At 62.7% G+C, this 57671-nt stretch carries 49 protein-coding genes and 3 pseudogenes (2 of these 52 running past the window's edge); 30 read left to right on the top strand and 22 right to left on the bottom strand.

What is annotated here, in order from left to right:
• Nucleotides 1-375, bottom strand: partial view of a winged helix DNA-binding protein gene (locus tag MF410_RS25250; protein ID WP_222148567.1) — the 5' portion only. 156 nt of this gene lie to the left of the window's left edge; 375 of the gene's 531 nt are visible here — the first part of the coding sequence; the start codon lies at nucleotides 373-375; its stop codon lies beyond the left edge, outside the window.
• A gap of 85 nt (nucleotides 376-460) precedes the next feature.
• Between MF410_RS25250 and MF410_RS25245 the strand changes: the two genes are divergently transcribed.
• Nucleotides 461-4072 (top strand): hydantoinase B/oxoprolinase family protein, encoded by a 3612-nt coding sequence (locus MF410_RS25245; RefSeq protein WP_239620602.1) that lies wholly within the window; start codon nucleotides 461-463, stop codon nucleotides 4070-4072.
• A gap of 91 nt (nucleotides 4073-4163) precedes the next feature.
• On the opposite strand, the gene MF410_RS25240 is transcribed toward MF410_RS25245, so the two are convergent.
• Nucleotides 4164-5021, bottom strand: a complete 858-nt coding sequence (locus MF410_RS25240) for an SDR family oxidoreductase (RefSeq protein WP_097629066.1) — start codon at nucleotides 5019-5021, stop codon at nucleotides 4164-4166.
• A 205-nt stretch (nucleotides 5022-5226) separates the two neighbouring features.
• Here MF410_RS25240 and MF410_RS25235 point away from each other — a divergent pair, with 205 nt between their 5' ends.
• Nucleotides 5227-6066 carry an IclR family transcriptional regulator gene (locus tag MF410_RS25235; RefSeq protein ID WP_131710852.1) on the top strand — a complete coding sequence of 280 codons (840 nt, stop codon included), beginning with the start codon at nucleotides 5227-5229 and terminating at the stop codon, nucleotides 6064-6066.
• 38 nt (nucleotides 6067-6104) lie between these two features.
• On the opposite strand, the gene MF410_RS25230 is transcribed toward MF410_RS25235, so the two are convergent.
• Nucleotides 6105-7319 (bottom strand): amidohydrolase/deacetylase family metallohydrolase, encoded by a 1215-nt coding sequence (locus MF410_RS25230; protein WP_183778082.1) that lies wholly within the window; start codon nucleotides 7317-7319, stop codon nucleotides 6105-6107.
• A gap of 165 nt (nucleotides 7320-7484) precedes the next feature.
• Nucleotides 7485-8354 (bottom strand): sigma-70 family RNA polymerase sigma factor, encoded by an 870-nt coding sequence (locus MF410_RS25225; RefSeq protein ID WP_183778080.1) that lies wholly within the window; start codon nucleotides 8352-8354, stop codon nucleotides 7485-7487.
• A 127-nt stretch (nucleotides 8355-8481) separates the two neighbouring features.
• On the opposite strand from MF410_RS25225, the gene MF410_RS25220 reads away from it, so the two are divergent.
• Nucleotides 8482-8940: a carboxymuconolactone decarboxylase family protein gene (locus MF410_RS25220; RefSeq protein WP_037074429.1), complete on the top strand. Its 459-nt coding sequence runs from the start codon at nucleotides 8482-8484 to the stop codon at nucleotides 8938-8940.
• 48 nt (nucleotides 8941-8988) lie between these two features.
• Here MF410_RS25220 and rhaI read toward each other — a convergent pair whose 3' ends face one another.
• Both rhaI and MF410_RS25210 read right to left on the bottom strand, forming a co-directional pair.
• Entirely contained in the window at nucleotides 8989-10281 is a 1293-nt protein-coding gene (gene rhaI, locus MF410_RS25215; protein ID WP_222148569.1) for an L-rhamnose catabolism isomerase, read from the bottom strand.
• A 212-nt stretch (nucleotides 10282-10493) separates the two neighbouring features.
• Nucleotides 10494-12590, bottom strand: coding sequence for a bifunctional rhamnulose-1-phosphate aldolase/short-chain dehydrogenase (locus MF410_RS25210; protein ID WP_183854567.1), 2097 nt, complete (start codon nucleotides 12588-12590; stop codon nucleotides 10494-10496).
• Nucleotides 12591-12787: 197 nt separating this feature from the next.
• On the opposite strand from MF410_RS25210, the gene MF410_RS25205 reads away from it, so the two are divergent.
• The 9 genes from MF410_RS25205 (at nucleotide 12788) to MF410_RS25165 (ending at nucleotide 21685) form a co-directional block, all read left to right on the top strand.
• Nucleotides 12788-13600 carry a DeoR/GlpR family DNA-binding transcription regulator gene (locus tag MF410_RS25205; protein WP_097628961.1) on the top strand — a complete coding sequence of 271 codons (813 nt, stop codon included), beginning with the start codon at nucleotides 12788-12790 and terminating at the stop codon, nucleotides 13598-13600.
• A gap of 48 nt (nucleotides 13601-13648) precedes the next feature.
• A complete protein-coding gene (gene rhaS, locus MF410_RS25200) occupies nucleotides 13649-14644 on the top strand; it encodes a rhamnose ABC transporter substrate-binding protein (RefSeq protein WP_183778074.1) in 996 nt (331 codons plus the stop codon).
• A 72-nt stretch (nucleotides 14645-14716) separates the two neighbouring features.
• Nucleotides 14717-16252 (top strand): sugar ABC transporter ATP-binding protein, encoded by a 1536-nt coding sequence (locus MF410_RS25195; protein ID WP_183778072.1) that lies wholly within the window; start codon nucleotides 14717-14719, stop codon nucleotides 16250-16252.
• A 9-nt stretch (nucleotides 16253-16261) separates the two neighbouring features.
• Entirely contained in the window at nucleotides 16262-17263 is a 1002-nt protein-coding gene (locus MF410_RS25190; RefSeq protein ID WP_097628958.1) for an ABC transporter permease, read from the top strand.
• On the top strand, nucleotides 17260-18267 hold the full coding sequence (locus MF410_RS25185) for an ABC transporter permease (RefSeq protein WP_097628957.1): 1008 nt from the start codon (nucleotides 17260-17262) through the stop codon (nucleotides 18265-18267). Before MF410_RS25190 ends, MF410_RS25185 begins: the two co-directional genes overlap by 4 nt.
• Nucleotides 18264-18584, top strand: coding sequence for an L-rhamnose mutarotase (gene rhaM / locus MF410_RS25180; protein ID WP_097628956.1), 321 nt, complete (start codon nucleotides 18264-18266; stop codon nucleotides 18582-18584). The genes MF410_RS25185 and rhaM overlap by 4 nt, the downstream gene beginning before the upstream one ends.
• Nucleotides 18581-19960: an FGGY-family carbohydrate kinase gene (locus MF410_RS25175; protein WP_183778070.1), complete on the top strand. Its 1380-nt coding sequence runs from the start codon at nucleotides 18581-18583 to the stop codon at nucleotides 19958-19960. The genes rhaM and MF410_RS25175 overlap by 4 nt, the downstream gene beginning before the upstream one ends.
• A gap of 89 nt (nucleotides 19961-20049) precedes the next feature.
• On the top strand, nucleotides 20050-20808 hold the full coding sequence (locus MF410_RS25170; protein ID WP_183778069.1) for a fumarylacetoacetate hydrolase family protein: 759 nt from the start codon (nucleotides 20050-20052) through the stop codon (nucleotides 20806-20808).
• A 97-nt stretch (nucleotides 20809-20905) separates the two neighbouring features.
• Nucleotides 20906-21685, top strand: coding sequence for an ATP-binding cassette domain-containing protein (locus MF410_RS25165; protein WP_183778061.1), 780 nt, complete (start codon nucleotides 20906-20908; stop codon nucleotides 21683-21685).
• A gap of 7 nt (nucleotides 21686-21692) precedes the next feature.
• On the opposite strand, the gene mmsB is transcribed toward MF410_RS25165, so the two are convergent.
• The 7 genes from mmsB to MF410_RS25130 form a co-directional block, all read right to left on the bottom strand.
• Nucleotides 21693-22574, bottom strand: coding sequence for a 3-hydroxyisobutyrate dehydrogenase (gene mmsB, locus MF410_RS25160; RefSeq protein ID WP_183778059.1), 882 nt, complete (start codon nucleotides 22572-22574; stop codon nucleotides 21693-21695).
• Nucleotides 22575-22583: 9 nt separating this feature from the next.
• Nucleotides 22584-24179, bottom strand: coding sequence for a GMC family oxidoreductase N-terminal domain-containing protein (locus MF410_RS25155; protein WP_183778057.1), 1596 nt, complete (start codon nucleotides 24177-24179; stop codon nucleotides 22584-22586).
• A 68-nt stretch (nucleotides 24180-24247) separates the two neighbouring features.
• Complete coding sequence (locus MF410_RS25150) at nucleotides 24248-25237, bottom strand: branched-chain amino acid ABC transporter permease (RefSeq protein ID WP_131710857.1); 990 nt, start codon at nucleotides 25235-25237, stop codon at nucleotides 24248-24250.
• Between the two features lies 1 nt (nucleotide 25238).
• Complete coding sequence (locus MF410_RS25145; RefSeq protein WP_003553893.1) at nucleotides 25239-26126, bottom strand: branched-chain amino acid ABC transporter permease; 888 nt, start codon at nucleotides 26124-26126, stop codon at nucleotides 25239-25241.
• A gap of 4 nt (nucleotides 26127-26130) precedes the next feature.
• Entirely contained in the window at nucleotides 26131-26832 is a 702-nt protein-coding gene (locus tag MF410_RS25140; RefSeq protein ID WP_222148570.1) for an ABC transporter ATP-binding protein, read from the bottom strand.
• The gene (locus tag MF410_RS25135; RefSeq protein ID WP_097628949.1) at nucleotides 26832-27614 is read right to left on the bottom strand and encodes an ABC transporter ATP-binding protein; all 783 of its coding nucleotides are present in this window, start codon (nucleotides 27612-27614) and stop codon (nucleotides 26832-26834) included. The genes MF410_RS25140 and MF410_RS25135 overlap by 1 nt, the downstream gene beginning before the upstream one ends.
• Before the next feature lie 5 nt (nucleotides 27615-27619).
• Nucleotides 27620-28825 carry an ABC transporter substrate-binding protein gene (locus MF410_RS25130; protein ID WP_097628948.1) on the bottom strand — a complete coding sequence of 402 codons (1206 nt, stop codon included), beginning with the start codon at nucleotides 28823-28825 and terminating at the stop codon, nucleotides 27620-27622.
• Between the two features lie 175 nt (nucleotides 28826-29000).
• On the opposite strand from MF410_RS25130, the gene MF410_RS25125 reads away from it, so the two are divergent.
• Nucleotides 29001-29954: a LysR family transcriptional regulator gene (locus MF410_RS25125; RefSeq protein WP_183778053.1), complete on the top strand. Its 954-nt coding sequence runs from the start codon at nucleotides 29001-29003 to the stop codon at nucleotides 29952-29954.
• Here the strand turns inward: MF410_RS25125 and MF410_RS25120 are convergent, their stop codons facing one another.
• Nucleotides 29955-30293 (bottom strand): cupin domain-containing protein, encoded by a 339-nt coding sequence (locus MF410_RS25120; RefSeq protein ID WP_097629064.1) that lies wholly within the window; start codon nucleotides 30291-30293, stop codon nucleotides 29955-29957.
• 174 nt (nucleotides 30294-30467) lie between these two features.
• On the opposite strand from MF410_RS25120, the gene MF410_RS25115 reads away from it, so the two are divergent.
• The 4 genes and pseudogenes from MF410_RS25115 to MF410_RS25100 all read left to right on the top strand — a co-directional run bounded on the left by MF410_RS25115 (nucleotide 30468) and on the right by MF410_RS25100 (nucleotide 34171).
• Nucleotides 30468-31655, top strand: coding sequence for an acyl-CoA dehydrogenase (locus MF410_RS25115; RefSeq protein WP_183778051.1), 1188 nt, complete (start codon nucleotides 30468-30470; stop codon nucleotides 31653-31655).
• An 88-nt stretch (nucleotides 31656-31743) separates the two neighbouring features.
• Nucleotides 31744-32205 (top strand): DUF4126 family protein, encoded by a 462-nt coding sequence (locus MF410_RS25110; RefSeq protein ID WP_183778048.1) that lies wholly within the window; start codon nucleotides 31744-31746, stop codon nucleotides 32203-32205.
• A pseudogene (locus MF410_RS25105) lies at nucleotides 32202-33568 on the top strand (FAD-containing oxidoreductase). Before MF410_RS25110 ends, MF410_RS25105 begins: the two are co-directional and overlap by 4 nt.
• 33 nt (nucleotides 33569-33601) lie before the next feature.
• Nucleotides 33602-34171 carry a DedA family protein gene (locus tag MF410_RS25100; RefSeq protein ID WP_183778044.1) on the top strand — a complete coding sequence of 190 codons (570 nt, stop codon included), beginning with the start codon at nucleotides 33602-33604 and terminating at the stop codon, nucleotides 34169-34171.
• A gap of 15 nt (nucleotides 34172-34186) precedes the next feature.
• On the opposite strand, the gene MF410_RS25095 is transcribed toward MF410_RS25100, so the two are convergent.
• Nucleotides 34187-35230: an NAD(P)-dependent alcohol dehydrogenase gene (locus MF410_RS25095; RefSeq protein ID WP_183778042.1), complete on the bottom strand. Its 1044-nt coding sequence runs from the start codon at nucleotides 35228-35230 to the stop codon at nucleotides 34187-34189.
• A 495-nt stretch (nucleotides 35231-35725) separates the two neighbouring features.
• Here MF410_RS25095 and MF410_RS25090 point away from each other — a divergent pair, with 495 nt between their 5' ends.
• The 8 genes and pseudogenes from MF410_RS25090 to MF410_RS25055 all read left to right on the top strand — a co-directional run bounded on the left by MF410_RS25090 (nucleotide 35726) and on the right by MF410_RS25055 (nucleotide 45057).
• Complete coding sequence (locus MF410_RS25090) at nucleotides 35726-36085, top strand: copper resistance CopC family protein (RefSeq protein ID WP_183778039.1); 360 nt, start codon at nucleotides 35726-35728, stop codon at nucleotides 36083-36085.
• Nucleotides 36086-36385: 300 nt separating this feature from the next.
• The gene (locus MF410_RS25085; RefSeq protein ID WP_003594574.1) at nucleotides 36386-36475 is read left to right on the top strand and encodes a K(+)-transporting ATPase subunit F; all 90 of its coding nucleotides are present in this window, start codon (nucleotides 36386-36388) and stop codon (nucleotides 36473-36475) included.
• Between the two features lie 69 nt (nucleotides 36476-36544).
• A complete protein-coding gene (gene kdpA / locus MF410_RS25080; RefSeq protein ID WP_183778037.1) occupies nucleotides 36545-38248 on the top strand; it encodes a potassium-transporting ATPase subunit KdpA in 1704 nt (567 codons plus the stop codon).
• Nucleotides 38249-38313: 65 nt separating this feature from the next.
• Nucleotides 38314-40375, top strand: a pseudogene (gene kdpB / locus MF410_RS25075) (potassium-transporting ATPase subunit KdpB).
• Between the two features lie 13 nt (nucleotides 40376-40388).
• Nucleotides 40389-40958 (top strand): potassium-transporting ATPase subunit KdpC, encoded by a 570-nt coding sequence (kdpC, locus tag MF410_RS25070; protein WP_183778033.1) that lies wholly within the window; start codon nucleotides 40389-40391, stop codon nucleotides 40956-40958.
• A 204-nt stretch (nucleotides 40959-41162) separates the two neighbouring features.
• Nucleotides 41163-43871, top strand: coding sequence for a sensor histidine kinase KdpD (locus tag MF410_RS25065; RefSeq protein ID WP_239620601.1), 2709 nt, complete (start codon nucleotides 41163-41165; stop codon nucleotides 43869-43871).
• Entirely contained in the window at nucleotides 43868-44560 is a 693-nt protein-coding gene (locus MF410_RS25060; protein WP_183778029.1) for a response regulator transcription factor, read from the top strand. The genes MF410_RS25065 and MF410_RS25060 overlap by 4 nt, the downstream gene beginning before the upstream one ends.
• 41 nt (nucleotides 44561-44601) lie before the next feature.
• Complete coding sequence (locus tag MF410_RS25055; protein WP_239620600.1) at nucleotides 44602-45057, top strand: PTS sugar transporter subunit IIA; 456 nt, start codon at nucleotides 44602-44604, stop codon at nucleotides 45055-45057.
• Nucleotides 45058-45106: 49 nt separating this feature from the next.
• On the opposite strand, the gene MF410_RS25050 is transcribed toward MF410_RS25055, so the two are convergent.
• Complete coding sequence (locus tag MF410_RS25050; RefSeq protein ID WP_183778025.1) at nucleotides 45107-46123, bottom strand: porin; 1017 nt, start codon at nucleotides 46121-46123, stop codon at nucleotides 45107-45109.
• 359 nt (nucleotides 46124-46482) lie between these two features.
• Between MF410_RS25050 and MF410_RS25045 the strand changes: the two genes are divergently transcribed.
• From MF410_RS25045 to MF410_RS25025, 5 genes are all read left to right on the top strand, one after another.
• Nucleotides 46483-47508, top strand: a complete 1026-nt coding sequence (locus tag MF410_RS25045; RefSeq protein WP_183778023.1) for a sulfate ABC transporter substrate-binding protein — start codon at nucleotides 46483-46485, stop codon at nucleotides 47506-47508.
• Nucleotides 47509-47516: 8 nt separating this feature from the next.
• Nucleotides 47517-48374: a sulfate ABC transporter permease subunit CysT gene (gene cysT, locus MF410_RS25040; RefSeq protein ID WP_097625482.1), complete on the top strand. Its 858-nt coding sequence runs from the start codon at nucleotides 47517-47519 to the stop codon at nucleotides 48372-48374.
• Nucleotides 48364-49236, top strand: coding sequence for a sulfate ABC transporter permease subunit CysW (gene cysW / locus MF410_RS25035; protein ID WP_097625483.1), 873 nt, complete (start codon nucleotides 48364-48366; stop codon nucleotides 49234-49236). The genes cysT and cysW overlap by 11 nt, the downstream gene beginning before the upstream one ends.
• Nucleotides 49237-49246: 10 nt before the next feature.
• A complete protein-coding gene (locus tag MF410_RS25030) occupies nucleotides 49247-50287 on the top strand; it encodes a sulfate/molybdate ABC transporter ATP-binding protein (RefSeq protein WP_222148575.1) in 1041 nt (346 codons plus the stop codon).
• Between the two features lie 155 nt (nucleotides 50288-50442).
• On the top strand, nucleotides 50443-51309 hold the full coding sequence (locus MF410_RS25025) for a cell wall hydrolase (RefSeq protein WP_239620597.1): 867 nt from the start codon (nucleotides 50443-50445) through the stop codon (nucleotides 51307-51309).
• 40 nt (nucleotides 51310-51349) lie between these two features.
• Here MF410_RS25025 and pepT read toward each other — a convergent pair.
• From pepT to MF410_RS24995, 6 genes and pseudogenes are all read right to left on the bottom strand, one after another.
• Nucleotides 51350-52583 (bottom strand): annotated as a pseudogene (gene pepT, locus MF410_RS25020) (peptidase T).
• A 94-nt stretch (nucleotides 52584-52677) separates the two neighbouring features.
• On the bottom strand, nucleotides 52678-53736 hold the full coding sequence (gene ugpC, locus MF410_RS25015; protein ID WP_097625485.1) for a sn-glycerol-3-phosphate ABC transporter ATP-binding protein UgpC: 1059 nt from the start codon (nucleotides 53734-53736) through the stop codon (nucleotides 52678-52680).
• Between the two features lie 4 nt (nucleotides 53737-53740).
• Nucleotides 53741-54571, bottom strand: a complete 831-nt coding sequence (locus MF410_RS25010; RefSeq protein WP_097625486.1) for a carbohydrate ABC transporter permease — start codon at nucleotides 54569-54571, stop codon at nucleotides 53741-53743.
• 4 nt (nucleotides 54572-54575) lie between these two features.
• Nucleotides 54576-55511, bottom strand: a complete 936-nt coding sequence (locus MF410_RS25005) for a sugar ABC transporter permease (RefSeq protein WP_003594549.1) — start codon at nucleotides 55509-55511, stop codon at nucleotides 54576-54578.
• A gap of 177 nt (nucleotides 55512-55688) precedes the next feature.
• Nucleotides 55689-56948, bottom strand: coding sequence for a sugar ABC transporter substrate-binding protein (locus tag MF410_RS25000; protein WP_012555219.1), 1260 nt, complete (start codon nucleotides 56946-56948; stop codon nucleotides 55689-55691).
• A 30-nt stretch (nucleotides 56949-56978) separates the two neighbouring features.
• Nucleotides 56979-57671, bottom strand: the 3' portion of a protein-coding gene (locus MF410_RS24995; RefSeq protein ID WP_097625487.1) for a PLP-dependent transferase. Its footprint extends 480 nt past the window's final position; 693 of the gene's 1173 nt are visible here — the last part of the coding sequence; its start codon lies beyond the right edge, outside the window; the stop codon is at nucleotides 56979-56981.

Genomic DNA, 57671 nt, shown 5'->3' with positions numbered 1-57671 from the left:
TTCCAAGCCCTTTTCGGTGGCGGCGATCAGCTTCTCCTTGCCTGCACGCGTGCTTTTCACGAGGCCGCGCTTTTCCAGCTTCTTGATCGCATAAATCACCAGATGAGTATCCTCGACGCCGAGCACGCTGCACAGATCGCCGAGCCGTTTCGGCCGCTGCCGGTGCGCCACCGAATGCAGCACCAGAACGTCGATCGGGGCGCATCCAGGCTCGCCAGCCGCCGTCATGCAGCGTACCATCCAGCGGTCGAAGGCATTGCCGGCGAGGATAAGGCCGAACTCCAGCTCCGAAAGAGCCGGAAGCGCGCCATCGGCCAGATGTGCGGAGGAGACGATCGGCCCGATTTCCGCTTGTCTTCCACGCCCATCTGTCATGTCCACCCTCCATGATCCGAGAGGAAACGTTGACATTTTATCCATAAATCGTCAATAAATTTTCAGTTCAACAGGAGGCCGGACGATGGGCGGACAGTGGGATTTCTGGATCGATCGCGGCGGCACCTTCACCGATATCGTCGCACGCCGTCCCGACGGTGCGCTGATCGCCCACAAGCTGCTTTCGGAAAATCCGGAAGCCTATCGCGACCCGGCCGTGCACGGCATTCGCGAACTGCTCGGGCTCAAAGCCGGTGATCCTGTCCCTTCCGAGCGCATCGGCGCGGTGAAGATGGGAACGACGGTCGCCACCAATGCGCTCTTGGAACGCAAGGGGGATCCGACCCTCCTGGTGACGACCAAAGGTTTCCGCGATGCGCTGGAGATCGGCTACCAGGCCCGCGCCGATATCTTCGCCAAGAAGATCGTCAAGCCGGAACTGCTCTATGCCGGCGTCATCGAGGCCGACGAGCGCGTGCTGGCGGACGGCACGGTGGAACGTCCGCTCGACGAGGGCAGGCTGCGGCAGGCGCTCGAAGCCGCCTATGCCGAGGGCCTGCGCGCCGTCGCCATCGTCTTCGTGCACGCCTACCGCTATCCCGAGCATGAGCAACGGGCCGCCGCCATCGCGCGCGCGATCGGCTTCACACAAATCTCGCCCTCGCACGTCGTTTCCCCGCTGATCAAGCTCGTCGGCCGCGGCGACACTGCCGTCGTCGACGCCTATCTGTCCCCGGTTCTCCGGCGCTATGTCGATCAGGTCGCCACCGAACTCGGCGCCGTCGAGGGGCAAGGCCCGAAGCTGATGTTCATGCAGTCCTCCGGCGGGCTGACCGACGCGCATCTGTTCCAGGGTAAGGATGCGATCCTCTCAGGCCCCGCCGGCGGCGTGGTCGGCGCGGTCGAGGTGTCGCGCATTGCCGGCTTCGGCCAGATGATCGGCTTCGACATGGGCGGCACCTCGACGGATGTGTCGCATTACGACGGTGAACTGGAGCGCGCCTTCGAGACCGAAGTCGCCGGCGTGCGCATGCGCGCGCCGATGATGAAGATCCACACGGTGGCCGCCGGCGGCGGTTCGATCCTGAGCTTTGACGGTTCGCGCTTCCGCGTCGGCCCTGAATCAGCCGGCGCCACGCCCGGCCCGAAATCCTATCGCCGCGGCGGCCCGCTCACCGTCACCGACGCCAACATCATGACCGGCAAGCTCCTCCCGGAATTCTTCCCGGCGATCTTCGGCCCGAGACAGGACCAGCCGCTCGATGCCGGGGCGGTGCACGCCGCCTTTGCCGAGATGGCAAAGACGATCGGCGGCGGTCGGACGGCTGAGGACGCCGCCGACGGTTTCCTCGCCATCGCTGTCGAGAACATGGCCAATGCCATCAAAAAGATCTCGGTCCAGCGCGGTTATGACGTTTCGGGCTATGCGCTCACCTGTTTCGGCGGCGCCGGCGGCCAGCATGCCTGCCTCGTCGCCGATAGCCTCGGCATGAAAAGAGTGCTGATCCACCCCTTCTCCGGCATCCTTTCGGCCTATGGCATGGGCCTCGCCGATATCCGCGCCACCCGCCAGCGCGCGGTGCTGACCGAACTTGCTACGGCGTTGGTGACGATCGGCGAGATCAGGGCCGGGTTGGAGGCGGAGGTGCGCGAGGAGTTGACGCTGCAAGGCGTCGAGGCCGCCGACATGGAGGTCGTCACCCGGCTGCACCTGCAATATAAGGGCACCGACACCGCCCTGCCCGTCGCCTTCGGGCCACAGGAGGAGATGGTGCAGGCCTTTGCCATCGCCCATAAGAAACAGTTCGGCTTCATCTTCGAAGACCGGCCCACTGTCGTCGATTCCATCGAAGTCGAGGGCATCGGCGGCGGCGCCGATATCGAGGAAGCTTATAGGGAGGCGAAAGTCTTCGAGCCGGAAGCGCTGCGCACGACCCGCTTCTATTCCGGCGGAACATGGCAGGACGCCGGAATTTTCAAGCGCGACGCGCTGAAGCCCGGCGCCATCCTCAGAGGGCCTGCCCTTGTCATCGAAGCACATCAGACGATCGTCGTCGAAGCCGGCTGGCAGGCGCGGCTCACCGGCCACGATCATATCGTCCTCACCCGCGAGATCCCACTTGCCCGCCATGCCGCGATCGGCACCAATGCCGATCCGGTCATGCTCGAAGTCTTCAACAATCTGTTCATGGCGATCGCCGAGCAGATGGGCGTGACGCTGCAGAACACCGCGCATTCGGTCAATATCAAGGAGCGGCTCGATTTCTCCTGCGCCGTCTTCGACCGCACCGGCGCACTCGTCGCCAATGCGCCGCATATGCCGGTGCATCTCGGCTCGATGGATCGTTCGGTCGAAACCATCATCCGCCTCAACGAAGGCCGCATCCATCCGGGCGACGTCTTCGCGCTCAACGCGCCTTATAATGGCGGCACGCATCTGCCCGACATCACCGTCGTCACCCCTGTTTTCGACGATGCCGGAGAGGTGATCCTGTTTTACGTCGCCTCGCGTGGCCATCATGCCGATATCGGCGGCAAGGCGCCGGGTTCGATGACGCCGCGAGCGACGAAGGTCGACGAGGAAGGCGTGCTGATCGACAATTTCCTGCTGGTCAACAAAGGCCGTTTCCGCGAAGCGGACTTCGCGGCGATGCTGACCGACCATCCCTATCCCGCCCGCAATCCGGCTCAGAACCTTGCCGACGTCAAGGCGCAGATCGCTGCCAACGAAAAGGGCGTGCAGGAGTTGCGCAAGATGGTTTCCCATTTTGGGCTCGACGTCGTCGAAGCCTATATGGGCCATGTGCAGGACAATGCCGAAGAAAGCGTCCGCCGGGTGATCGCCCGCCTCAGTGACAGCGAATTCACCTATCCCACCGATCAGGGCGCCGTCATCAAGGTGAAGATCACCGTCGACAGGCAGGCACGTGAGGCGATGGTCGATTTCACCGGCACGAGCGCGCAACAGCCGACCAATTTCAATGCGCCGGAACCGGTGACGCGCGCCGCCGTGCTCTATGTCTTCCGCGTCATGGTCGAGCAACCGATCCCGATGAATGCCGGCTGCCTTCGGCCGATCCGGATCATCGTGCCGGACGGGTCGATGCTTCGCCCAGCCTATCCGGCCGCCGTCGTCGCCGGCAATGTCGAGACCAGCCAGCATGTGACGAATGCGCTGTTCGGAGCGCTCGGAACGCTCGCGGCAGCCCAGGGCTCGATGAACAACCTGACCTTCGGCAACGCCGCCTATCAATATTACGAGACGATATGCGCCGGCGGCCCCGCCGGCCTGCTCAACGACGGCACCGGCTTCAGCGGCGCCGACGGCGTGCACGCGCATATGACCAATTCGCGGCTGACCGATCCCGAAGTGCTAGAATTCCGCTTTCCCGTCGTGCTCGAAGATTTCCACATCCGCCGCGGTTCTGGCGGCAAGGGACAGTATAGTTCCGGCGGCGGCACCGAGCGCACCATCCGCTTCCTGGAGATGATGGATTGCAGCATTCTCTCCTCGCATCGCACGATCCGGCCTTTCGGCCTTTTCGGCGGAGAAGACGGGCAGCTGGGAAAAACCGAGATCCGCCGCGCGAACGGCACCGTCGAAAGACTTGACGGCTGCGACCAGACAATGCTCGCCGCCGGCGACGCCGTGATCGTCACGACGCCGACCGGCGGTGGCTACGGCAAGCCGGACTGAAACGCGTCACGTCAAACTTTGATCGACCCGCTTCAGCTCCTTGTTTCACGCATGTCTTTAACCCGGAACCGCCAATCCCAGGCGACTTGCGTCAAAGGATCGGCTTGCCGCCAGTGACCGCGATTGTCGTGCCGGAGACATAGCTCGACAAGGGATCGGCCAGCATCACATAGGCTGTAGCCAGCTCCGCCGGCTGGCCGGGCCGTTTCATCGGCACCTGCTTGCCGAAATTGCTGACGCTTTCCTCGGGCAGCGTCGAGGGAATGAGTGGCGTCCAGATCGGCCCCGGCGCCACGGCATTGGCGCGGATGCCCTTCTCGGCCAGAAGCTGGGCAAGGCCGGCGGTGAAATTCTGGATCGCGCCCTTGGTCGTCGCATAGGCAAGCAGTGTCGGGTTCGGACTGTCGGAGTTGATCGAGGCGGTGTTGATGATTGAGCTGCCGGGCTTCATGTGGGGAACGGCCGCCTTGGTCAGATAGAACATCGCATGGATATTGACCTTGAAGGTCAGTTCCCACTCCTCGTCGCTGATTTCGTCGATGCTCTTGAAGCTCGCCTGATGGGCCGCATTGTTGACGAGAATGTCGATACCGCCGAGCTCCTTGACCGCCGTCTCGACGATCTGCCGGCACAGAGCCGGATCCTGGATATCGCCGCTGACCAGCACGGCCTTGCGACCGGCCTCCTCGACCAGCCGCTTCGTCTCGTCGGCATCCTCATCCTCGTCGAGATAGGAAATTACGATATCGGCGCCTTCCCTGGCATAGGCGATCGCCACCGCCCGGCCGATGCCGCTATCGCCGCCGGTGATGATCGCCCGCTTGCCCTTCAGCCGCTCGGAACCGCGATAGCTTTTTTCGCCATGGTCGGGAACCGGGTCCATCTGCGCGGTAAAACCGGGCATCGGCTGTTTCTGGGATGGGAACGGCGGCGTCGGATAATTCGTCATCATGACCTCCTGGGTTCAGGGTCAAACTCAGGCTGCGGTTTGTTGTTCCAAGGTTTTGATCGAGTTCTTTCCGAGCGGGCACACCGTACAGAGAATAATCTCGCTGCCGCATTCCTCCGCACGATCAACCTACAAAATGTTGCGATTTGCCACAGCGACCGCTATGCCATAGTAATGTAACATGATCGCAGTTTTAACGAGGTGCATGGAATTGGACGGAAAAACATCACCCGCAGTTTACGCCGAAGACGAGGGCCATTCCGAGGAAGCCGCCGGCAAGGGCGCGCGGCGCGCGCGCGTCAGCGGTATCGACCGGGCGCTTCAGGTGATCGATCATCTCTATGAGACGGGATCGCCTGCCGGTGTCTATGCCATCGCCAAGGCCGTGAAGGCGCCGCTGTCGACCGTCTACGTCATCGTCGACGATCTGGTCGAGAAGAACATGCTGACACGCCAGGCTGATGGTTCCATCTGGCTCGGCGCACGGCTTTATCACTACGGGCTCGCCTATGCCCGGTCGCTGGATTTCATGAGCATCGCCACCCACGAAATGCACGATCTCTGCCGCCAGGCCGGCGAAACCGTGCAGGTCTGCGGCCGCGACGGTGATTATATGCTGGTGCTTGCCATGGCCGATGGCCCGAGCCACTTCCAGGTGGCGTCGCGCGTCGGCACAAGGGTGCCGCTGAACTGGACGGCGTCGGGCCGCCTGCTTGTCGGCCATCTGCCGGAAGAGGAGCGCATCGAGCTGTTCAAGCGCTGCGCCCGCTCGTCTCCGACCGGCCGCGCCGAGATCGATCCAAGCACGCTGTCGGAAGCCGCCGCCAAGGCCTTTGAGGCGCGCCTGTCGATCCAGGCGGGGGAATCGGATTATGCGGTTGCCTGCATCGCCTCGCCGATCTGCGACCGCGATGGCCACTGCGTCGCCACCATTTCCATCGTGCTGCCGGAGCAGAAAGCCTTCTCCGACGAGAACCACTATACCGCGCATGTACGCAATTCGGCGGAGCGGATCGAAAAGCTGATGGGCTGGCGCAACCGCTAAGGCTTTCCTCGGTCGCCGAACCAAGCCGACGGCCGGTCCTAACGGTAGGAATAACCGTGGCTGTGGCGCACCAGCTTGCGCGCCCGCGGCACGTAGCGGCTGGCTGCAACGGCATCGGCGCCCATCACCGCGTAACGCGGCTCGAACAGCTTGCTGAGGACCGAAACGTCGCCGTTGGAATCCGTCGCCTCGAGTTCGCAATCGACAAGGTCGAAAATGGTGAATTCGGCTTGCGCGCCGACCAAAAGCCGGTTCTCCATCGACAGCTTGATGACCGAGGCCGGTGCATGGGTGACGGCCTCGACCACCTTGTCGAAGGGCATGCCGACGCTGAGCAGCTTCGACATCGTCGTCGCCAGGTCCCAGACCGGAAAATTCATCGAATGGCCGTGCAGGTCGGTCGAGATCGAGAACGGCAGCAGCCCGCGCGCGATCGCCGCTTCCGCCACCTTGAAGGAGAAGGAGGCGCCGCCGTGGCCGATGTCGAGGCGAATGCCCTCGGAGGCGCAGCGCTCGGCGAGATTGAAAAGATCCTCGTCCTCCATGATGCTCGAACCCGCCTTGCCGTTGAAGCAGTGGGTGACGACATCGCCGGGACCGAGGATCTCCAGCACTTCGTCATAGAGCGCCGGCGGTTCGCCGACATGCACCATCATCGGCACTTTCAGAATCTTGGCGATCTTCTTGCCGAGCTTGACAGGGGTGACACCCCAGGAGCCGGTGATGACATGGCTGGCGCGCACCTTGATGCCGACGATGTGCTCGCTGTTTTCGGCGTAGACTTCAAGGATCCGGTCGAGATCGATATCTCTTATATCCCTGAGCTCGGCGACGCGATTGCAGGCGACAAGGCCGATCGAGCCGAGGTTCAGGAAGGCCTTGATGCGCTCGCGCGAGGGCTCGATGATATATTCGCGGAAGCCATGGAAATTCGCCTCACCAGCCGAACCGGCATCGACCAGCGTCGTGACGCCGCGCTCGAGACCGCATTCGGAGGGACGAATGGAAATGTCGGTGCCCCCATGCCAGATATGCACATGCAGGTCGATCCAGCCCGGCGAGACGAAGGCGCCCTTGCCGTCGATGCGGGTCACATCCTCAGAAACGGCGAGCGCCGGACCGATCTTTGCGATTTTGCCGTCGCGATCGACGAGAATGTCGAGCGCCCCTTCCGCAGTCCCCGCACCGAAAGCCATCGGTTTCACATTGGTGAGAAGGAGCGGCTTTTTCGCCTGGTCGCCGGACTTGCTCATATCGCGTCATTCCACAGTTATGTTATATAAATCTTTATAATAGAATAAAGCTGGAGGTGCGCCTGTCAAGCAAAATGACGCGACGAGGACGGCCGCGAAAAATGCTGGCGAAGGCGCGCCAATCTGAAATCCACCTACTGAAGGAGCACCGGATCGCCGTCTGTTTCAGCTGGAAAGCACGGAATAGTTGACGTGTTCGAGATAATCCGGATCTGCGAAGGCGTCGATTACCGTCACCCTCCCGTCGGCGATGGTCAGCGTCACGACGACGCGCAGTTCGTCCTTGATGCGGACGATGAATCCGACTTCGCCGTCGACGAGCGCGGCTTCCGCCGCCTGTGCCCGGCCCTTGAACAGCTCTGCGACCTCGGACGCGCCGCGCCTTCCGCCAAATGGACCGAATCGCGCTGCCGTCGCATCCGGCCGGAAGACGACATCGGGGGCAAGCACGGCAAGCAACGCCTCGAGATCACCGTTGCGCGATGCCGTCAGGAAGGCTTCCGCGATCGTCCGCTTGTGGCCGAGATCGACATCGGGCGCCTCTTCCGTGCCCTGCACTCGGCGGCGGGCGCGGCTTGCGAGCTGCCGGGCGGCGGCGGACGTGCGGCCGATGATCGGCGCGATCTCGTCAAAAGGCAGATCGAACATGTCATGCAGCACGAAGGCGACACGCTCGGCCGGCGCCAGCGTCTGCAGCACGACGAGCAAGGCCACGCCGACCGATTCGGCGAAGGCCGCATCGCGCTCCGGATCGTTTGCCGGATCGGCGATCGCGGCATGAACCGGCATCTCCAGCGGCTCCTCCCGCCGGGTCTTGCGCGCACGCAGCATGTCGAGACAGATGCGCGCCACAACTGTCGTCAACCAGCCGCCGAGATTGCCGACGTCGGTCGTATCCGCGCGGTTGAGCCGCAGCCAGGCCTCCTGGACGGCGTCTTCAGCCTCGCTGCGCGAGCCGAGCATGCGATAGGCCGCCGCCCGCAGATGCGCCCGGTTCGCCTCGAATTGATCGGCCAGCCATTTTTTCTCGTTCATCCGTCACATTCCTTCGCTGCGTTCCGTCAAGCCCATGACGAATGAAACCCGGCCGGTGTGACAGCGCCGGCGGATCGTCGAAGAGCAAAATGCATCGAGGAGACATATCATGCAGGAAAAATTGGTCATGCAGGAGAGAATGGGAAATCCCGCCCTGGTGCTTCCCGCCGCCATGCAGGCGCTGACGGCGCTTGCGAAGGTGCCGGCCGAGGCTGGCCTTTCGCCGAAGCTGCTGGAACTCGTCAATCTGCGCGCCAGCCAGATCAACGGCTGCAGCGTCTGCATCGACGGTCATCCGCGCATCGCCAAGAAGCTCGGCGAGACCGATGAAAGGCTTTTTGCCGTCAGCGCCTGGCGCGACACGCCCTATTTCAGCGGTGCCGAGCGGGCAGCCCTTGCGCTGACCGAGGCCGTGACCCGCACCAGCGACCGTTCCGACCCCGTGCCCGACGAGATCTGGGACGAGGCGACCCGGCACTATGACGGCAAGAGCCTCGCGGCCCTCGTCATCGCCATCGCCAATATCAATGTCTGGAATCGGCTGAACATCGCCACACGGCAGATCGCCGGCGCCTGGAAGCCGTAGATGCGGTTGCCGGCAGCGAATCACCCCTACGCTGCCGGCGACTGAAGTTCAGATGATACCGCCGCCGCCAGCAACCGAAGCCGGGCGCTCGGCCGCAACCTTCTTGCGGTAGCCGCTGGCGCGATAGGCCGCGATCGGGTCGATCGCGCCGCCGGACCTGCGCCGGGCTTCGGCGAGGATCGGCTCGACATCGGCGCGATAGGCGCGCTTCAGCGTTTCCGACGCCATCAACGCGTCATTGTCGTCCTGATAGCCGGACAGCGCCTTGCGGTCGACGAGCAGCGCCTGCGCGTAGGCGCGGCGGATTTCGTTGGCGCTGTTGATCAGGCTCTCAATCGGGTCGGTGACATTATGCGACTGGTCGATCATATGGGCCGGGTTGAAGTCGTTGACCCCACGCTGCTCGGCATCGACCAACTCGTTGAAGACGAGAAACAGCCGATAGGGATCGATCGCGCCGGCATCGAGATCGTCGTCGCCATATTTCGAATCGTTGAAGTGGAAGCCGCCGAGCTTGCCGAACTGGATCAGCCGGGCGACGATCATCTCGATATTGGTGTTCGGCGCATGATGGCCGAGATCGACGAGGCAATGAGCCTTGGGACCGAGCGTCTGGGCGATCAGATAGTTGGTGCCCCAATCCTGCACGATCGTCGAATAGAAGGCCGGCTCGTACATCTTGTGCTCGGTGAACAGCTTCCAATCGTCGGGCAGCGCCTGGTAAATGTCAGCCATCGAGGCGAGGTAACGCTCGAACGCCTTGGTGAAATTGCTCTGGCCGGGGAAGTTCGAGCCGTCGCCGATCCAGACGGTCAGCGCCTTCGACCCGAGTGCCTTGCCGATCTCGATGCATTCGAGATTGTGCTCGACCGCCTGTGCCCGCGTCGCCGCGTCGGTGTGGCTGAGCGAGCCGTATTTGTAGGAATGGGCTTGTCCCGGCCCATCAGAGAAAGTGTTCGAATTCATCGCATCGAAACCGAGGCCGAGCGCATCGCCCCTGGCCCTCAATTCCTTGGCATCCGCCTTGTCCCAGGGAATATGCAATGAGACATTCGGTGTCGCCTGCGTCAACTGATTGATGACGGCGCAATCGTCGAGCTTGTCGAAGATGCCGCGCGGCTCGCCCGTGCCGGGAAAGCGGGCAAAACGCGTGCCGCCGGTGCCGACACCCCAAGAGGGAACGGCGACGAAAAATTCCGCGACCTTGCGGGTGATTGCCTCGATATCGACGCCGCGGCGGTCAAGGTTCGCACCCAGCGCCTCGTAATCGGCTTTCAGTGCGGTCGCCCGCTTGTCGTTATCCGTCGCGATGAGATCCTGCGCGATCCTGAACTCGGCCATTCTTTCCTCCCACTGATGCAATTTCTACATTGGGACCGCCGTTGGGCCGCCCCTCATCCGCCTGCCCGCACCTTCTCCCCGTTCAGACGGGGAGAAGGGGTGTGGCGCATCGTCTCCGTCCCACTCCAACATTTCGTTGGGCAAGTCCCTCTCCCCGTCACGACGGGGAGAGGGTTAGGGTGAGGGGCAGACGCATCCGCCGCCGATCAAAATTACCGCGTAAAGCTCTGCACGTTGCCGGCATCGACGTTGATGATATTGCCGGTCGATTTTGCCGAAAGGTCCGATGCCAGGAAATAGATCGCCTCGGCGATATCCTCCGGAAACACGTTGAGTTTCAGCATCGAACGCTTGCGGTAATGTTCCTCGAGATCATCCACCTCGATCTTCGAGGAGGCGGCGCGCTGCTCGCGCCATTCGCCGCTCCAGATCTTCGAACCGCGCAGCACCGCATCCGGGTTGACCGTGTTGACGCGGATGCCGGCATCGGCACCTTCCAGCGCCAGGCAGCGGGCGAGATGGATCTCGGCGGCCTTTGCGGTGCAATAGGCAGCGGCATTCGGCGAAGCGGCGAGACCGTTTTTCGAGGCGACGAAGACGATGTTGCCGCCGAGCGCCTGACGGCGGAACAGGCGGAAGGCTTCGCGCGAAACCAGGAAATAGCCGGTCGCCAGAATATCGATATTGCGGTTCCACGTCGCAAGCTCGGTGGCTTCGATCGGCGCGGAGGAGGCAATGCCAGCATTCGAGACGAGGATATCGATGCCGCCGAATTCGACCGAGGCTTCCGCAAAGGAGGCGATCACCGCATCTTCCTTGGTGACGTCAAGCCGGACGCTGCGCACCGCGTCGGCGCCAAACTTCTTGACGAAATCGGCCTCGGTGCCCTCAAGCGCCGCCTGGTCGATATCGGCAAGCACCACGCAGGCGCCCTCGCCGACGAGGCGCGCAGCGGTCGCCCGGCCGATGCCGCCGGCGCCGCCGGTGACGAAGGCCACTCGGCCGGCGAGGCTCTTCGGCTTCGGCATGCGCTGCAGCTTGGCCTCTTCGAGAAGCCAGTATTCGATATCGAAGGCTTCCTGCTCCGGCAGGCCCTGATATTCCGAGACCGTCGAAGCGCCGCGCATGACGTTGATGGCGTTGACATAGAATTCGCTGGCGATGCGCGCCGTCGCCTTGTCGCGGGCGAAGGACAGCATGCCGACGCCGGGAACGAGGAAGATGACCGGATTGGCGTCGCGCATGGCGGGCGAATTGTCATGCTTGCAGTCGTTGTAATAGCGGGCGTAATCGGCGCGGTAATCCTCCAGCGCCTGGTCGAGGCCGGCAACGATCGCGTCGACATCCGGCTTGGCGGGATCGAAATCGACGATCAGCGGGCGGATCTTGGTGCGCAGGAAATGATCGGGGCAGCTGGTGCCGAGCGCGCCGAGCGGGCGCAAATCCTTCGAATTGACGAATTCGAGCACGGCGTCCTGATCGTCGAAATGACCGAGCTTGCGCTCCTGCTTGCCGATGCGGCCGCGAATCTCAGGCATCAGCCGGGCAGCGATGGCGCGGCGTTCGGCAACCGGCAAACTCTCAGCGACGGCACCGCCGAAAATCGTCTTGCCTTCAGTCTTTTCGGCAAACCAGACGATCGCCTTGTTGATGATATCGAGCGTCAGCTCGTAGCAGGCCTTGGCATCATCAGCCCAGGTAAAGAGGCCGTGGCTTTCGAGCACGACGCCCTTGGCATTCGGGTTCGCCTTGACGAAGGCTTCGAGATCGAGGCCGAGCTGGAAGCCCGGACGGCGCCAGGGCAGCCAGCCAATCTCGGCGCCGAAGATCTGCTGCGTCAGCTCTTTGGAATTCTTCGATGCGGCAATGGCGATGATGGCGTCGGGATGCATGTGATCAACATGGGTGAACGGCACGAAGCCGTGCAGCGGCGTGTCGATCGAAGCGGCGCGGGCATTGAGGTTGAAGGTACAATGCGGCAGGAAGCCGACCATGCGGTCCTCGTCTTCGACGCCCTTATAGATTGATTTCAGCGCTTCCAGCTTGTCCTGGTAGAGTGTGGCAAAGCCGTCGAGCTTGATGGTGCCGACATCGCCGCCGGAGCCCTTGACCCAGAGCACCTTGACCGTGCCGCTGGTCAGCGGATCGGTCTCCATCACCTTCGCCGAGGTGTTGCCGCCGCCGTAATTGGTGATGCGCTTGTCGGCGCCGAGCAGGTTGGAGCGATAGAGCAGCTTGCCGGGCTCATCGAGGCCTGCCGCATATGCATCATCCCACCGGTTATCCAGAAGCCGGACGTTCGCCGCCATATCATCCTCCCATATAGGCTTGTCAGGGGCCGCGATCAGCGCGCCCTTTCGCTCACGGTATCGCGCATCAAAAGTGTGCTTGTCAATCGAAAACGATCATATTCGATTATGCTGCATCGCAATATGAAAATTTATGATCGTTTGTGATTGACAGTCATTAAGGGATGCGAAATAAATGTGACAAGAGGAGGAGCCCAATGCACGAACGCGAACGCCATCGCATCATCTTAAGCGCTGTTCAGGAAAAGTCGGTGGTGACGATCCAGGACATTGCCGAGCTGACGGAAGCTTCCGAAGCGACGATCCGGCGCGACATTGCGGCTCTTCATGTGCAGGGCAAGATCCGTCGCGTCCGCGGCGGCGCCGAAGCGGTGCATCCGCCGCAGCTCGGCAATCTCGCCGGCCGGCCCTTCCGGGTTTCAGAATCAGTCAACATCGATAAAAAACGTGCAATTGCCCGCGCAGCTGTCGATCTCTGCGAAGCGGGCGATGCCATCATCATCAACGGCGGCACGACAACCTTCCAGATGGTGCATTACATGGCCGGCCATCGCCTGCAGGTGATGACCAATTCTTTTGCCATCGCCGAACATCTGGTCAAACATTCCAAAAACACGGTGACGGTGCCGGGCGGCGCGATCTATCGCGAGCAGAGCCTCATCCTGTCGCCTTTCGACAATGACGCGATCCGCAATTTTTATGCGCGACGCATGTTCATCGGCGCCCAGGGCGTCGGCCCGCTCGGCATCATGGAGGCGGACGCCCTCATCATTCAGAGCGAGCAGAAGCTGATGCACCAGGCCGACGAACTCGTCGTCATGGTCGATTCAAGCAAATTCAATCGCCGGTCGAGCCTCATTCTCTGCGCGCTCGACCGCGTCTCTGCGATCATCACCGATGACGGGATTTCGGAAGAGGCAGCTCGCATGGTCGAGAATGCCGGTGTCCGGCTGGTTGTCGCGACCCCGGTGGCGCAGCTTGCGAAGGAGGATTCCTCGTCGGTCGCATGAGGCGCCGCCGAGGTGTGGAAGTCTAAATCTTAATGGGAGGAAAGTGACATGAAATTCGCAAAGACACTGGCGCTCGGCGCAGCGCTTGCCGTCGCTATGATGGCCGGCACTGCCAGCGCCAAGGACATCAAGATCGGCCTCGTCGTCAAATCGCTCGGCAACGGCTTCTTCGACGCCGCCAACAAGGGCGCCCAGGAAGCCGCCAAGGAACTCGGCGGCGTAGAAGTGATCTACACCGGCCCGACCTCGACGACGGCCGAAGGCCAGATCGAAGTCATCAACTCGCTGATCGCCCAGGGCGTCGACGCCATCGCCGTCTCGGCCAACGATCCGGATGCACTTGTCCCCGCACTGAAGAAGGCGACCCAGCGCGGCATCAAGGTCATCTCCTGGGATTCGGGCGTTGCGCCGGAAGGCCGTATCCTGCAGCTCAACCCTTCGTCCAACGAGCTGATCGGCAAGATGTGCCTGACGCTCGTCAAGGACCATCTCGACGGCGGCAAGGGTGACTTCGCCATCCTGTCGGCAACCACCACCTCGACCAACCAGAACATCTGGATCGACCAGATGAAGAAGCAGCTCAAGGATTTCCCGGGTCTCAACCTCGTCACCACGGTTTACGGCGACGACCTCTCGGACAAGTCCTATCGTGAAGCCGAAGGCCTCTTGAAGTCGAACCCGAACGTCAAGGTCATCGTCGCTCCGACGACGGTCGGCGTTCTCGCCGCTTCCAAGGTCGTCGAAGACAAGGGTCTCGTCGGCAAGGTCTACGTCACCGGCCTCGGCCTGCCGTCCGAAATGGCCGGCGCGATCAAGTCGGGCGCCACCAAGGAATTCGCCATCTGGAACCCGATCGACCTCGGCTACTCCGCAACCCAGATCGCCTATCACCTGGCAAAGGGTGATGCCGATGGCAAGCCGGGCAGCGAAATCGAAGCCGGCCGCATGGGCAAGATCAAGATCGGCGACAACGGCGAAGCCGCTATGGCCGATCCCTTCGTCTACAATGCTGCGAACATCGACCAGTTCTCCAAGGTCTTCTGATCCACAGCCGACGAATAAGATCCCGGCGGCCTTGCCGCCGGGATTTCCCTTTCGACATTTGGTAGAAATCTGATGAACGCCGCCTTTCAACAAACCGTCACGGACAGCAAAACCGGCGATGCGCCCGCCATTCTGGAAATGCGCGGCATCTCCCAGATCTTTCCGGGCGTGAAAGCGCTCGACAATGTCAGCATCGCCCTTCATCCCGGCACGGTGACGGCGCTGATCGGCGAAAACGGTGCCGGCAAATCGACGCTCGTCAAGATCCTGACCGGCATCTACCGGCCGAACGAAGGCGAGATCCTGGTCGACGGCCGGCCGACGAGTTTTGCCAGCGCCCAGGCGGCAATCGATGCCGGCGTCACCGCCATCCATCAGGAAACCGTGCTTTTTGACGAGCTGACGGTTGCCGAAAACATCTTCCTCGGCCATGCGCCGCGCACGCGCCTGCGCACCATCGACTGGCAGGCGATGAACAACCGCTCGAAGACGCTGCTGACCGCGCTCGAAAGCAATATCGATCCGACCATCCGGCTCAAGGACCTCTCCATTGCGCAGCGCCATCTGGTGGCGATCGCCCGCGCTCTGTCGATCGAGGCCCGCATCGTCATTATGGACGAGCCGACGGCCGCCCTTTCCCGCAAGGAAATCGACGATCTCTTCCGCATTGTCCGGGGCCTGAAGGAACAGGGCAAGGCGATCCTCTTCATCAGCCACAAGTTCGATGAGGTTTACGAAATCGCCGACGATTTCGTCGTCTTCCGCGACGGCCGCGCCATCGGCCAGGGCCGGCTCAAGGACACGCCGCAGGACGAGATCGTCCGCATGATGGTCGGCCGCGACGTCGAGAACGCTTTCCCGAAGATCAATGTCGCCATTGGCGGCCCGGTGCTGGAAATCCGCAACTACAGCCACCGCACCGAATTCCGCGACATTTCCTTCACCCTGCGCAAGGGCGAGATTCTCGGCATTTACGGGCTGATCGGCGCCGGCCGCTCGGAACTCTCCCAATCCCTCTTCGGCATCACCCGGCCGCTCTGCGGCACGATGATGCTCGAAGGCCGCGAGATCACCATCCATTCGCCACAGGATGCGATCCGCGCCGGCATCGTCTATGTGCCGGAAGAACGCGGCCGGCACGGGCTGGCACTGCCGATGCCGATCTTCCAGAACATGACGCTGCCCTCGCTCACCCGCACCTCGCGCCGCGGCTTTCTGAGAGCGGCGGAAGAATTCGCGCTTGCGCGCAAATATGCCGAGCGGCTGGATCTGCGCGCCGCCGCGCTTTCCGTGCCGGTCGGCACGCTGTCGGGCGGCAACCAGCAGAAAGTCGTCATCGGCAAATGGCTGGCGACGTCGCCGAAGGTGATCATTCTCGACGAACCCACAAAGGGCATCGACATCGGCTCGAAGGCGGCCGTGCACGGCTTTATCAGCGAACTTGCCGCCGAGGGCCTGTCGATCATCATGGTCTCTTCCGAACTGCCCGAGATCATCGGCATGTCGGACCGGGTTCTGGTGATGAAGGAAGGGCTCGCCGCCGGAATTTTCGAGCGGGCCGAACTGTCGCCGGAAGCGCTGGTGCGCGCCGCCACCGGCAATGCATGAGGTAGAAGTATGGCAAGACTGATCAGAAAACGCGAAACCCTGCTGTTCCTCATCATCGTCGTGATGATCGCGATCTTTTCGACGCGGGCAGCCGATTTCGCCACACCGGACAATCTCGCCGGGATCTTCAACGACACCTCGATCCTGATCATCCTGGCGCTGGCGCAGATGACGGTCATCCTGACGAAATCGATCGACCTGTCGGTCGCCGCCAATCTCGCCTTTACCGGCATGGCGATCGCGATGATGAATGCCGCCCATCCCGATCTGCCGCTCGTCGTGCTGATCCTGATGGCTATCGTCATCGGCGCCTGTCTCGGCGCGATCAACGGCTTTCTCGTCTGGGCGCTGGAAATCCCGCCGATCGTCGTCACCCTCGGCACGCTCACCATCTATCGCGGTATGGCCTTCGTGCTCTCGGGCGGAGCCTGGGTCAACGCCCACCAGATGACGCCGATCTTCCTGTCCGTGCCGCGCACGCCGATCCTCGGTCTGCCCGTGCTCGGCTGGGTCGGCATTATCATCGTGCTGCTGATGTATGTGCTGCTTCGATATACCCAGTTCGGCCGCTCGGCCTATGCGACCGGCGGCAATCCGACCGCCGCCGTCTATGCCGGCATCGATACGGGCTGGACAAAATTCCTCGCCTTCGTTCTGTCAGGGGCGCTCGCCGGGCTTTCGAGCTATCTCTGGGTATCGCGTTATGCCGTCGCCTATGTCGATATCGCCAACGGCTTCGAGCTCGACAGCGTGGCTGCCTGCGTCATCGGCGGCATATCGATTGCCGGCGGCGTCGGCTCGGTCGCCGGCACTGTGCTCGGCGCGCTCTTCCTCGGCGTCATCAAGAATGCGCTGCCGGTGATCGGCATTTCACCCTTCACCCAGATGGCGATCTCCGGAACCGTCATCATTCTCGCCGTCGCCTTCAACGCCCGGCGTGAACGCAACCGGGGCCGCATCATCCTGCGCGACCGCGCCGCAGCCGAGATCAGAACGGGGGCCGCAGCATGAGCACCGTGTCCACACCCGAAAAGCGGGTCATCCCCGATCGCCTCGGCACGCCGTTGCGGCGCATCGTCGCCAGCTGGGAAGTGCTGCTCTTTGGCGTCGCCGTCCTGATCTTCATCTTCAATTCCCTGGCCTCGCCCTATTTCCTCGATGCCTGGAACCTCTCGGACGCCACCTTCAACTTCACGGAAAAGGCGATGATCGCCTTCGCCATGGCGCTGCTCGTCATCTCGGGCGAAATCGACCTGTCGGTCGCTGCGATCATCGCGCTCGCTTCGACGGCGATGGGGGCGGCAGCCCAGTTCGGCATCGGCACGCCGGGCCTGGTGCTGATCGGCATCGGCACCGGCCTTGTCTGTGGCACCTTCAACGGCGTCCTGGTCTCGGTGCTGAAACTGCCGTCAATCGTCGTCACCATCGGTACGATGAGTCTTTTCCGCGGCATTTCCTATATCGTGCTCGGCGATCAGGCCTATGGCAAATATCCCGCCGACTTCGCCTATTTCGGCCAGGGTTATGTCGTCTGGGTATTCTCCTTCGAATTCGTGCTGTTCATCGTGCTGGCGATCGCCTTCGCCATTCTGCTGCATGCGACGAATTTCGGCCGGCAGGTCTATGCGATCGGCAATAACGACTTTGCCGCCCGCTTCTCCGGCATCCCGGTCGAGCGCGTCAAATTCATCCTCTTCCTGCTGACCGGCATCATGAGCGGCATCGCCGCCGTCTGTCTGACCTCGCGCCTCGGCTCGACCCGGCCGTCGATCGCGCAAGGCTGGGAGCTCGAGGTTGTCACCATGGTCGTGCTCGGCGGCATCTCGATCCTCGGCGGCTCCGGCACGATCGGCGGCGTCGTCATCGCCGCCTTCGTCATGGGCCTCGTCACCTTCGGCCTCGGCCTGCTGAACGTGCCCGGCATCGTCATGTCGATCTTCATCGGCCTGCTCCTCATCATCACCATTGCCATCCCGATCATCGCCCGCCGCATCAAGCTCATGAGTTCCCGATGACTTTGGAAAAACACGCCTTCAAGATGCAGCTCAATCCCGGCATGGAAGCCGAATACCGCAAGCGGCATGACGAAATCTGGCCGGAACTGGTCGATCTCCTGCATCAGTCGGGGGCCAGCGACTATTCCATCCATCTCGACCGTCAGACCAATACCCTGTTCGGCGTGTTGACGCGGCCGGCCGACCACACCATGGCGAGCCTGCCGGAACATCCGGTCATGAAGAAATGGTGGGCACACATGGCCGACATCATGGCTGTAAATCCGGATAATTCGCCTGTTCAAAGCGACCTCGTCACCCTCTTCCATATGCCATGACCGCTCCCTCCTATCGCCGCATCGCCGTACTCGACATCGGCAAGACCAATGCCAAGGTTGTCGTGCTCGACAGCGGGACGGGCGCCGAGATCGCCGTGCTGAAACGGCCGAACGTTACGATAAAGACCGGCCCCTACCCGCATTACGACATAGAGGCGCTCTGGTCCTTCGCGCTCGATGCGTTGAAGCGCCTGGCGAGGGAACCGGGCTTCGACGCCATTTCGATCACCACCCACGGCGCCGCAGCCGCCCTGCTCGATCGGCACGGTGAACTCGCCATGCCTGTGATCGACTACGAACATGAATACCCCGAGGAAATCCGCGATGCCTATACGGCCTTGCGTCCCGCCTTCGACGAAACCTTCTCGCCGCGGCTTACGATGGGCCTCAATGTCGGCGCACAGCTGCACTACCAGAAGAGCGCCTTCCCCGAGGCATTCGCCAAGGTCGCGACTATTCTCACCTATGCGCAATATTGGACGGCGCGGCTGACCGGTGTCGCCGCCAACGAGCTGACCTCGCTCGGCTGCCACACCGACCTCTGGAACCCGAAAACATCAGACTATTCGTCGCTCGTCGACAGGCTCGGCATCCGCGCGCTGATGGCGCCGATCCGCTCCGCCTTCGATGCGCTCGGCCCGGTCCTGCCCGGGATCGCCGAAGAGCTCGGGCTTGCCGCGCCGGTGCGGGTTTATTGCGGCATTCACGATTCCAACGCCTCGCTGCTGCCGCATCTGGTCCATCGGGAAGCCCCCTTCGCCGTCGTCTCCACCGGCACCTGGGTCATCAATTTCGGCGTCGGCGGCGATCTCGATCACCTCGATGCCAAACGCGATGCGCTCGCCAATGTCGATGCCTATGGCCGGGCCGTCCCCTCCTCGCGTTTCATGGGCGGGCGGGAGTTCGAAATCCTTTCGGCCGAGATCGGTCCCGTCGGTGAAAAGGCCGCCCAGGCGGCGATCGGCCCAGCCATCGAAAAGGGCGTGATGCTGCTGCCTAACATGGCCCCCGGCTCCGGACCTTTTCCCGGCAAGGCAAGCCGCTGGATCGGCGCCGAAGGAGCGAGCCGCGAGGAGCGCCACGCCGCCGCTTGCCTCTATCTCGCTTTGATGACCGATGCCTGTCTCGGACTGATCGGCGCCAAAGGCCCGGTTATCGTCGAGGGTCCCTTTGCGCTCAACGAGACCTATCTGAAGCTGCTTGCGGCGCTTGCCGGCCGCGAGGTCCTCGCCCTTCCCGGCTCGACCGGCACCAGCCAGGGTGCCGCCCTTCTCACCGGCATCCGGCCGGTATCCGGCGCCGAAACGCGTGTTCCGCCTGCCGAGATCGCGGAGCTGGCCGCCTATCGCGATCGCTGGTACGCGGCGATGGAATAAGAGCTTTTCCAAATACGGCTCAACAACGTCCTTGCTCCCCCCTGCCTTGCGGTTAGTGTGCCCCTCGAAAATCAATTCGAGGAGACAGCATGACAGAGACATTCGATCCGCGCGGGCTCGCGGCCCGGCTTCATAGCCTGCGCCAGGCCGGCAGGCAGGAGGAAACCGGCACTTTCACGCTGCCGGCCGATCTGCATCAGGCGATGGAGGCGCAGAATTTCCTGACTTCCGCCGACGACATCTCCAGCAATGCCTGGAAGGTGACGGTCTCGCCGCAGGGCCAGGCGGTCACCGCACCGCTGCATCCCTATGCCGAGGCCGCCTCGAGCGCCAGCATCCCCTGGTATCCGGGCATGAAATTCGAAACCGAGATCGCCGTGCGCCTTGGCAAGGATCTGCCGATCCGCACCGGCACTCCCTATAGCCGCGCCGACACGGTCGAGGCGATCTCCGCTGTCCATCTCGGCGCCGAGCTGCTGGTCAGCGCCGTCAAGGAAGGCGGCAGCGTCTCCTTTCTGCTGTTTACATCAGACCGCCTCGGCAACAGCGGCTACGTCCTCGGCCCGCAGCTCGACAAAAGCGCCGTCGATACCGCCGTCGGCACGCCGCTCAAGGTCACCCATGGCGGCCGCACGATCTATGACGGTCCGGCCCAGCATCCGAAGGGTGACGTTCTCACCTGGCTGGTCGATTACGCCAATGACGGTCTGCGCCCCGAGACATCGCTGAAGGCAGGCGCGCTGATCACCACAGGTACGTTGAGCGGCGCGATCGAACTGACCGAACCTGGCGAGATCGACATCCTGTTCGGGGACAGCAAACTGCACTTCTCCGTGTCGAAGGGTTAATGTCCGAAGCGTAAGTTGACAATTCCGGTTTAGTTTTGCAAGGAAAGGGAGAGTTCGCCCTCCCCGAACCCGTGCGACACCGAACCCGGAGCAGACCATGCCTTCGCCTTTCCTTGCCCTGTCGGGAATCGAATATGCCATCGGGCCGAAATCCATCCTGCGTGGCATCGACCTGACGCTCGAGCAGGGCCGTATCTACGGTCTGGTGGGGCCGAACGGCTCCGGCAAAAGCACGCTTTTGAAGATCATCGCCCGCCAGGTCGCGCCGAAATCCGGCGCCATCGCCTTCGGCGGCAAGCCGGCCGGTGATTGGGGCGCCCGCGAGTTTGCCCGGCATATCGCCTACATGCCGCAATTCACGCCGGCAACCGATGGGATGACCGTGCGGGAACTGATCGCGCTTGGCCGTTTTCCCTGGCACGGCACGCTCGGCCGCTTCACCGCCACCGATCGTAACAAGGTCGAGGACGCGATCGTCCGTACCGAGCTCGAGAATTTTGCCGACCGTCTCGTCGCCAACATGTCCGGCGGCGAGCGTCAGCGCGCCTGGATCGCCATGATGCTCGCCCAGGACGCCCGCTGCCTGCTGCTCGACGAGCCCACCTCCGCGCTCGACCTTGCCCATCAGGCAAGCGTCCTCTCATTGGTGCAGGAGCTCAGCCACGAACGCGGGCTGACCGTTATCATCGTGCTGCACGATATCAACCTCGCCGCACGCTATTGCGACGCGATCGTCGCGCTCAACCGCGGCCAGATCACCGCCGAAGGCACGCCTGGCGAGATCATGCAGGCTGACAAGCTGCACTCGATTTTCGGCGTCGGCATGGGCGTCTTTCCCCATCCGGTTCGAAACGAGCCGGTCAGCTATCTCCTGTAGGTTTCGTTTACGGCTTTTCCCGAAACATCTCGATGATGGCGGAGAAATCCCGTCCGCCGTTACCCTGCTTTTCGAAGAGCGCAAAAAGCTGGGCCGCTTCGGCACCCATCGGCGTTGACGCGCCGCTCGCCAGCGCTGCCTCCTGCGACAGTCTCAGATCCTTCAGCATCAGTGCCGCGGCAAAACCCGGCTTGTAGTCGTTGTTGGCCGGCGAGGTCGGCACCGGCCCGGGCACCGGGCAATAGGTATTGATCGACCAGCACTGGCCGGATGAAGTCGAGGCGACGTCGAACAGCGCTTGATGCGAGAGGCCGAGTTTTTCGGCGAGCACGAAGGCCTCGCATACGCCGACCATCGAGATGCCGAGGATCATGTTGTTGCAGATCTTTGCCGCCTGGCCGGCACCGGCCTCGCCGCAATGGACGATCTTCTTGCCCATCGCCTCGAGAATGGGTTTCGCCCTGGCGAAGGCCTCGTCCGAGCCGCCCGCCATGAAGGTCAGGGTGCCGGCGCTCGCCCCGCCGGTGCCGCCGGAGACGGGCGCGTCGAGCGACAGGCAGCTTGCGGCCTTGGCCATCTCATGCGCCTTGCGGCTGCTGTCGACGTCGATGGTGGAGCAATCGATGACAAGCGTGCCCTGCGCCGTGGCCTGCAGGATATCGGTCCAGGCCGTCAGCACGTGCCTGCCCTGCGGCAGCATCGTGATGACGATCTCCGCGTCCTTGACCGCCTGGCTGGCATGGCTTGCCGGCTTGACGCCGCCCGCCTCAGCCGCCTTCAGCACCGAGGCCGCGAGATCGAAGCCGAGGACCTCGTGACCCGATTTGACGAGATTGGCCGCCATCGGCCCGCCCATGTTGCCAAGCCCGATGAATGCGATCCTTGCCATGGTCTTCTCCTATCGATTGTCTTCGAGGATCATCGCCGCTGCCTTTTCGGCGATCATGATCGTCGGCGAATTGGTATTGCCCGAGGTGATCGACGGCATCACCGAGGCATCGGCGATCCTGAGCTTGCCGAGCGCCCGGAACCTCAGCCGCGGATCGACGACGCTGTCCCTGTCGGCGCCCATGCGGCAGGTGCCGACGGGATGGAAGATCGTCGTGCCGATATCGCCCGCCGCCCGCTCCAGATCGACTTCGGTCTGATAGGCGGGACCGGGCTTGAATTCCTCCGGCCGGAACCTCGCGAAGGAAGGCTGCGCGACGATCCTGCGCGTCAACCGTATCGAACGGACAGCTATGTCACGATCGCGCTGCGTCGAGAGGTACCTTGGGCTGATCGTCGGCTGCGCGGCAAAATCCGGGCTCGACAGGTGTACCGAGCCCCGGCTTTCCGGCCTCAGATTGCAGACGCTGGCCGTGATCGCCGGGAACGGATGGACGGGATCGCCGAACTTCTCCAGCGAGACCGGCTGTACGTGATATTGCAGGTCGGGCGTTTCCCGGTCCGGGCCCGAGCGGGTGAAGATGCCGAGCTGGCTCGGCGCCATCGCCATCGGCCCGGAGCGGCGGACGAGATATTCGAGCCCGATCGCCGCCTTGCCGATCAGCTTCGTCGCCTTCTCGTTCAGTGTCGGAACGCCGGTCACCTTATAGGCGAGCCGCAGTTGCAGATGGTCCTGCAGGTTCTCGCCAATGCCCTTCACCTCGGTGATGACATCGACGCCCGCCCGCTGGAGAACCTCGCCCCTGCCGATCCCTGAGAGCTCCAGAATATGCGGCGAACCGATCGACCCGGCCGAAAGGATGGTTTCCTTGCCCGCATAGGCACGTTTCGCCACGCCATCGTGCTGGAATTCGACACCGGCGACGGCCCCCTCCTCGACCAGCAGCCGCCGGACCTGCGCCTTGGTCAGAACGCTCAGGTTGGAGCGCTTGCGCGCCGGGCGCAGGAAGGCTTTGGAGGTGTTCCAGCGAATGCCGGAACGTTGGTTGACGTCGAAATAGCCGGAACCCTCGTTGCTGCCGCGGTTGAAATCCGCCGTCTCCGGAATGCCGGCTTCTCTCGCCGCCTGCTGAAAGGCATCGAGCACCGCCCAGCGCACCCGCGCTCTCTCGATGCGCCATTCGCCGCCGGCGCCGTGCATCTCGTCTTCGCCGCGATAAAAATCCTCGGACTTGCGGAAGAAGGGCAGGACATCGTCCCAGCCCCAGCCGCTGCAGCCCATCTGCAGCCAGAGATCGTAATCGCGCGCCTGGCCGCGCATATAGATCATGCCGTTGATCGACGAGCAGCCGCCGAGCACCTTGCCGCGGGGGTAGCTCAGCGCCCGGCCGTTCAATCCGGCTTCCGGCGCGGTGGTGAAACACCAGTCGGTGCGCGGATTGTTGATGCAATAGAGATAACCGACCGGGATGTGGATCCAATGGTAATTGTCGCTGCCCCCGGCTTCAAGCAGCAGCACCCGGCTCCGGCCATCGGCCGACAGCCGGTTGGCCAGCACGCAGCCGGCACTGCCCGCCCCGATGATGATATAGTCGTAACGATCCATGTGTGCCCTGCACGAACTCCAGATGCTTGCCGCTTCCCCTCCCCGCGGACGGGAAGAGGTCCGCCCGTTCAGCGGCGATAGACGAAGCCCAGCTTCCGCCCCAGCCGCGAAGCGTAGAATTCGCCGATGATGCCGCGGCGGAAGATCAGCACGCAGATCATGAAGACGATGCCGGTGATGATCGTCACCGGGAATTCCGAGGTGGCGAGGTAATTTTCCAGCGCCACCACCAGCCCGGCGCCGAAGAGCGGGCCGATCAGCGTGCCGATGCCGCCGAGCAGTGTCATCAGGATCACCTCGCCCGACATCTGCCAGGCGACGTCGGTCAGGGTCGCGAATTGGAAGACGATCGATTTCACCGCGCCCGCCAGCCCCGCAAGCGCTGCCGACATGACGAAGGCGCCGAGCTTGTAACGCGCCACGGAATAACCGAGCGAGATCGCCCGGTTTTCGTTCTCACGGATCGATTTGAGGATCATGCCGAAGGGCGAGTTGATGAAACGCCAGATGATCAGCACACCGACGATGAACACACCAAGCACGAAATAATACATGTTGGTGGAACTGTTCAGATCGATGAAGCCGAAGAGATGGCCGCGCGGCACCGACTGGATGCCGTCCTCGCCTTCGGTAAACTTCGCTTGCAGGCAGAAGAAGAAGAACATCTGCGACAGCGCCAGCGTGATCATCGCGAAGTAGATGCCTTGGCGGCGGATGGCGAAGAAGCCCATCACCAACCCGAGGAACGCCGCACCCGCCACGCCGATCAGGATTCCGAGTTCCGGCGGCAGGCCCCATGCCTTCACTGTATAGGCGGTGAAATAGGCCGCCCCGCCGAAGAAGGTGGCATGACCGAAGGACAGCAGGCCGGTATAGCCGAGCAGCAGGTTGAAGGCGCAGGCAAACAGCGCGAAGCACAGCAGCTTCATCAGGAAGATCGGATAGAAGAAGAACGGCGCCAGAAGCAGCAGCAGCAGCCCGATGGCGAGGAAGCCCGCCTGGACCGAAAGGGCGGTCCGGCTTCTTTCCGTTCGAATGGTGTCGGTGATGTCAGCCATGTCAAGCATCCCGGCCGAAGAGGCCCGCGGGCCTGATGAGAAGCACGATCGCCATGATGACGAAGATCACGATGTTTGAAGCCTCGGGATAGAAGACCTTGGTCAGGCCCTCGGCGATGCCGAGCACATAACCGGTGATGATCGCGCCCATGATCGATCCCATGCCGCCGACGACGACCACGGCGAAGACGACGATGATCATGTTCGAGCCCATCAGCGGCGAGACCTGGTAGATCGGCGCCGCCAGCACGCCGGCAAAGGCGGCAAGACCGGCGCCGAGCGCGTAGGTCAGCGTCAGCAGCACCGGCACGTTGACGCCGAAGACTTGCACCAGCACCGCGTTTTCGGTGGCGGCCCGGAGATAGGCACCGAGCTTGGTCTTCTCGATCAGCAGCCATGTGCCGAGGCAGACGACAAGCGAGACCACGACCACCCAGCCGCGATAGATCGGCAGGAACATGAAGCCGAGATTGGCCCCGCCGGCCAGTGCTGCCGGCGTCGCATAGGGCTGGCCGGAGGAGCCGTAGAGATAACGGAACGTGCCTTCGACCGCCAGCGCCAGCCCGAAGGTGAAGAGCAGGCCATAGAGAGGATCGAGATCGTAGAGCCGGCGCAGGAACAGCCGCTCGATGATCGCCCCGGCAAGGCCGACAATGACGGGCGCCAGGATCAGCGACGGCCAATAGCCGATGCCCGCATAGGTGAGCAGCAGATATGCGACGAAGGCGCCGAGCATATATTGCGCGCCATGGGCGAAATTGATCACCCTGAGCAGGCCGAAAATGATGGCGAGGCCAAGGCTGAGCAGCGCGTAGAACGAGCCGTTGATCAGGCCGATCAGCAGCTGGCCGAGCAGCGCCTGCAGGGGAATGCCGAAGATCATCGTCATCTGGTCACACTCCCAGAACCTTGTGCAGCGTATCCATGCGCTGCGGCAGTTCGCCGACCGGGAATTCCGACACCATCTGCCCATGATCCATCAGATAGAAGCGATCGGCAATACGGCTGGCGAAACGGAAATTCTGCTCGACGAGCAGGATCGTCATGCCGCGCCCTTTCAGCGTCTGCAGCACCTCGCCGATGCGCTGGACGATGACCGGGGCGAGCCCCTCCGTCGGTTCGTCGAGAATGAGCAGCCGGACGCCGGTGCGCAGGATCCGGGCGATCGCCAGCATCTGCTGCTCGCCGCCTGACAGTTTGGTGCCGGGGCTGCCGCGGCGTTCGTAGAGATTGGGGAAGAGCTCGTAGATCTCGTCGAGCGTCATGCCGCCTTTCGCCACGACAGGCGGCAGCAGCAGGTTTTCCGACACGGTGAGCGTCGAGAAGATGCCGCGCTCCTCCGGCACGAAGCCGATGCCGCGATGCGCCGTCTTGTGCAGCGGCACCTGCATCATGTCGCCGCCGCCAAAGCTGATCCTGCCCTTGCGGGCCCGCACGATGCCGGTGATGGTGCGCAGCGTCGTCGTCTTGCCGACGCCGTTGCGGCCGAGAATGGTGATCGTCTCGCCTTCGGCCACCCGCATGTCGACGCCGTGCAGGACATGGCTTTCGCCGTACCAGGCGTTCAATCCCTGAATTTCGAGGAGAGCGGCCATCAATGCTCCTCCGTGCCCATATAGGCCACGCGCACGCGCTCGTCCTGGCTGACAGTGGCATAATCGCCCTCGGCAAGGATCTCGCCGCGCTGCAGCACGGTGACATGCTGGCAGATATTGGCGACGACGGAGAGATTGTGCTCAACCATCAGCACCGCCCGGTCGCGGGCGACATCGCGGATGATCGCCGAGACGACGCCGACATCCTCAAGCCCCATGCCGGCCATCGGCTCGTCGAGCAGCAGCACCTTCGGATCGAGCGCCAGCGTCGTGGCGATCTCCAGCACCCGCTTGCGGCCGTAGGAAAGATCGGCGGCGATATGATCGCGCTCCTTGGAAAGCCCGACGCTGGCGAGCAGCTGCTCGGCGCGCTCGTTCAGCCGGTCGAGCGCCGAGAGCGGCCGCCAGAACTGGGTGGAAAGATTGTTCGGCCGTTGCAGCGCCACGCGCACATTGTCGAGAACGGAGAGATGCGGGAAGACCGCCGAGATCTGGAAGGAGCGCACCAGCCCCATGCGCGCCACCCTGTCGGGCGGCGTTCCGGTGATGTCGGTGCCCATCAGCGTGATCGTGCCCGATGTCGGCTGCAGGAACTTGGTCAGCAGGTTGAAGACCGTCGTCTTGCCGGCGCCGTTCGGGCCGATCAGCGCATGCACGCTGGCATCATGCACGTCGAGATCGACGTTCTTGACGGCGGTGAAGCCGCCGAAATCGCGGCGCAGGCCGCGGGCGGATAAGACCACCCGCGGTTTTTCCTTAGTTTCAATCGCGGAAACCGCCATTGCGCTCACTTCACCAGATCGCAGCCGCTCTTGGCGGGGTCGATATAGGCTTCCTTGCCAGGAATGGTGGCGAGAACGTTGAAGTAGTCCCACGGCTCCTTGCTGTCGGCCGGCTTCTTGACCTGCAGCAGGTACATGTCGTGGATCATGCGGCCGTTGGCGCCGACCGTGCCGCCGCGACCGAAGACGTCATCGACAGGCATTTCATGCAGCTGTTTGGCGACGGCTTCCGTCTCGTCGGTGCCGGCCTTCTGCACCGCCTTCAGATATTGCGTCACCGCCGAATAGGTGCCGGTGTGGATCATATTCGGCATCTTGCCGGTGCGGGCGAAGAATTTCTTGGCGAAGGCCCGGCTTTCGTCGTCGCGATTCCAGTAAAAACCTTCGGTGAGCGTCAACCCCTGCGCCGCTTCGAGGCCGAGGCCATGGACTTCGGCGAGCGTGAAGAGCAGCGCCGCCAGATGCTGGCCGCCCTGTGTGATGCCGAATTCGGCCGCCTGCTTGATGGCGTTCGAGGTATCGAGGCCGGCATTGGCAAGGCCGATCACCTTGGCGCCTGAGGATTGCGCCTGCAGCAGGAAGGACGAGAAATCCTGAGTCGACAGCGGATGGCGGACGGCGCCGACGACCGTGCCGCCGCTCGCCTTGACATAGTCGGTGGTCTGCTGCTCCAGCGAATAGCCGAAAGCATAGTCGGCGGTCAGGAAGAACCAGCTGTCGCCGCCCTGCTTGACCAGTGCACCGCCAGTGCCGACGGCGAGCGCATGGGTGTCGTAGGCCCAATGGAAGCCGTAGGGCGAGCAGGCCTTGCCGGTCAGATCGGTCGTCGCCGCACCGGTGACGATGTCGATCTTTTTCTTTTCCTTGGCGATCGCCTGCACGGCGAGCGCCACCGACGAGGTCGTCAGTTCCATGATCGCATCCACCTGCTCGGTGTCATACCACTGGCGGGCGATGTTGGAGGCAATATCAGGCTTGTTCTGGTGGTCTGCATCGACGATCTCGACCGGCACACCAAGTACCTTGCCGCCGAAATCCTCGACCGCCATCTTGGCGGCTTCGACGGAAGACTTGCCGCCAAAATCGGCATAGACGCCCGACTGGTCGTTCAGGATGCCGATCTTGACCTTGCCGTCGGTCGCGCTCTGCGCGAGCACCGCGGTGCTGCTCGCCAGCAGAAATGCAACTGATGCAACGAGATTCTTACGCATATTCTCTCCTCCCAGAGATGAGCCAGATTGCGGTTCTGTTCAGATTTGGCCAGCCGCACTCCTCAGAACGACGGACCCTCTCCCTACGATCACGGAAATTCCGCGTTGAAGCAACGGGTGGTTTACAACTAATTCCAAACAGTATCTGTTCGTTTTTGAACAGATGGGGATCGCGATGAACAATCCGCCGCAGTTTACTTGGGACGATCTTCAGTTTTTTCTAGCCGTCGCCCGCACCGGACAGCTGTCGACGGCGGCCCGCCAGCTGCGCTCCAGCCATGCGACCGTCTCGCGGCGCATCGACCGGCTGGAATTCACCCTCAAGGTCAAGCTTTTCGAGCGCAATCCGCGCGGTTATGTGCTGACCGCCATGGGCACGCGTTTCGTCGAAACGGCCGAGAAAATGGAGCAGGAGACCGAGCGGCTGCGCGCCGACCTCGCCGATGGCTCGATGGCACAGCGCGGCCTCGTGCGCTTCAGCGCGCCCGAGGGTTTTGCCAATTTCTTCTTTGCGACCGTTCTGCACCGCTTTGCCGCCCAGCATCCGCATCTCTCGCTCGAATTGGTGACGATTCAGCAGATCATGTCGCTGTCGCGCAAGGAGGCCGATCTTTCCGTCGTGCTCGACGAGCCGAAGGGTGGGCCTTATTTTGCCGAGAAGCTGACCGATTATCACCTGCAGATCTATGGCTCGCGCGACTATCTGGCGAAAGCGCCTGCCATCACCTGCCGCGAGGACCTGCTTGAGCATCCCTTCGTCAGCTATATCGAGGAAATGATTTTCGCGCCGGGCCTGGATTATCTCAGCGATGTGCATCCGCGCATCAAGCCGCAATTCCAGAGTTCCAGCATCTTCGCCCAGCTCACCGCCACCCGAAACGGCCTCGGCCTCTGCATCCTGCCCTATTTTTTCGCCAGCCGTTATCCCGAGCTCGTGCGCGTGCTGCCCGAGGAGGTCGACCTCAAGCGCCATTACTGGATCACCTGCCACCGCGACCTGAAACAGGCGCCGCGGGTGCGCGCCGTCATCGACTTTCTGCGCGAGGCGGTGCGCGGCGAGGATGCTCGCTTCGTGCCACCCTATGTCACTCCCGCCGGCCCGGCGCGTCGCTCGGAAGCCGAAAGCTGACTATTTGAGAAATTCAGCCCGGTGCGGCGTGAAGCTATCGATCAGTCGGCCCTTTTCCAGCGCCTTGACGCCGTGGACGAGATTGGGGGGCACGATGAAGCTGCCGCCCTGCTTGAGCACCTCGGTCCGGCCGTCGATCGTTACCTCGAAGCTGCCCTCGGCGACATAACTTGCCTGGATGTGCGGATGCGAATGGGCCGCACCGACGGCACCGCTCTCGAAGGCGACTTCAACCATCATCATCTCCGGAAGACAGGTCATGATGCGCCTGGTAACGCCGGGCTCGGGATTGACCCATTCGGCGCCTTCAGCCGATACGAACAGATCGCTTGACGACATTTCCGTCTCCTCGTTCCAGAATCGATCGCCGGCAAAGTGGAGCATGCCGGCGCTTTTGAAAAGATGGCGCGCCCTGTCTTTTCGATGAGGCGGCCTTCTGTTGACGCGGTCGGCTGGCGGGTTTATGCGACCTTGAGCGAGGCAAGCCTGAGTCGAGGGTGAGGAGGCGCCGACATGCAGCATACGCGCGAGGTTTTCGACTGGGCCGACCCGTTCCGCTTGGTGGAGCAACTGACCGACGAGGAGCGCATGGTGCAGAATACGGCCCATGCCTATGCGCAGGAAAAGCTCGCGCCCCGCGTTCTCGACGCCTTCCGCAATGAAAAGACCGACCCTGAAATCTTCCGCGAAATGGGCGAACTCGGCCTGCTCGGCCCGACGATCTCGCCGGATTACGGCGGCGCCGGCCTCGGTTACACCGCCTACGGCCTGATCGCCCGCGAGGTCGAGCGGGTTGACAGCGGCTATCGTTCGATGATGAGCGTGCAGTCCTCGCTGGTCATGGTGCCGATCGACACCTTCGGCTCTGAGGCGCAGAAGCTGAAATACCTGCCGAAACTCGCCACCGGCGAATGGATCGGCTGTTTCGGCCTGACCGAACCCGATCACGGCTCCGATCCCGGCTCGATGGCGACACGCGCGAAAAAGGTCGACGGCGGCTACAGCCTCACCGGCTCGAAGACCTGGATCTCGAACGCGCCGATCGCCGATGTTTTCGTCGTCTGGGCCAAGACCGAGGACGGGTTTATCCGCGGTTTCATCCTCGAAAAGGGCTGGAAGGGGCTTTCGGCGCCTGCCATCCATGGCAAGGTCGGCTTGCGCGCCTCGATCACCGGCGAAGTGGTGATGGACGGGGTCTTCGTGCCCGAGGAAAATCTTCTGCCCGGCGTGACCGGCCTGAAAGGACCGTTCACCTGCCTCAACTCGGCCCGCTTCGGCATCGCCTGGGGCGCGCTTGGTGCTGCCGAGGATTGTTACGCCAGGGCGCGGCAATATACGCTGGAGCGCAAGCAGTTCGGCCGGCCGCTCGCCGCCAACCAGTTGATCCAGAAGAAGCTCGCCGACATGGCGGCGGAGATCTCGCTCGGACTGCAGGGCTGTCTGCGGCTCGGCCGCATGAAAGAGGAAGGACATCCGCCGGTGGAACTGACCTCGATCCTCAAGCGCAACAGCTGCGGCAAGGCGCTGGAGATTGCGCGCGCGGCCCGCGATATGCTCGGCGGCAACGGCATCTCCGACGAATTCGGCATCGCCCGTCATCTCGTCAACCTCGAAGTAGTCAACACCTATGAGGGCACCCACGACATCCACGCGCTGATCATCGGTCGAGCGATCACCGGCATCGCCGCCTTTGCGAACTAACTCGCTTGCAGGGCAAGGCGAATTGCCACGCGCCTGACAATGTGCAACCTTCCCTCTCGCGGCACAAAGCCGGCAATGAGGGGATCGCATGTTTCTGCTTCTTGCATTGCTGATTGGTGTCATTTCAGGCCTTCGCACCATGACGGCGCCGGCCGCCGTCGCCTGGGGCGCAGCACTCGGCTGGTTCGACCTGTCGCAGACGCCGCTTGCCTTCATGGGCTATCGCTGGACGCCGTGGATCTTCACGATCCTCGCGGTCACCGAGCTGGTCGCCGACCAGCTGCCGTCGACGCCGTCGCGCAAGGTGCCAATGCAGTTCGGTGCCCGCATCGTCTCAGGCGCGCTGTCGGGTGCTGCAATCGGGGCCGCCAGCGGCCTGCTCTTCGGCGGGCTGATAGCCGGCGTGATCGGCGCCGTCATGGGCACCTATGGCGGCGCTGCCGCCCGCAGCCGGCTTGCCGCCTCCTTCGGCAAGGACCTGCCGGCCGCCCTTATCGAGGATGCCGTCGCCGTCATCGGCGCGGTGCTGATCGTGGGAGCCGTCGCATGACAAATTTCGACGCTATCGTTATCGGCGCCGGCCAGGCCGGCCCGTCGCTTGCCGCCCGCATGGTGGAAAAGGGCATGAAGGTGGCGCTGATCGAGCGCAAATTCCTCGGTGGCACCTGCGTCAATGCCGGCTGCATGCCGACCAAGACGCTGGTCGCCAGCGCCCGCGCCGCCCATGTCGCCAGAAGCGGCGCCGCGTACGGCGTCAAGATTCCCGGCGAGATCGCCATCGATATGAAGGTGGTCAGAGCCCGCGCCGAAACCGTGACGATGAATGCCCGCAACGGCCTCATCGGCTGGCTCACCGGGATGGACGGCATGAGCGTGATCTACGGCCATGCCCGTTTCGAAGGCCCGAAGACCGTCCGCGTCAACGGCGAGACGCTGACTGCGCCGCGCATCTTCCTCAATGTCGGCGCGCGGCCTGTTATCCCCGAGCTGCCGGGTATCCATGATATCGACTACCTCACCAGCACCTCGATCATCCAGCTCGACACGCTGCCGCGGCATCTGGCGGTGATCGGCGGCAGTTATATCGGGCTGGAATTTGCGCAGATGTATCGCCGCTTCGGCGCCGAAGTCAGCGTCATCGAGCATGGCCCTAAGCTCGCATCGCGCGAGGACGAGGATATATCGGATGCGATCGCCGACATCCTGCGTGCCGAAGGCATCGGCGTGCACACCGATGCCGGCAACATTGCCTTTGCCGGAAACGGCAGCGGGGTAAGCGTCACCGCCGGCTCGGCGACAATCGATGCGAGCCATCTGCTGATCGCCACCGGCCGCACGCCGAACACCGACGATCTCGGCCTCGATGCCGCCGGCGTCGCCACCGATAAACGCGGCTTCATCACCGTCGACGACGGGCTCGCCACCAATGTCGAGGGCATCTGGGCGCTCGGCGACTGCAACGGCCACGGCGCCTTCACCCACACCTCCTACAATGATTTCGAGATCGCCGCCGCCAATCTCCTCGACGGCGAGGACCGCAAGGTCTCAAGCCGCATTCCGGCCTATGCGCTCTACATCGACCCGCCGCTCGGCCGCGTCGGCATGACGGAGAAACAGGCGCGGGAGTCGGGCGCAAGATCATGGTCTCGACCCGGCCGATGAGCCGCGTCGGCCGCGCCACCGAGCGCGGCGAGACCAGGGGCTTCATGAAGGTGATTGCCGATGCCGAGACCAAGCAGATCCTCGGCGCTGCGATCTTGGGCATCGAGGGCGACGAGGTGATCCATGGGCTTATCGACGCGATGAATGCGGGCACCACCTATCCCGCCTTGCAATGGGCGGTGCCGATCCATCCGACGGTGTCGGAGCTGATCCCGACGCTGCTTGGCGATCTGAAGCCGGTTCAGCCGTGACCTGACCTCGGGAAGAGCTGGAGGCGAACCCGCGTGTCCATCGAACTGCTGATCGAGAATTACGGCCTGCTGGCAATCTTTCTGGGCGCTGCCTTCGAAGGCGAAACGGCCGCCTTTCTCGGCGGCGTGGTCGCTCATCGCGGGTTGCTTCCCTATTGGTCGGCGTCGCTCGCAGCCATGGCCGGATCCTTCGCCGGCGATCAGTTCTGGTTCTTTGCCGGCCGTTACGCGGCCCGATGGAGCCTCGTCCGCCGGCTGATGGAAAAGCCAGCGCTCGCCCGCGTTACCCAACTTCTGGAAAAATATCCGACCGGCTTCATCCTTGCGTTTCGTTTCCTCGTCGGATTGCGCACGATCAGCCCTGTCGTCATCGGGACGACGCGGATATCGACCGGAAAATTCGTCGTCCTGAATGCCATCGCCGCTTTGATCTGGGGGCAGCTTTTCACCGCGCTTGGCTATTTGTTCGGGCACGGCATCGAGCAGATATTGGGCCACCTTTCCCTTCACCGCCATCTGCTGATTGCTATCGGAGCCGCGGCTGTCGCCGCCGCCGCGGCCCTTGCCTTTCGCAGGATGAGACCAAGCGCCAGGCACTCGTAGCGACGCTTAGAGCCTTTATTCCATGACGATCTGCAGCTTGACGTCGCTCGGCCTTGCCTCGACGGCGCGATCGAAGGCCTTGATCGAATCTGCGAATGTGAAGGTCTCTGATATCAGCGGCTTCAGATCGACGCGGCCCGATGCCAGGAGCGCGATCGAGCGCTCATACTGGTGCGCGTAGCGGAACACCGTCTCGATACGGATCTCCTTGGTCGATGCCGTAGAAACATCGAAGCCGATAGGGTTGACCGGCAGACCGACGGCGACGATGACGCCGCCCGGGCGCGGCAACGCCATGATCGTCTCCCAGGCCTTCGGCGAGCCGGAGCATTCGAAAACGACGTCGGCACCCCAACCGTCGGTCAGCCGCACGACCTCTTCGCTCAGGTTCTTATCGCGGATATTGACCGGAATGACGCCCTGATATTGCGCGGCGATATCGAGCTTCGGCTGGGCGAGATCGGCGACGATCGCCCGGGCGCAACCGCCGGCCAAGGCGGCGATTGCTACCATCGTGCCGATCGGGCCGGCGCCGAGGACGACGGCGGTATCCCCAGGCGTAATCTTCGCTTTGGCTGCCGCCTGCATGCCGACCGCGAAGGGCTCGACCATGGCGCCTTCGGCGAAGCTGACATTGTCCGGCAGCTTGAAGGTATAATTGGCGGGATGCACGACCTCAGGCGTCAGCACGCCGTGGACCGGCGGCGTCGCCCAGAAGGTCACGGCCGGGTCGATATTATACATACCGAGCCGGCTTGCCTTGGAATTCGGATCTGGAATGCCGGGTTCCATGCAGACGCGGTCGCCGACTTTCAGATGCGTCACCCCGGCCCCGACCTCGACCACCGTGCCCGCCGCCTCATGGCCGAGCACCATCGGCGCGTCGACGATGAAGGGGCCGATCTTTCCATGGGTATAATAGTGAACGTCCGAACCGCAGACGCCGACGGTATGAATCTTGATCTTGACCTGCCCCGGCCCTGTTTCGAGCGGCAGATCAATATCGCGAAGCGCAAGCTCATGCTGGCGCTCCAGTACCAGCGCACGGACTTTGGTCATGATCGGTTTCCTTCCCTTGTGCCCGCGGTTCGTCGCGTGCCGTTGAAGCGACTATAAGACTTTAAGGGGCGGCAATTCAATCGAAGAGATCAAGCTTTTGCTCAACATGCGATGAAATGCCCATTTCCTATAATCCGAAAGATTTGTCTTCCAAGACCTCTGTATGATTCCAGCCTTGACCGTCGAGGAGTACATTCTTCATTCGAGCATCCCGGCCACGAGGACAGGCAGAGAGATGAAGAAAAATCACGATAATGCCGGCGGAAATCGATCCAACGGCCCGACGATATCAAGGTCATTGCGGCAGTTCTGGCAACGGCTTGTGGACCTGATCGCCGCACTGCCGAAAGACCGCCAACCGCGGCCGGTACGTATTGTTGTAAAGACAAGGGATCGAAATCATCGCTTGCAGCGTTATTAGCCATGCGCCGGCATGGCGTCGCGGAAGCATGACGGCTCCGGCCCATGCGGATCGGCAAGATAAGGAAGACCATCATGAAGTCGATCGTGTCATTCTGTCTGTTCGCATCCCTTCTCTTCACCGCAGGTGAAGCGTCTGCGGCCCTGGAGCAAGCGTCGCTCCCGCCGCAGCAGGAAGAACGGCTGGTGCCGGCCAATCTCGAGCTCACCTTCAGCGGCCCGGTCGATCTTGCCCGCTCGACTGCCGTCCTGCTGAATGCACAGGGAACGGCGCTTCCCACCGGCAAGCCGTTTCTCTCCGGCCCTGAGGGATCGATCTTCAAGGTTCCGCTCGATCCTGCCATGGCACCCGGCGATTATACCGTCGACTGGCGCGTCCTCTCGATGGACGGCCGCAGTGCCGAAGGCCAATACCGGTTCCGGGTCGATCCTTAGCTCGCTGCCTGAAAGCCATTTATAAGATTTTTATATTGACGGCCCTCCGGCCGTCTCGAACCTTTATGGCCTCCGGCTCCATATTGAAACCCGAGAGATCGACCGATCATCTCCACGCCAGAAAGCATGAAAGGCGGCCTTCCCCAGGGAATGGCGCCCTTTGTCTTGTCTGACTCCAACAAGAACAACAGGAGTCACGATCATGATGGATATCATTCTGCTTGGCACCGCGATCCTATTCTTCGCGCTGTGCTTTGCCTACACACGAGCCTGCGACAGGCTTTGACCGGAGAAACGACGATGACCCTCGATTATATCTTGAGCGGTGCCGTGACCGTGTTTCTTACCGTCTACCTCACCTACGCTCTGCTTCGCCCAGAACGCTTTTGAAGAGAATCGGCGCTTCCGGGGTCGCGCATACGTGACCGAGAAGCCGCCGGGTATTGAAAGTTGACCTCCATGACCCTCAACGGATGGCTTCAGATCCTGCTTTATTGCGGGATCGTGCTTACGCTCGTCAAACCGCTCGGCGGCTACATGACGCGTGTCTTCAGCGGCGAGCGCACCTTCCTGTCGCCCGTCCTCGTTCCGATCGAACGGGGACTTTACCGCGCGGCCGGCACCAGCGAAGGCGAGGAGCAGCATTGGACCTCCTATGCCTTCGCCATGCTGCTCTTCAATCTTCTCGGCGTCATCGCGCTTTATGCGCTGCAGCGCTTCCAAGCCGGGCTTCCCTATAATCCGGCCGGCATGGCGACCGTCCCGCCGGAGCTTGCCTTCAACACCGCCGTCAGCTTCGTCACCAATACGAATTGGCAGAACTACGGCGGCGAAAGCACCATGTCCTATCTCACCCAGATGGCCGGCTTCACCGTCCAGAACTTCGTGTCGGCCGCGACCGGCATTGCGATCGCACTCGCCTTCATCCGCGCCTTCTCGCGTGCTTCGGGCAAGGCGATCGGCAATTTCTGGGTCGATATGACGAGGGCGACTCTCTACGTGCTGCTGCCGATCTGCATCGTGCTGACGCTCGTCTATGTCTATCTTGGCGTGCCGCAGACACTCGGAGCCTATGTCAATGCGACGACGCTCGAAGGCGCGCAGCAGACGATCGCCGTCGGCCCCGTCGCCTCGCAGCTTGCGATCAAGATGCTCGGCACCAATGGCGGCGGCTTCTTCAACGCCAATTCCGCTCATCCGTTCGAAAACCCCGATGCGATCTCCAACCTCATCCAGATGGTCTCGATCTTCGCGATCGGTGCGGCGCTGACCAATGTCTTCGGCCGTATGGTCGGCAATCAGCGCCAGGGCTGGGCAATCCTCGCCACGATGGGCGTGCTGTTCCTCGCCGGCGTCGTTGTCACCTATTGGGCGGAAGCGGCCGGCAACCCGCTGATGCACGCCTTCGGTCTTGGCGGTGGCAACATGGAGGGCAAGGAAGTCCGCTTCGGCGTCGCCCTCTCCTCGCTCTTTGCCGTCATCACTACCGCCGCCTCCTGCGGCGCGGTCAACGCCATGCACGGGTCGTTCACCGCGCTTGGCGGCCTCATTCCGCTGATCAACATGCAACTCGGCGAGATCATCGTCGGCGGGGTCGGTGCGGGCTTCTACGGCATCCTGCTGTTCATCATCGTCGCCGTCTTCGTCGCCGGCCTGATGGTCGGCCGCACGCCGGAATATCTCGGCAAGAAGATCGAGGCGAAGGAAATGAAGATGGCTGTCCTCGCCATCCTCTGCCTGCCGCTCGTCATGCTGGTTTTCACCGCGATCGCCACGGTGCTGCCCTCCGCCGTCGCCTCGATCGGCACCGCCGGCCCGCACGGCTTCTCCGAAATCCTCTATGCCTATACCTCGGCTGCGGCCAATAACGGCTCGGCTTTCGGCGGACTGACGGGCAACACGCCCTGGTACAACGTGACGCTCGGCATCGGCATGCTCGCCGGCCGCTTCCTGGTCATCATCCCGGCGCTTGCCATCGCCGGTTCGCTGATCGGCAAGAAGACGGTCCCGGCCTCGGCAGGCACCTTCCCGACGGACGGCCCGCTCTTCGTCGGTCTGCTCGTCGGCACCATCCTGATCGTCGGCGGCCTGACCTTCTTCCCGGCCTTAGCACTCGGCCCCATCGTCGAGCACCTGGTCATGATCGCCGGGCAAACCTTCTGAGGCGATGCCATGACCCTGCGTCACAGGTTTCGTCCACCATCCTCGTTTCAAAGCTGGAGTCTCTTATGAGCCAGGCAAAATCCGCGAGTATCGTCGATAGTCGCATCCTCATTCCGGCCGTGGGCGCCGCCTTCAAGAAGCTCGACCCGCGCGCACTTGCCAGAAATCCGGTCATGTTCGTCGTGGCCACGGTCTCGGTGCTGACCACCGTGCTTTTCCTGCGCGACCTCGCAGCCGGCAACGGCAATCTCGGCTTCTCCTTCCAGATCAATCTCTGGCTATGGTTTACCGTGCTCTTTGCCAATTTCGCCGAAGCCGTCGCCGAAGGCCGCGGCAAGGCGCAGGCGGATTCGCTGCGCAAGGCCCGCACCGAAACCCAAGCCAAGCTGCTCGCCACCAACAATGGCAGCGACTACCGCATGGTGCCGGGCACCAGTCTCAAGGTCGGCGACGTCGTGCTGGTCGAGGCCGGCGATATCATACCTTCGGACGGCGAGGTCATCGAAGGGGTGGCCTCCGTCAACGAGGCGGCAATTACCGGCGAATCCGCCCCGGTCATCCGCGAATCCGGCGGCGACCGCTCGGCGGTCACCGGCGGCACCCAGGTGCTGTCCGACTGGATCCGCGTCCGCATCACCGCAGCCGCCGGCTCGACCTTCATAGACCGGATGATCGCGCTGGTCGAAGGTGCGGAGCGCCAGAAGACGCCGAACGAGATCGCGCTTAACATATTGCTGGCCGGCATGACGCTGATCTTCGTGCTCGCCACCGCGACGATCCCGAGCTTTGCCATCTATGCCGGCGGCTCGATCCCGATCATCGTTCTCGTCGCCCTCTTCGTCACCCTGATCCCGACGACGATCGGTGCGCTGCTGTCGGCGATCGGCATTGCCGGCATGGACCGTCTCGTCCGCTTCAACGTGCTCGCCATGTCCGGCCGCGCCGTCGAAGCTGCCGGTGACGTCGACACGCTGCTGCTCGACAAAACCGGCACGATCACGCTCGGCAACCGCCAGGCGACGAGCTTCCGCCCGGTTCGCGGCGTTTCCGAACAGGATCTCGCCGACGCCGCCCAGCTTGCCTCGCTGGCCGACGAAACGCCTGAAGGACGCTCCATCGTCGTGCTCGCCAAAGAGCAATATGCGATCCGCGGCCGTGACATGGCGAGCCTCAAGGCCACCTTCGTGCCCTTCACCGCCCAGAAGTCGCATGAGCGGCGTCGACCTCGAGGGCGCTTCGATCCGCAAGGGGGCAGTCGACGCCGTGCTGACCTATGTCAACGGCGACGCCCCTTCGAAGAACGGCAGCGAGGTCGTGCGCGAACTGCAGTTGCTCGCCGACGAGGTCGCCAAATCGGGCGGCACGCCGCTCGCCGTTGCCCGCGACGGCCGGCTGCTCGGCGTCATCCAGCTGAAGGATATCGTCAAGGGCGGCATCCGGGAGCGCTTCACGGAGCTGCGCCGCATGGGCATCCGCACCGTGATGATCACAGGCGACAATCCACTGACGGCCGCGGCCATCGCTGCCGAAGCCGGCGTCGACGATTTCCTCGCCCAGGCGACGCCGGAGATGAAGCTGGCGCTGATGCGCGAGGAGCAGGCCAAGGGCAAGCTCGTCGCCATGTGCGGCGACGGCACCAACGATGCGCCGGCGCTTGCCCAGGCCGATGTCGGCGTCGCCATGAACACCGGCACGGTCGCCGCTCGCGAGGCCGGCAACATGGTCGACCTCGATAGCGACCCGACGAAGCTTATCGAGATCGTCGAGATCGGCAAGCAGCTCCTGATGACGCGCGGCGCGCTGACGACCTTTTCGATCGCCAACGACATCGCCAAATATTTCGCCATCATCCCGGCGATGTTCCTGACCTTTTACCCTCAACTCGGCGTGCTCAACATCATGGGGCTTTCGACGCCGCAAAGCGCCATCCTCTCGGCAATCATCTTCAACGCGCTTGTTATCGTCGCGCTGATCCCGTTGTCGCTGAAGGGCGTGCGCTACCGTCCGATCGGCGCCGGCGCGCTTCTGTCGCGCAACCTTCTGATCTACGGCCTCGGCGGCATCATCGTCCCCTTCATCGGCATCAAAGCGATCGACCTGGCCGTCGCAGCCCTCGGCCTCGCTTAAAGGAGCAGGAACAATGTTGAAAGAACTTCGCCCGGCCGTCGTCATGATCGTCGCCACCACCGCGATCACCGGCCTTCTCTACCCCCTCGCCATGACCGGGGCGGCCCAGGCCCTCTTTCCCGCCCAGGCAAACGGCAGCCTGGTCGAGAAGAACGGCCAGGTGATCGGCTCGACACTGATCGGCCAGGCCTTCACCTCAGACAAGTATTTCCACGGCCGTCCCTCGGCTGCCGGCGACGGCTATAATGCCGCCGCCTCCAGCGGCTCGAACCTCGGCCCGACCAGCCAGAAACTGATCGATCGCGTCAAGGGCGACTACGAGGCCTACAAGGCGACGAACCCCAATGCCGAGGTGCCCGCCGACCTCGTCACCGCATCGGGCAGCGGCCTCGATCCCGACATTTCGCCCGACGCCGCCTACTTCCAGGTGGCCCGCGTGGCCAAGGCGCGTGGCGTGGATGAGGCCAAGGTAAAGACGCTGGTCGACGGCGCCGTTCACGACCGCGAACTCGGCCTTCTCGGCGAACCCACCGTCAATGTTCTGGCGTTGAACCAGAGCCTTGATGCTTCTATGACTGAGTGAGTTTCGTTGGCTGGGTGCCGCCTTCTCTTCCCTCATCCCTGTGCTTGTCACAGGGATCCAGCAGCGTCGCGTCTGCGACGCGGGATACTTCCTTTCACGCGAAGGACTTCGCGTGGCTGGATTCCTGTGACGAGCACGGGAATGAGGGAGCAGTAGGCGTAGCGCCCGTCCTCAAGCACAGGCATTGGCAGAAAGACCACACGCATGCCAGACGACAACCGCGACCAGGCCGGCAGGCCATCGCCCGATGCGCTGCTCGAAAAAGCCCGGGCGGAAACGCGCGGCCGTCTGAAGATCTTCTTAGGCGCCGCCCCTGGCGTCGGCAAGACCTATGAGATGCTCCTCTCCGGCCGCGCCAAGATCGCCGATGGCTTCGATGTCGTCATCGGCGTCGTCGAGACCCACGGCCGCAAGGAGACCGAGGCGTTGCTCGCCGGCTTCGAGATCATCCCCCGCGTCGAAATCGACTATAAGGGAAGGCTGCTCGAGGAGATGGATCTCGACGGCATCCTCGCCCGCAGGCCAGATCTCGTGCTGGTCGACGAACTCGCCCATACCAATGCCGAGGGCAGCCGCCATCCGAAGCGCTACCTCGACGTCAAGGAGCTGCTCGACCGCGGCATCGACGTCTATTCAACGCTGAACATCCAACATGTCGAGAGCCTGAACGACGTCGTCTCGCAGATCACCCGCATCCGGGTGCGGGAGACGGTGCCGGACTCGATCATCGACCTTGCCGACGACGTCGAGATCATCGACCTGACACCGGACGACCTCATCAAGCGCCTGCATGACGGCAAGGTCTACATGCCGCGCACCGCCGAGCGGGCGCTGACCAACTATTTCACGCCCGGCAATCTGACGGCGCTGAGGGAGCTTGCGCTGCGCAAGACCGCCCAGCGTGTCGACGATCAGCTGCTCACCCATATGCAGGCCCACGCCATATCAGGCCCCTGGGCGGCGGGCGAACGCGTCCTCGTCTCGGTCGATCATCACCCGCGGTCGGCCTCGCTGGTGCGTTACGCCTCTCGCATGGCCTCGCGGCTGCGGGCGCCCTGGGCGGCCGTCTATGTCGAGACCAACCGCTCGATCAACCTCAGCGAAGCCGAGCGCGATACGATCGCCTCGACGCTGCGGCTTGCCGAGCAGCTCGGCGGCGAGGCCATCACCATCCCCGGCCGTGAGGTGGCCGACGAACTCGTCCGCCACGCCAGCGCCAACAATGTCACCCATATCGTCATCGGCGCGCCGAAGAAGCCGACCTGGCGCGACTGGTGGGGCCGCTCGATCACCGACGAGCTGATCCGCAAGGCCGGCGAGATCAGCGTCCACGTCATCTCTGGCACCGAGAAGGACGGGACCACCGCGCGCGGCGTCAAGGCGGCCGCCACCGCGCCGCAGCTGGATTTGCGGGCTTATCTGCTGGCAACCGTCTATGTCGCGATCGCGCTCGGCGTCAGCATCGTGCTCGACCAGGTCCTCGACGTGCGCAACCTCGCCCTGGTCTTCCTGATGGCGGTGCTGACCTCGGCCGTGCTGCATGGGCTGCGGCCCGCGCTTTACAGCTGCATCCTCAGCGCGCTGTCCTTCAACTTTTTCTTCCTGCCGCCACGCTACACGCTGACGATCAGCGATCCGGAAAGCGTGCTTGCCCTGTTCTTCTTTTTGGGCGTCGCCATCATCGCCAGCAATCTGACCGCGAGCGTGCAGCGTCAGGCCGCCGCCGCTCGGCAGCGGGCGCGAACGACCGAGGATCTCTATCTCTTCTCGAAGAAGCTCGCCGGCACCGGCACGCTCGACGACGTGCTCTGGGCAACCGCCTTCCAGCTCGCCTCGATGCTGAAGGTCCGCGTCGTGCTGCTCTTGCCTGAGGAGGGTAGCATCGCCGTCAAGGCCGGATATCCGCCCGACGACACGCTCGACGATGCCGATATCGCCGCCGCCCGCTGGGCCTGGGAGCACAATCACGCCGCCGGCCGCGGCGCCGACACGTTGCCCGGCGCCAAGCGCCTTTACGTGCCGCTGAGAACCGGCCGCACCGCCGTCGGCGTCATCGGCCTCGACAGCGACCGACGCGACGGGCCGCTGCTGACGCCCGAGCAGCAGCGGCTGCTCGACGCGCTGGCCGACCAGGCGGCGCTTGCCATCGAACGCGTCCAGCTCGTCGCCGATGTCGACCGGGCGAGGCTCGCGGCCGAAGCCGACCGGCTGCGTTCGGCGCTGCTCACGTCGATCTCGCATGACCTGAAGACCCCGCTTGCCGCCATCCTCGGCGCCGCCGGCACGCTGCGCGATTATTTCACCTCGATGCCGGAGGAAGATCGCAGCGACCTGCTTTCCACCGTCGTCGACGAATCCGAGCGGCTCAACCGTTTCATCGCCAATCTGCTCGACATGACCAAGATCGAATCCGGCGCGATGGAGCCGAACGGCGCGCTGCATTATGCCGGCGATATCGTCGGCAGCGCACTGCGTCGCGCCGCAAAGATGCTCGAACGGCACAGAACCGAGACGAGCATTCCAGCCGACCTGCCGATGGTGCGCGTCGATCCGGTGCTGTTCGAGCAGGTGATCTTCAACCTGCTCGACAATGCCGCGAAATACGCGCCCGAAGGATCGGTGATCCATATCGGCGGCTGGGCCGATGCCGACAATGTCGTTGTGAAGGTCTCCGACGAAGGCCCGGGCATCCCGCCGGCCGATCTTACCCGTGTCTTCGACACCTTCTACCGGGTGCGCAAGGGCGATCAGGTGCGCGCCGGCACCGGGCTTGGCCTTTCCATCTGCCGCGGCTTCATCGAGGCGATGGGCGGCACGATCGCGGCCGGCAACCGGACGGGTCGCCCCGGCGCCGTCTTTACCATCCGCCTGCCGAAGCCCAACGACATTCCGAAACTGGATGAACTCAAATGACCGGTTCAGCCGTCAAAATCCTCGTCGTCGACGACGAGCCGCCGATCCGCAAACTGCTCCGCGTCGGCCTGAACGCCCAAGGTTACGAGGTGCAGGAAGCGGCAAATGCCGCCAGCGCCCGTCAGTCGGTCGCCGACAGCCTGCCCGATCTTATCGTGCTCGACCTCGGCCTGCCCGACATATCTGGCCACGACCTCTTAAAGGCGTGGCGCGATGATGGGCTATCCGTGCCCATCGTCATCCTCTCCAGCCGCACCGACGAGGCCGGCATCGTCACGGCGCTGGAAAGCGGCGCCGACGATTACGTGACCAAGCCTTTCGGCGTCAACGAACTCGGCGCCCGCATCCGCGTAGCGCTGCGCCACCGCCTGCAGCAGCAAGGGGAAAAGGCAATCTTCCAGACGGGCGGGCTGTCGATCGACCTCGTCAAGCGCATCGTCAAGGTCGACGGCCAGGACATAAAACTGTCGCCAAAGGAATACGACATCCTGCGGGTGCTCGCCCAGCACGCCGGCAAGGTGCTGACCCACCAGTTTCTCTTAAAGCAGGTATGGGGGCCGGCGGCGGATGTGCAATATCTGCGCGTCTACATCAGGCAGCTGCGGCAAAAAGTCGAACAGATTCCCGACCAGCCGCACTATATCACCACCGAGACCGGCGTCGGCTACCGGCTCAGGGAACCGGACTGACCGCCCTTGCCTCCCGCTGCCCGAACAGTATTGAGAATGACATGAACCTTCCCAACATCATCCGGCCGGAACACACCTTCATCGGCGTGCCGGCGCCGACCAAATGGCGCGCGCTGCAGGGGATAGCGGAGAAGGCCGGCAAGGCTTTCTCGGTCGACGGCCAGACCATCCTGAAAGCGCTTGAAGCGCGCGAGAAGCTCGGCTCCACAGGGATCGGCAACGGTATCGCCATTCCGCATGCGGCGATCGACGGCATGACGAGCCCGCGCGGCCTGCTCCTCCGCTTCGCCCAGCCGCTGGATTTCGAGGCGATCGACGATATCCCGACCGATATCGCGGTCGTGCTGCTTTTCGGGGAGAACAATCGCGGCGAATATCTGAACGTCTTGTCCGCCATCGCCCGGCGGCTGCAATCGGACGGCGTGCTCGCCGCCATGCGCAAGGCAAGGACGGTCGACGAATTTTATTCCGATTTCATCGCCAACTCCAGGGTATGAAAAAGGCGCGGCCCAAGGGTCGCGCCTCCTCGTCTGCAATCAGGCAATCTTAGAAATCGCGCTGGAAGCGCAGGAAGCCGAACACTTCGTCGTCGCCTTCGTCCTCATCGTGATATTGCACGCTGAGCTTCGTACGGAGATCGTCGACGATGCGATAGTCGATCGTGACGCCAGTCGTGTAGGCGCTGCCGCCTGTGAAGCCATTGCCGTCAGCTTCGAGAGCGATGTTTTCGAAGTACTGGAAGCCGGGGGTAACCGACCACTTATCGTTGATCTTCAAGGCGTATTCTGCTGCGATCGTCCATTCGGACTCTTCGTAGTAGTAGTTGGCGCCGCTTGCCCAAACGCCGGCAATGCCGAGCGTGCCCGGGCCGATGTCGGCATAGACGATACCGCGGACGGCGACTTCGCTGGTGTCGGTGTCATAACCGGCAAGCAGGTAAGCGCTGACGGCGCCGGCCTTGTAGGAAACCTGGCCTGCGACACCGAAGTTGTTCGGGCCTTCGCCCGGCTTGGTGGCATAGTCTTCTTCCAGCTCGTCGACCGAGAGACCGGCAGCGAAAGCGCCGTTCTCGTACTGATAGCGGATCGAGTTGTGGGTGGTCTCGTTGCTGGCGAGCGTATCGGTCTCGCCGCTCATGTCGTCATCCCACCAGCTGTAGAGCTTACCGACGCGGAAACCGGCGATGTCGATATAGCCTTCATCCAGCAGAGCTTCCTGATCGGAGGCATTGTCGGCATTGTAACGCAGCGTGATGACGCCGGTCAGCGTGCCGTACTCGGTGTCGTTCTTGGCCTGGAAGGTGACCTGACCGCGAGTCCAGAAGTTTACGTCGGAATCGCCGGAGATTTGGTCGCCGAAGCGCACTTCGGTACGGATGTAGCCGCCGACCGAAAGGCATGTTTCCGTCCCCGGAATATAAAAATAGCCGGTTCCGTAGGCGTCGCAAACGCGAACATATTCCACGGGCTCGGGTTCCGCCGCCACGATGGCGTCGGCTGCGCGGGCTCCGGAGGCCGCGGCAAGGGCGGCAACGGAGGCAAAAAGGATAGTTCTGATATTCATTTTGAATGGCCCTAACAGGTTTGGAATGCGAGGCACATTTCAAGGGATGCCCCCGCGTAGCGGCCGGAAAAAACGGACGCACGGTGGCCATATAGGAATCCGCAAGTGTCATCGCGGCAAAATCTGGGCAAAAATCAGCGCCACCATGGCGCTTTCGTGGAGGAACTGTGGCCAAAAAAGCACGGTCGCTCGAGTGACGGCGGGCGGCATAAATTGGCCGCGGCCAACTTCGGCACGTCCATTTCAAAATCACCCCTCAAATGGAATGACATTCTACCAGCAGGGCCCGTGCCGGAAGAACCTTCGTTTCATTATACGACTGACTTGATAGAGTTAAGACAGATAACAGGAGGGTTCCCATGCAGACACAACGGCTCACCCGGCTCATCGCAGCCGCGGTCATGGCAGGCAGCTTCGCGATCGGGAGCATCGCTCCGGCTTTCGCGGATCAGACGTTGCTTAACGTTTCCTATGATCCGACGCGCGAATTGTACAAGGATTTCAACGCCGCATTTGCTGCGAAGTGGAAAAAGGACAACGGTGAAGCCGTCACGATCCAGGCCTCGCATGGCGGTTCCGGCGCCCAGGCCCGCTCGGTCATCGACGGTCTCGACGCCGATGTCGTGACGCTTGCCCTCGAAGGCGATATCGACGCCATCGCCAAGGCCACCGGCAAGATCCCGGCCGACTGGAAGACGAAATTCCCCAACAATTCGACGCCTTATACATCGACGATCGTCTTCCTCGTCCGCAAGGGCAACCCGAAGGGCATCAAGGATTGGGGCGACCTGGTCAAGGACGACGTGCAGGTGATCACACCGAACCCGAAGACCTCGGGCGGCGCCCGCTGGAACTTCCTCGCCGCTTGGGCATGGGCCAAGCAGGCGAATGGCGGCGACGAAGCCAAGGCGCAGGATTATGTCGCCAAGCTCCTGCAGCATGTACCGGTTCTCGATACCGGCGCGCGCGGCGCCACGACCACCTTCGTCCAGCGCGGCCTCGGCGACGTGCTGCTTGCCTGGGAAAACGAAGCCTATCTCTCGCTCGAAGAACTCGGTCCAGACCAGTTCGAGATCGTGACGCCAACCTTCTCCATCCGTGCCGACCCGCCGGTCGCCGTCGTCGACGGCAATGTCGACAAGAAGGGCACGCGCAAGGTCGCCGAAGCCTATCTCAATTACCTCTATTCTGACGAAGGCCAGAAGATCGCCGCCAAGCATTATTACCGGCCGATCAAGCCGGAAGCCGCCGATCCCGCCGATATCGCCCGCTTCCCGAAGCTGACGCTCGCGACCATCGAAGACTTCGGCGGCTGGAAAGAAGCGCAGCCGAAATTCTTCGGCGACGGCGGGGTATTTGACCAGATCTACAAGCCGGCCCAATAATAGACTTCATGAAAGCACATAGCCCCACGCGGTGGCGGTTCAGACGGCCGAGCGTCATTCCGGGTTTCGGAATGGCGCTCGGCTTTACCTTGACCTGGCTCACCCTTCTGATTCTCATCCCGCTCTCGGGCCTTGCCGTCCGCTCGAGCGCGCTCGGCTGGGAGAAATTCTGGTCGATCGCGCTCGATCCGCGCACGCTGAACGCGCTGCGCATCAGCTTCGGCAGCGCCTTCATCGCCGCGATCGTCAATGCCGTCTTCGGCATCCTGCTTGCCTGGGTGCTGGTGCGCTACCGCTTTCCCGGCAAGCGCATCATCGACGCCATGGTCGATCTGCCGTTCGCGCTGCCGACCGCCGTTGCCGGCATCGCGCTGACGACGCTCTATGCGCCGAACGGCTGGATCGGCCAGTTCCTGACGCCGCTCGGCATCAAGATCGCCTTCACGCCGGCCGGCATCGTCGTCGCGCTGATCTTCGTCGGCTTGCCCTTCGTGGTGCGCACCGTGCAGCCGGTGATGGAAGAAATCGACAAGGAAGTGGAAGAGGCCGCAGCAACGCTCGGCGCCAACCGCTTCCAGACGATTTTCCGTGTGCTGCTGCCGGGGCTGGCGCCCGCCGTGCTCACCGGCTTTGCGCTCGCCTTTGCCCGCGGCGTTGGCGAATACGGCTCGGTCATCTTCATCGCCGGCAACCTTCCGTTCAAATCGGAGATCGCGCCGCTTTTGATCATCATCAAGCTGGAAGAGTATAATTATGCGGCGGCGACCGGCATCGCGGCGATCATGCTGATCATCTCGTTCGCCATGCTGCTCGTCATCAACCTCATCCAAAGCTGGAGCAGGCGGAGGTACGGCTATGGCGCTTGATACAACCGCTCAACCGGTGAAGCTGCGTTCGGTCACCACCGAAAACCGCATCGCGCGCTTCACGCTGATCATCGTCTCACTGGTCTTCCTGCTGCTGATCCTGCTGCTGCCGCTGGCCGCCGTCTTCGTCGAGGCCTTCCGCAAGGGTGCCGGCCCCTTCATCGAGGCGCTCGGTGATGCCGAAACCTTCTCGGCGATCCGCCTGACGCTGATCGTTGCCGGGGTCAGCGTTCCCCTTAACCTCATCTTCGGGGTTGCCGCAGCCTGGGCGATCGCCAAGTTCGAGTTCAAGGGCAAGGCTTTCCTGACGACGCTGATCGACCTGCCCTTCTCGGTCTCCCCCGTCATATCGGGCCTGGTCTTCGTGCTGTTATTCGGCGCCAATACGTGGCTCGGCCAATGGCTCAGCGCCCACGACATCAAGATCCTGTTTGCGGTGCCGGGCCTGATCCTCGCCACCATGTTCGTCACCTTTCCCTTCGTCGCCCGCGAGCTGATCCCGCTGATGCAGGAACAGGGAACCGCCGACGAAGAGGCAGCCCTTTCGCTTGGCGCCAGCGGCTGGCAGACCTTCTGGCACGTGACGCTGCCGAACATCAAATGGGGCCTGCTCTACGGGGTGCTGCTCTGCAACGCCCGCGCCATGGGCGAATTCGGCGCCGTTTCGGTGGTGTCGGGCCACATCCGCGGCCAGACGAACACCATGCCGCTGCAGGTGGAGATCCTCTATAACGAGTATAATTTCACCGGCGCTTTTGCCGTCGCCACGCTCTTGGCCTTGCTGGCGCTCGTCACTCTTGTTTTGAAGACGCTGCTGGAAATGCGCTATAGCGCTGAAATCTCCGCCAGCCGGCGGCACTGAAGGATTGGGAATGGAAGTACGCGTTCAAAACATCCGCAAGGAATTCGATCGTTTTCCGGCGCTGCACGATGTCTCGCTCGGCATCCGCTCCGGCGAGCTGATCGCCCTGCTCGGCCCGTCGGGCTCCGGCAAGACGACGTTGCTGCGCCTGATCGCCGGCCTCGAAAGTCCGACGGAGGGGCAGATCTTCTTCGGCGACGAAGATGCCTCGAAGAAATCAGTGCAGCAGCGCAATATCGGCTTCGTCTTCCAGCATTATGCCCTGTTCCGCTACATGACGGTGCTCGACAACGTCTCCTTCGGCTTGAGAGTCAGAAACAGCGCGCGGCGGCCGGCCAAGGCTGATATCCGCAAGCGAGCGCTGGAACTGCTCGAGCTCGTGCAGCTCTCCGGTCTTGAAAAACGCTACCCGGCGCAGCTTTCCGGCGGCCAGCGCCAGCGTGTGGCGCTCGCCCGCGCGATGGCCGTCGAGCCGAACGTGCTGCTGCTCGACGAGCCCTTCGGGGCGCTCGACGCCCAGGTGCGCAAGGACCTGCGCAAATGGCTGCGCGAGATCCACGACCGCACCGGCCACACCACCGTCTTCGTCACCCATGACCAGGATGAGGCGCTGGAGCTTGCCGATCGCGTCGTCGTCATGAGCCAGGGTGCGATCGAGCAGGTCGGCACGCCGGATGAGGTTTACGACAATCCGAACTCGCCCTTCGTCTTTGGCTTCATCGGCCAGTCGAACTGCCTGCAGGTGGAAATCTCAGATGGCGATATTCGCTTCGAAGGCCGGTCGCTCGGCCTCAATGCCGAGGGCGAGCCGGACGGCATGGCGCAGCTCTATTTCCGCCCGCATGACGTGCGGCTCTGCGAATCAGCGGAAAACTGCATCGCCGGCCAGCCGGTTTCCAGCCGCCGCGTCGCCGGCACCCGCCACATCGAACTGGATATCGGCAATGACCGCCCGCATATCGAGATCGAGCTGCCGCCGAGCGAGGCCGACAGGCTCGACCGCCACCGCGTGGCCTTCAAGCCGACCCGCTGGAAGCTGTTCCGCAGCTGAGGGGTGTTGTCACGGCCCGACTCCTTGCAGGACTCTCATTTGGCGAGAGGCCCTTTGGCTTTTTGTGATCTATGGTTGTTTGTATTTTTGTCACATGACGAGTAAAAGATTTTCACGTTAATAAGTAGGACTAATCCCACAGGAGGCACCTTGCGTTGAGGGCGGAGATTTCCTTTGGAATATCCCTGATCGGGATTTTGTTCGTAGGGCTGGCGGCTACAGGCTGCACGACGACACCGAAACCGGCGGCAACGGCGGCGAAGACAAAGCAACCGGCGAAAGTTACCTTCAACTACACGAACAAGGACCGCGACTGCCTGCAGCGTGCGATGTATTTCGAATCGCAGCACTCCGATGAGGACGGCTATATGGCTGTCGGAACCGTGGTCATGAACCGGCTGACGTCAGGCGCCTATCCGCCGTCGATCTGCGGCGTCGTCGCCCAGGAAAAGCAGTTTGCGCCGGGCGTGATGACGCGCGAAGTCAAGCCGCAGGCCGAAACCGAGCTGGCGACCGCCGCCGATGCGATCCTCAAAGGCGCCCGTCATCCCGCGGTCAAGGATGCGATGTTCTTCCACACCGACGGGCTGAAATTCCCTTACAACAACATGCATTATGTGGCGGTCGCCGGCGGCAACGCCTTCTACGAGAAGCGCGGCGCCGATGGCATGCTGCAAACGCCGCCGCCGCTGCCCGCCTATGAGGTGGCGATGAACTATGTGCCGGGAGAAAGCATGCTGCCGCCGCAGTTCGAGGCTTTGATCCCCTCGGCCGTTCCGGTTCCGCTTCCGGCGCCGGATCCGATGCCGACGGCGAGCACGATGTCCCCGATCAATGCGGCGCCCACGGCCGCCCATATGGCGCCCATCGCAAATCCCATGCCGATGCAGATCACGGCGCCAGTAACCGAGCCGGAAACCTCGATCGAACCGGACCCGGGAATGCGGATCGCGATCCCCATCCCCCGCCCCGCCTATGACAGCGTCATGCTGCGCGGCAGCGTCGCGGCGAACGGCGGCTAAGCCCGTCGTTCTTCCGGTTGTGGGTTAAATTGCAGGGCGCTCACGCGCGGTCTTCCCACACCTTGGCGAGTTCCACGATCGTCTTAACTGCCTTTTCCATATCCTGCCGGCTGACCCACTCGAGCGGCGAGTGGAAGGCATGGCCGCCGGCGAAGATGTTCGGGCATGGCAGTCCCATGAAGGAAAGGCGTGAGCCGTCCGTGCCGCCGCGGATGCTGCCGCGCACCGGCGTCATGCCGGCACGGCGCACGGCTTCGATGGCGTTGTCGACGATCTCCGGGTGCCGGTCGAGCACCACCTTCATGTTGCGATACTGTTCCTTGACCTGAAAATGATAGGTCGAGCCGGGATAGCCAGCCATGACCTCCTTGACGATGGCTTCGAGCATCGTTTCCTTTTCCACCAGTCCCTTGTCGGTGAAGTCGCGGATGATGAGGCTGAGCGAGGCCTTTTCCATCGAGCCGGTCACGCCGGTGGGATGGATGAACCCCTGCTTGCTCTCGGTGGTCTCCGGCGCCATCTCCTTCGGCAGCCGGTCGATGATGGCGCCGGCAATCTTGATGGCGTTTTCCATGCGGTCCTTGGCAAAGCCCGGATGAATAGCCACGCCTGAAATAGCGATCTCGACGCCATCGGCCGAGAAAGTCTCGTCCTCGATATGGCCGGCCGTCTCGCCGTCCATGGTATAGGCGAAGTCGGCACCGAGTTTCCTCAGGTCAACCTTGTTGACGCCGCGACCGACTTCCTCGTCGGGCGTGAACAGGATCTTGATCGTCCCGTGGCGGATCTCGGGATTGTCGATCAGGAACTGCGCGGCAGTCACGATTTCCGCCAGCCCCGCCTTGTCGTCGGCGCCGAGCAGGGTCGTGCCATCGGTGGTGACGATATCGTTGCCGATCTGGTTATTCAGTCTCGGGATGCTCGGAAACGCGGATCACCCGGCTCGAATCGCCGGCAAGTTCGATGTCCCCGCCGGCATAGTTACGGATGATCTGCGGCTTGACACCCGTGCCGCTGAAATCGGGCGCGGTATCCATATGCGAGCAGAAGCAGATGACCGGCACCGCCTTGTCGCTATTTCCAGGAATGGTCGCATAGACATAACCGTGTTCATCGAGATGCGCGTCGGCCAAGCCAATCTTCAGCAGTTCATCGACCAGCACCCGGCCGAGATCCTTCTGCTTTTCGGTGGTCGGCTGCGTCGACGAGGCAGGATCGGATTGCGTGTCGATAACGACATAACGGAGAAAGCGGTCGAGAACAGTGTCGGTCATGGCATCCAATCCAGCAAATCACCTGGTTGATATAATCCTCACGGGCGATGCGGCAAAAGTTTTTTCCGCTCGCAATGCGTGAGGATTGACCTGATCAATCGACGCGTAGCCCCTCGTCGTCGAACACATGCAGATACTGCGCCGGGAAAGCCACATTGACCTTCGGGCCTGCCTTCAGCGCTTCGCGATCGAGCGTGAAGATCTTGAACGGCAGCCCGTGCAGGGCAAGATGCAGGATGATGCCGAAGCCGGTGGGTTCGACGAGTTCGACATCGGTGGCAAGGCCCGCCCCGTCATTCGTCATCAGCACATGCTCCGGCCGAATGCCGAGCGTAACCTTGGCACCATCTTCAAGGGGCAGCGGCTTTGCCAGCGGAACGATCGTTCCGTCCTGCAGCTTGACGCCGCCGTCGACATAGCTCGCATCGAGAAAATTCATCCCCGGCGAGCCGATGAAGCCCGCGACGAACAGATTGGCGGGGTGATCGTAGAGTTCGAGCGGACTGCCGACCTGCTGCACCACGCCGCCGTGCATGGCGACGATCCGGTCCGCCAGCGTCATTGCCTCGATCTGGTCATGGGTCACGTAGATCGAGGTCGCCTTCAGGTCGCCGTGCAGCTTCTTGATTTCGGCACGCATCTGTTCGCGCAGGCGCGCATCGAGATTGGACAGCGGCTCGTCGAACAGGAAGGCCTTAGGCTGGCGCACGATGGCGCGGCCCATGGCGACGCGCTGGCGCTGGCCGCCGGAGAGCGCCTTCGGCCGACGTTCAAGCAGCGGATCGAGACCGAGCTTGGAGGCGGCCGCGGAGACGGCACTGGCGATCTTCTCCTTCGCCGTCTTCCGCAGTTTCAGGCTGTAGCTCATATTGCCGGCAACGTTCATATGCGGGTAAAGCGCATAGGACTGGAACACCATGGCGATGTCGCGGTCCTTGGGATGCCGCTCGTTCACCCGGGCGCCGGCAATGCGGATCTCGCCTGATGTGACGTCCTCCAGCCCGGCGATCATCCGCAGCAGCGTGGACTTGCCGCAGCCGGAGGGGCCGACGAGCACGACGAATTCGCCGTCCTTGATCTCGAGGTCGACACCGTGCAGCACCTGCACATGGCCATAGGCTTTGCGGATATTCTGGATATCGATCGATGCCATTTGTTTAACCCTTGACCGCGCCGGCCGTCAGGCCCTGGACGAGATAACGCTGGATGAGCAGGAAGAAGAGGCCGGCCGGAATGAGCGCCATGACGCCCGCCGCCATCATCTGCCCGAAATCCACCGAGAATTTCGAAACGAAGGTGAGAAGCCCGACCGGGAAGGTCGCCGCGTCGTTGCCGTTGATCAGCATCAGCGCAAAGAGCAGTTCGCTCCAGGCGGCGGTGAAGACGAAGCCGAGTGTGGCGGCGATGCCGGGCAGCGTCAGCGGCAGGATGATCTGGCGAAAAGCCGTGAACTGCGTCGCACCGTCGATCATCGCCGCCTCTTCCAAATCCTTGGGGATACCGTCGAAGAAGGACTGCATCAGAAAGGTGGCGAAAGGCACGTTGAAGGCGGTGTAGACGATGACGAGCCCCGTCAGGCTGTTGGTCAGGTGCAAGGGCGACAGGATCTTGAAGATCGGCGCCACCAGCATGACGAGCGGGAACATCTGGGTCAGCAGCATCAGCGCGACGATCCAGTATTTCGCCCGGAAATTGAAACGCGACAATGCGTAGCCGGAAAGCGAGGCGCATACCGTCACGGTCACCGCCGTCGAGGCCGAGACGATCAGGCTGTTCTTGAAGAAAGTCGGAAAGGCGCTGTGCTGCAGCACGAAGGCATAGTGATCCCATGTCGTGCGCGACGGCCACATGCGCACGCCTTCGCTATAGAGCAGGTCGTTCGGCGTCACCGAGACCTTGAGCAGCCAGAACAGCGGGAAGAGCGCGAAGGCGATATAGCAGAGGATTGCCAGGCGGTGCGCGATGGTGGGGATGGCGGATCGTCTCATCGGCTCAATCCTTGTTCAGCAGCGTCTGCCGTAGCAGGATGATCAGCATCGAATAGGCAAGCAGCAGCACGAGCAGCACCAGCGCGATCGCCGAGGCATAACCGAAATCGAGCCGCTTGAACGCCGTGGTGAAGATATAGCTTGCGACGATCTGGGTGCGGTCGGCCGGCCCGCCATTGGTCATGACGACGATCAGATCGGCGAAATTGGAGATCCACACGGTGCGCAAGAGCACGGTGATGGCAATGGTCGGCGCCAGAAACGGCAGAGTGATCGAGCGGAAACGCTGGAACCAGCCGGCGCCGTCGATCGACGCCGCCTCGTAGAGATCGCGTGGGATCGCCTGCAGGGCGGCGAGCAGTGTGATTGCGAAGAAGGGAATGCCCCACCAGACATTGGCGACGATCGGCCCCCACATCGCATAATTGGGATCGGAAAGGATATTGCCCGGCTCATGCATCAGGCCGAGCCCGAAGAGCCAATGCGGGATCGGCCCGATGACCGGATTGAACAGCCAGGCCCAGTTGAGGCCGGCAAGAAAGGACGGCACGGCCCAGGGCAGGAAGACCAGCGCCTGCGCAATCGCCCTGCCCGGGAACGGCTTGTCGAGCAAAAGCGCCAGGATGAGGCCGAAGACGAACTGCAGGACGACGGAGGCGCCGGTCCACCAGAGCGTGTTCCTCAGCGCTCCGTAAAAGGCCGGATCTCCCGCAAGCTCGCGGAAATGATCGAGCCCGATGAAGCCGCCGGAAAACGGATTGAGCAGCTGTATATCGCGGAAGGCGTAGGAAACGCCCAATGTCAGCGGCACCAGCATGACGGCGATGATCAGGATCAGCGACGGCGCGCTGTAGAGGTAAGGCTCCGAAGCATCGGCAAGACGACGCAGCCACGGCCTGCGGTCGCGACGCATGTCGAGTGTATCGGCGGAAGTGGTCATTGGGTTGCAGTTTCCATTATATATACCGCTGGGAGGTAGCCCCCTCATCCGCCTGCCGGCACCTTCTCCCCGCTGGGGAGAAGAGGGAATGAGGCGGCGCCGCGATTCCCCTCTCCCCTCGGGGAGAAGGTGGCCCGAAGGGTCGGATGAGGGGGCCGCAGTCGCCCCCTTCACCCCTTACTTCTTGCTCAGGAACTTCTGCTGCGCCTTGGTCAGATAGTCCGCCCACTGGTCGGCCAGATCCTTCGCCGAGATATCGCCGAGCAGCGCCTGCTGCGAGGTTTTGATAGCCAGCGAATCCTTGAAGAAGGCGAACTCCTCGAGGTAGGTCGGCATCACGGTCGGCACCGTGTTCGGGTCCGCCAGTTCCTCGAACCAGCCCTTGAACTGGTCACCGGCATAGAAGGGGTCCTTCTCGGCGGCCGTATAGGCCGGCAGGGCGCCGATGCGCTTGTTCCACTCGATATTGCCTTCCGGCCCTTCGAGGGTGGCAATCAGCTTCCAGGAGAGATCCTTGTTGCCGCTGGTCGCAAACATCGACCAGCCGCCATAGCCGATCGTCGGGAAGGACTTGCCATCCGGGCCTTTCGGCAGCGGCATGACGCCGAAATCTTCCTTTTTCATCCGTTCGGCAATGGCGATCAGCGCATCCGGATCCTGGTCGAGGAAAGCACAGGTGCCGGAATAGAAGCCGGCGACGACTTCGTTGAAGCCCCAGTTGACGCTGTCCTTCGGCGCATAGCCCTTCTTGTAGAGATCGACCATCCATTCGATGCCCTTGGCCCAGCCCGGGCTGTTCATCGTCGAGGTACCGTCTTCATTGAAGTATTTGTTCGAGCCGGCCATTGAGGCGGCGAAGATCATCCAGCCGTTGAGCCCCCCTGCGCCGCCGCGCATGCAGTAGCCGTATTTGCCCTGCAGTTTGGAGATCTTTTCCGAAGCGGCGGTGAACTCTTCCAGCGTCTTCGGCGGCGCTGCGACGCCAGCTTCCGAAAGCAGCTTCTTATTGTAGAACATCGCCCTCAAATAGAAGCCGTAGGGCAGCATATAGGCGGTGTTCTTCACGTCGCGGCCAAGTTCGAGCGCGCGCGGCGTCAGCTCCTTGGTGTGCTCCCACTTTGCGAGATAGGGCTCGAGGCTTTCGAGCATGCCGTTATTGGCATAGAGCGACAGCCAGGTATCGGGCATCTCCATCACATCGGGCACGTCGCCGGCCGATACCATGGTCGCGAACTTCTGGAAGGCTTCGTTCCACGGCAGCGAGATGATGTCGACCTTGGTGCCGGGATTGGCGGCCTCGAATTTGCCGACGATCGATTTCAGCGTTTCGGTGCGCTCCGGGCTGGTGATGACTTCGACAAGCTTCAGCGTCGTATCGGCAAAGGCCGTACCCGCCATCATCGAAGCAAAGAGCGTCGAGATTATTAGTTTTTTCATGCTCAGTTCCCCCTTTTAGGTTCTTGGGTTTCAGGATTGCGAGGCGGCGGCGAGCGCCTCCTCGATGTCTCTCCACAGCGCCTCGGTTCCTTCGAGGCCGACATGGAGGCGTACGGATCGCGCATGGATGCCAAAGGTTTGCGCGGAATTCGGCTGTGCCTTCTGCTGCAGCACCACCTCGCCCGGTACGATCAGGCTTTCATGACCGCCCCAGCTTACACCCAATTTGAAGAGCTTGAGGTGGTCGGCGAAGGCGCGGATATCGACGCCGTCGCGGAAGATGAAGGAAAACAGGCCCGAGGTGCCGTTGAGCCCGGCCGGCAGTCGGTTGGCGAGGCCGGGATGGCAGACCGTCTCGACTACTTCGAGCTTCTGCAGGCGCCTGGCGATCTCGAGCGCCGATGCCTCATGCGCCCGCATGCGCAGCGGCAGCGTGCGCAGGCCGCGAATCAACAGCCAGGCATCGAAGGGCGAAAGCTTGCCGCCGAGATAGGGATAGGCCTCAGCCTTGATGCGGGCGATCATTTCCTTCGAGCCGGCAACGATGCCCGCAACCACATCGCTGTGACCGCCGAGATATTTCGAGGCCGAATGGATGACGAGGTCGACGCCGAGCGTCAGCGGCCGCTGGAAGAACGGGCTTGCCCAGCTGTTGTCGATCATCGAGACGACGCCGTGGCGCTTGGCCAGCGCTGCGAGCGCGCCGACATCATGCGCGTCCAT

The organism is Rhizobium sp. C104, from assembly GCF_022354505.1.
Classification (GTDB): Bacteria; Pseudomonadota; Alphaproteobacteria; order Rhizobiales; family Rhizobiaceae; genus Rhizobium; species Rhizobium redzepovicii.
This window is presented reverse-complemented; position numbering and strand designations above follow the sequence as displayed.

Bases quoted from the DNA above. Each gene is read 5' to 3' on its own strand.
- MF410_RS25030 (WP_222148575.1), top strand. From the start codon at position 49,247: ATGGAAGTACGCGTTCAAAACATCCGCAAGGAATTCGATCGTTTTCCG.
- MF410_RS25095 (WP_183778042.1), bottom strand. From the start codon at position 35,230: ATGACCAAAGTCCGTGCGCTGGTACTGGAGCGCCAGCATGAGCTTGCG.
- MF410_RS25195 (WP_183778072.1), top strand. From the start codon at position 14,717: ATGAACGCCGCCTTTCAACAAACCGTCACGGACAGCAAAACCGGCGAT.
- MF410_RS25165 (WP_183778061.1), top strand. From the start codon at position 20,906: ATGCCTTCGCCTTTCCTTGCCCTGTCGGGAATCGAATATGCCATCGGG.
- mmsB (WP_183778059.1), bottom strand. From the start codon at position 22,574: ATGGCAAGGATCGCATTCATCGGGCTTGGCAACATGGGCGGGCCGATG.
- MF410_RS25085 (WP_003594574.1), top strand. From the start codon at position 36,386: ATGACCCTCGATTATATCTTGAGCGGTGCCGTGACCGTGTTTCTTACC.
- MF410_RS25120 (WP_097629064.1), bottom strand. From the start codon at position 30,293: ATGTCGTCAAGCGATCTGTTCGTATCGGCTGAAGGCGCCGAATGGGTC.
- MF410_RS25210 (WP_183854567.1), bottom strand. From the start codon at position 12,590: ATGGCGGCGAACGTCCGGCTTCTGGATAACCGGTGGGATGATGCATAT.
- MF410_RS25185 (WP_097628957.1), top strand. From the start codon at position 17,260: ATGAGCACCGTGTCCACACCCGAAAAGCGGGTCATCCCCGATCGCCTC.
- MF410_RS25060 (WP_183778029.1), top strand. From the start codon at position 43,868: ATGACCGGTTCAGCCGTCAAAATCCTCGTCGTCGACGACGAGCCGCCG.
- MF410_RS25090 (WP_183778039.1), top strand. From the start codon at position 35,726: ATGAAGTCGATCGTGTCATTCTGTCTGTTCGCATCCCTTCTCTTCACC.
- MF410_RS25170 (WP_183778069.1), top strand. From the start codon at position 20,050: ATGACAGAGACATTCGATCCGCGCGGGCTCGCGGCCCGGCTTCATAGC.
- MF410_RS25010 (WP_097625486.1), bottom strand. From the start codon at position 54,571: ATGAGACGATCCGCCATCCCCACCATCGCGCACCGCCTGGCAATCCTC.
- cysW (WP_097625483.1), top strand. From the start codon at position 48,364: ATGGCGCTTGATACAACCGCTCAACCGGTGAAGCTGCGTTCGGTCACC.
- MF410_RS25135 (WP_097628949.1), bottom strand. From the start codon at position 27,614: ATGGCGGTTTCCGCGATTGAAACTAAGGAAAAACCGCGGGTGGTCTTA.
- MF410_RS25000 (WP_012555219.1), bottom strand. From the start codon at position 56,948: ATGAAAAAACTAATAATCTCGACGCTCTTTGCTTCGATGATGGCGGGT.
- MF410_RS25130 (WP_097628948.1), bottom strand. From the start codon at position 28,825: ATGCGTAAGAATCTCGTTGCATCAGTTGCATTTCTGCTGGCGAGCAGC.
- MF410_RS25065 (WP_239620601.1), top strand. From the start codon at position 41,163: ATGCCAGACGACAACCGCGACCAGGCCGGCAGGCCATCGCCCGATGCG.
- MF410_RS25005 (WP_003594549.1), bottom strand. From the start codon at position 55,511: ATGACCACTTCCGCCGATACACTCGACATGCGTCGCGACCGCAGGCCG.
- MF410_RS25110 (WP_183778048.1), top strand. From the start codon at position 31,744: ATGTTTCTGCTTCTTGCATTGCTGATTGGTGTCATTTCAGGCCTTCGC.
- cysT (WP_097625482.1), top strand. From the start codon at position 47,517: ATGAAAGCACATAGCCCCACGCGGTGGCGGTTCAGACGGCCGAGCGTC.
- ugpC (WP_097625485.1), bottom strand. From the start codon at position 53,736: ATGGCATCGATCGATATCCAGAATATCCGCAAAGCCTATGGCCATGTG.
- MF410_RS25240 (WP_097629066.1), bottom strand. From the start codon at position 5,021: ATGACGAATTATCCGACGCCGCCGTTCCCATCCCAGAAACAGCCGATG.
- MF410_RS25125 (WP_183778053.1), top strand. From the start codon at position 29,001: ATGAACAATCCGCCGCAGTTTACTTGGGACGATCTTCAGTTTTTTCTA.
- MF410_RS25225 (WP_183778080.1), bottom strand. From the start codon at position 8,354: ATGAACGAGAAAAAATGGCTGGCCGATCAATTCGAGGCGAACCGGGCG.
- MF410_RS25235 (WP_131710852.1), top strand. From the start codon at position 5,227: ATGGAATTGGACGGAAAAACATCACCCGCAGTTTACGCCGAAGACGAG.
- MF410_RS25045 (WP_183778023.1), top strand. From the start codon at position 46,483: ATGCAGACACAACGGCTCACCCGGCTCATCGCAGCCGCGGTCATGGCA.
- MF410_RS25115 (WP_183778051.1), top strand. From the start codon at position 30,468: ATGCAGCATACGCGCGAGGTTTTCGACTGGGCCGACCCGTTCCGCTTG.
- MF410_RS25230 (WP_183778082.1), bottom strand. From the start codon at position 7,319: ATGAGCAAGTCCGGCGACCAGGCGAAAAAGCCGCTCCTTCTCACCAAT.
- MF410_RS25055 (WP_239620600.1), top strand. From the start codon at position 44,602: ATGAACCTTCCCAACATCATCCGGCCGGAACACACCTTCATCGGCGTG.
- rhaS (WP_183778074.1), top strand. From the start codon at position 13,649: ATGAAATTCGCAAAGACACTGGCGCTCGGCGCAGCGCTTGCCGTCGCT.
- MF410_RS25220 (WP_037074429.1), top strand. From the start codon at position 8,482: ATGCAGGAGAGAATGGGAAATCCCGCCCTGGTGCTTCCCGCCGCCATG.
- kdpA (WP_183778037.1), top strand. From the start codon at position 36,545: ATGACCCTCAACGGATGGCTTCAGATCCTGCTTTATTGCGGGATCGTG.
- MF410_RS25050 (WP_183778025.1), bottom strand. From the start codon at position 46,123: ATGAATATCAGAACTATCCTTTTTGCCTCCGTTGCCGCCCTTGCCGCG.
- MF410_RS25190 (WP_097628958.1), top strand. From the start codon at position 16,262: ATGGCAAGACTGATCAGAAAACGCGAAACCCTGCTGTTCCTCATCATC.
- MF410_RS25245 (WP_239620602.1), top strand. From the start codon at position 461: ATGGGCGGACAGTGGGATTTCTGGATCGATCGCGGCGGCACCTTCACC.
- MF410_RS25155 (WP_183778057.1), bottom strand. From the start codon at position 24,179: ATGGATCGTTACGACTATATCATCATCGGGGCGGGCAGTGCCGGCTGC.
- rhaM (WP_097628956.1), top strand. From the start codon at position 18,264: ATGACTTTGGAAAAACACGCCTTCAAGATGCAGCTCAATCCCGGCATG.
- rhaI (WP_222148569.1), bottom strand. From the start codon at position 10,281: ATGGCCGAGTTCAGGATCGCGCAGGATCTCATCGCGACGGATAACGAC.
- kdpC (WP_183778033.1), top strand. From the start codon at position 40,389: ATGTTGAAAGAACTTCGCCCGGCCGTCGTCATGATCGTCGCCACCACC.
- MF410_RS25150 (WP_131710857.1), bottom strand. From the start codon at position 25,237: ATGGCTGACATCACCGACACCATTCGAACGGAAAGAAGCCGGACCGCC.
- MF410_RS25175 (WP_183778070.1), top strand. From the start codon at position 18,581: ATGACCGCTCCCTCCTATCGCCGCATCGCCGTACTCGACATCGGCAAG.
- MF410_RS25145 (WP_003553893.1), bottom strand. From the start codon at position 26,126: ATGACGATGATCTTCGGCATTCCCCTGCAGGCGCTGCTCGGCCAGCTG.
- MF410_RS25140 (WP_222148570.1), bottom strand. From the start codon at position 26,832: ATGGCCGCTCTCCTCGAAATTCAGGGATTGAACGCCTGGTACGGCGAA.
- MF410_RS25205 (WP_097628961.1), top strand. From the start codon at position 12,788: ATGCACGAACGCGAACGCCATCGCATCATCTTAAGCGCTGTTCAGGAA.